The following is a 56,678-nucleotide window of genomic DNA, read 5'->3' on the forward strand; positions in this document are numbered from 1 at the left end:
TGAGTAATGACATTGGCTTTTAATGCTAATTTAGCTAATCTAGCAATAGGGGCTTCAATTTTTATAACACCTTTGTGTAAATCTAAGCGGCTAGGGGCGCGAATCAAAACTGCTAATGCCATCATTTCTTTTAAGCTTAAAGTATCTAAATCGCGATCAAAATAATAACGCGCCGCTTGTAATACTCCTCGCCTTTGACTGGCATAAGGAACTTGATTTAGATAAAATTCCAAAATATCGGCTTTAGAGACACGTTTTTCTAATCGAGTAGCCTCAATCCCTTCCAACCAATGTGACCAAAAAGTACGTTTACGTGGATATAAAATACGTACAGTTTGTTCACTAATAGTACTAGCCCCTCGTACAACTCGTAAAGCTTGAATATTTTGCCACATAGCATAGAATCGCGCTATCCAATCAGAACCACCATGCTGAAAAAAGCGTTTATCCTCAGCCAAAAGAAAAAGCTTAGGCAATAATTCAGGTATATCATGTAAAGGCACATAATAATGAATATTCCAATCATTTTGATAAGTGATAGTAAGCGGCGTAGCATAGCGATCTAACACTTGAACTTTTTTAATGCTAGAATTGGTAATAGACAAACTATTAGGTGGCGATCTTAGATCAAGACTAGTTTTCCATATTAATGCGATGGTTAATAAACTGAAAATTAAAATAATTTTTTTCATAAGGCTAAATAAGTGGTAAAAGATTTTATACATTATGCAAACTATATACAAGTTTTGCTACCCTAAGCTGTTACAGTGCCACTATCTAACTGCATTTCCTTAATATCAGTAAATTGTTTAATCTGCACTTCTCCATCAGGAAAATTGGCAATAATATCTAGTTTTCCACCCATTGCTTCTATATAGCTGCGTAGTGTACTAATATATATATCTGTGTCATGTTCTAACTTAGAAAGAGTATCAGCTTCCATAAACAATAGTTTTGCTAATTGTTCTTGGGATAAATGCCGAGCTTGTTGAAGTTCTTGAATGGGCAGTTCGACTAATACACGTTGTACACGCGCTTCTACACGCGCTCTAGCTTCTGGTGATCTCGCATTATGTAAATCAAGAAAATTCTTAGCCATATCTATTTACCTTTGATCTTTTTTAATTAAGCCTTCTTGTTGCAACATTTCTAAATGTTCTTGATATAACTTTTCTGCTACAGGAATTTGTTTATTATACCATCTATCATCGCCAGTTTTGTTACCACCTAGCAATAATATTGCTGTTCTACGGGGATCAAAAGCATACAACACTCTATAAGGATTTCCTTGAGATTGAATGCGTAGTTCCCGTAAATTGTATCTGCTGTTCTGAATTTTGCTACTGTAAGGATATCCCAATGTTGAACCCCTTTCCCCTAGTAATAGTACCACAAAGTCAACATCATCCTTTTCAACTTCTGTAAGGATATTCCACCATTCGCCAAATTCGTCAGTATATTCAATACTCCAAAGCATAATCTATCCTTTTTGCTTTCAGCTTATCCACTAATTAGTCAATGAGCCATATTATAATTATATATATATAATTATCAAAAAACAAGTAAAATCGAAAATCCGTTGTACTATTTTTTTATTAGGTACAACGAATTAACGGAATAAACGAATTTACCTTGAAATATTAATAATCTTTTAATTTTTGATAAGACTATTAATTTCCTTTAAATAGGCAATTTCTTTGTCTTTTTGTTGCAATAGCAGACGTGCTTTTTCTAATTCATGTTCAAGTTCATGTTTTTCACTTGAAGAATCAGTTGATTGTAAATTATTTTTACAATTATTAAAGCTATTATTATAATAATTATTAGCTGCTGCTGCTACCAAATAAAAAACATTTCTTTCACCAAAGCTAAACAATTCCAATAATTCAATCTCAAAAACCGTAGCAATTTTTTCAAGCCGAGACACTGGCACATCGGTTTCGCCTCGTTCAATATTCGCATAGCCATTAACAGACATATATAATTTATCAGCCATATCTTCTTGCGACCAACCTTTTGACAATCGCATAGATCGAATTTTTTCATGTACTTTCATCATACACATTCTCACTTGGTCGAATCACCAGTATTACTTGGTGGTTCAGTAATAAACTTGTTTGTTAGAATAATAAATTACAAATTATTTTATCATAATGGAGAACGATATGTTAATAAAAACAGCTATACAGTTGTTGTGTTCCTTGGTGTTTGTATTTGGACACATTGTAGCCAGTGCAGAAACTGATTTACTTAATTTGGCAACTTATGCCGAAGGCACGCGAGTGCCTTATGGTGAGAATATGGTTGTTGTCCAAGACGAAAAAACTGGTGAAAAGTCGTTAACACCTATCGCAGGATCAGAAGGTAAATTAGATATTCCTATTAATCTCAATGGCAATTCTTTTGAAATTAACTTTGAAATGGATGGTGGTCATCCTAGAGCACATTTTATCTTGGTAGCCGATGAGGTAACTTTTTCATTTATTGCAGGTTATTTTGGAAACGCTATCAGCCTTGAAGGCAAGAGAGGAACGCCTCCTGTATGGCAACAAAACGGCAAAAATATTATCAAAGTCTTGGTAAGTAATGGCGTAGCCAAACTTTATGCCAATGATGCTTTTGTTCAAAAAGTTACCATTAATGAAAAGAAGCAGAATATCACATACACTAAATTATCAGTGACTAATATCGGTGGGGGTTATAGACTGTATAGCCTAAAAATAAAAGGTGGATCGGATGTTCCTGCTCCTAGTGGTACAACAACTCCAGCCACTGGCAATTGCATGGCAACCTATACAGTTGAAGGCAAAATCCATATTCCTTGTCTATCAGTACCTAATGCGTTTGGTGGCACAAACGTTTATGATATTCAAATGCAACAACAAGCAGGAAAAATGACCTTTGATATAGATATGAGCAGTATTAAACCTCATTAATGAAAATTAAAGACCTGTCAGGTCTGAGAGTTTTTTAGTTGGAATTTATTCCTAGGCGGTGTTTGCTGATGTAGAATATTTCGGTCACACTTCATCAAAAGATTCAGCTTGAGGAATCAAATAAAGAAGTAATATTTTTATTAGTTAGCAACCTTGCGATATTTACCATTGAATGTAACATTCATACCACCACAAGAAAATTTGTCATTGCTGATGATTAGGGCATTCTTAAGAAAAGCTATAGTCAAGCGACATCCATCTTTATTATAATACACCTTATTCCTCTTTAGAGGAAATGAACCATTCAATTCGCCGGTATTTACATTCCCAGTAGCCACATTACCTACCCAAACAGCATAACCTGTCACCTGTATCATGCGATTTTTCAATTCTCGAATAGTCAGGTCAGCTGATATAGGCCCAGAACTTCGGTCGTATTCACCTGATATAGAACGATATTTGTTACCAGCTAATTTTTTTAGTTCTGAGATACGTGATTTATATGTATGTTTTATACAGCGGTTAGTTCTACAACGGTTACGTTTGTACAGCCAAGATCGTTGCGCCCTTCTTAATGAGCGTTTATTGCGGGTATTGGCTAAAGCTTTTTGGTATGAAAAAGCCAATAAGTCATCTAAATCAGAAAATAGCTGATTTGAACAAATGGTTTTTTCAACTCTTAACTTAGCCTTTTTGCAATTAAAACTAACAGCATAAGCTTCAAACGCCACCAGCGAGAACAACATTGTGAGAATAAGCTGTGGTTTTATATTCATAATATATAAGTTCCTAATTTAAAATATTTTACACTGACAGTATAGTTGAATTGATGTTAGTTGTCAATCACCATATCCCCCACCCCCCGGAGTTTCAATCACAAACACGTCGCCAGCTTCCATTTCAACAGTATCGGTACCAGCAAGTTGTTCTATTTTACCATCAGCGCGTTGTATCCAGTTGTTGCCTGTTTTAGCCGCACTTCCGCCTGCCATTCCATAAGGTGGGATTTTTCGATGGTTTGAGAGTATTGATGCTGTCATGTTTTCTTTAAAACTAATACGTCGTTTTACGCCATTTCCTCCTTGATATTTGCCTTTGCCGCCGCTGTTGTTACGAATTGAAAAGGATTCTAGTAGTACTGGGAATCGCCATTCTAGGATTTCTGGATCGGTTAGGCGTGAGTTGGTCATGTGGGTTTGTACGGCTGAGGTGCCATGAAAGTTTGCGCCTGCTCCTGAGCCGCCACTGATGGTTTCGTAGTATTGGTATTGTTGGTTGCCGAAGCTGAAGTTGTTCATGGTGCCTTGGGAGGCTGCCATTATTCCTAATGCTCCATATAGTGCATCAGTTATACATTGTGAGGTTTCTACGTTGCCGGCTACTACTGCCGCTGGGTAGTTGGGGTTTAGGATGCTGCCTTTTGGTATTATTATTTTTAGGGGTTTTAGGCAGCCGGCATTCATTGGTATGTCGTCTTGTACCAAGGTTCTAAATACATATAATACTGCTGCTTTGCAAACCGCCGCTGGTGCGTTAAAATTATTATCCTGTTGTTCTGAGGTGCCAGTAAAGTCTATGGTTGCCTCGTCTTGCTGAATGCTGATTTTTACTTTTATTATCGCGCCATTATCTAATTCATATTTAAATTCACCGGGTTCTAATTGTTTTAACAGTTTACGTACTGCTGCTTCGGCATTGTCTTGTACATGTTGCATGTATGCTTGTACGATGGGTAAGCTAAATTGTTGTATCATTTTGTGTAGTTGTTTGACTCCAGTGGTATTAGCGGCTACTTGGGCACGTAAGTCTGCTAGGTTTTGGTCAATTTTACGCGCTGCTTTTAGTATGTTTCTGATTTCAGTTTCACGCCATAAGCCTTGATCTACTAATTTAAATACATCAATCACCACTCCTTCTTCATGCAAATTTTTACTTGTTGCTGGCATAGAACCCGGTGTTATGCCGCCAATATCAGCATGATGTCCACGTGATGCTACATAAAATAGGGGTTTGTTTTGATAAAATACTGGAGTGACTACAGTAACATCAGGTAAATGTGTGCCGCCATGATAGGGATTATTTAGAACAAATACATCTCCTTGCTTTGCAGTTTGTGCCTTAATTACTGTTTCTACGCTATCTCCCATTGAGCCTAAATGAACTGGTACATGGGGCGCATTTGCAATGAGTTGCCCTGTTTGATCAAATACCGCACAAGAAAAGTCTAAGCGTTCTTTGATGTTTACTGAATATGCAGTATTTGCCAGCGTCGCGCCCATTTGTTCGGCAATTGACATAAATAGATTGTTAAAAATTTCTAACATTACGGGATCAACATTGGTACTAATCTGTTTCGGCGCATTTGCTGCTTCGATTTGAGTTAAGATTATATCATAACGTGGAGTAATTTCTGCTTGCCAGTTTGGTTCAACCACGGTGGTGCCAGTTTTTTCAATTATAATTGCTGGACCTTTTATTTTTTGACCAATTGCTAGGTGTTCGCGTGCATAAACTGGTGTTTGATATGGTTTATTACCAGTTGTCATTGTGACGCTATCAAGTTGCTTAAATTCGCAAATTGGTGCAGGTTTTGAATTAATTTTTTGTTCAGATTTATTTATAGCTTCAACTGAAATTGCTTCTACCATTAAGGCTTTATCTTCGCGCACAAAGCCAAAAGTTTGCTTATGAGCAGCGGCAAAAGCGGTTTGCATTTCAGTACAAGAAGCAAAATTGACTAATAAGCTACTATCAGTGCCTGCATAGCGTAAATGTATTTGATATTTGATTTCATTATAACCGCTTGGTTCTAATTCTTTTAGTTGTTGTTCTAAGACTGGAATTAGGCTATCATTCAGTTCGGCATTGATAGATTTTTCTTTCAATTTACGAATATCTGCTAAACCAATCCCTAATGCTGATAATACTCCCGCTTGAGGATGAATTAATATCTTTTTCATACCTAAAGCTTCGGCAACTAAACAAGCATGTTGCCCTGCCGCTGCTCCAAAGCAACATAATACATATTCAGTAACATTATAACCGCGTTGTACTGAAATTTTCTTGATGGCATTTGCCATGTGATCAATGGCGATGGTTAAAAAACCTTCTGCAACTTCGGTGGCAGTCAGGTTTACTTGTTTCGCAAGCTTAGTAAATTGTTGTTTAACACTGACTTCATCAAGCGGCTCTTTGCCTGATTTGCCAAATACTTTTGGAAAATAGTCCGCATTTAATTTACCTAACATTACATTACAATCAGTAATAGTTAAGGGGCCATTTTGCCGATAACAAACTGGTCCGGGTTTAGCTCCGGCTGAATCTGGTCCAACTCGAAACCGTAAACCATCAAAATGCACAATTGAGCCACCACCGGCTGCTACTGTGTGAATACGCATAATAGGAGTTCGCATTCTGACACCAGCAACTTGAGTTTCAAAATCGCGCTCATATTCTCCGGCATAATGTGAGACATCGGTAGAAGTTCCACCCATGTCAAAATTAATGATTTTATCAAAACCGGCTAGGGCAGCCGTTTTCACTGCACCTACATAACCTCCTGCTGGACCAGATAAAATCGCATCTTTACCCTGAAACTTATGAGCATCAGTCAAGCCACCATTAGATTGCATAAATAATAATTTTGCATCACCCAATTCATTAGCAACACTATCAACATAGCGGCGCAAAATCGGCGATAAATAAGCATCAACAACCGTAGTATCGCCACGACTTATCAATTTAATAAGAGGACTAACTTCATGAGAAACCGAAACTTGACTAAAACCTAAATCACGCGCCAAAGCTGCCACTTGTTGCTCATGCTTAGGATAACGATAAGCGTGCATAAATACAATCGCAATGGAATCAATACCTTGACTTTTAACAGCCTCTAATTGACTACGAACATCAATTAATGAAACCGCTTTTAATTCCTCAGAATTTGCACTATAACGCTCATCAACTTCAATAACTTGCTCATATAATAATTCTGGCAACACGATATTCAGAGCAAAAATATCAGGTCTATTTTGATAAGCAATTCTCAAAGCGTCACCAAAACCTTTAGTAATCAATAAAGCGGTGCGCTCACCTTTACGCTCAAGCAAAGCATTAGTAGCCACCGTAGTTCCCATTTTAACCGCCGCGATTTTTTCACCAGCCGGTAAAATTTCACGAATTCCCTGTATTACAGAATTATCTGATAATATCTTATGGGTAAATAAATTTCCATCTGGGGATAAGGCGACAATATCGGTGAAGGTGCCGCCTCTATCTATCCAGAATTGCCAATTTGATTGTTTCATATGTTTGTATGTCATTCTGTTCACATCAAATTCATATTCTTCTTTTGAAACCAGCAAGCAAAACCATAAAAAACAGCAACCCAATAATCAACCAATTACCAACAATAACATAAGGTGTTGTGCCTGTAAATGTTTGAGCTGTAGCACGTAATGTCATGGTTTCAAATTGCGGTGATCTAGCTGTAATTTTACCTTTTTCATTTATAACCGCTGAAATACCTGTATTAGTTGCACGTAATAAATAGCGTCCAGTCTCTAAAGCTCGCATACGAGCTATTTCTAAATGTTGATCTGGCGCGATGGATTCTCCAAACCACGCATCATTACTTATATTCACTAATAATTTAGCTTCCGGCAGACTTTGACGAACTAAGTCACCAAAGGCATCTTCATAACAAATTGATGCTCCAATTGCAATGCCTTCAACATTTAAAGTTGCTTGTTTCTTAGAACCAGCAGTAAATTCAGACATTGGTACATCTAATAGTTTTAATAAATCACCCAACATTGACATAAAAGGAATATACTCACCAAAAGGTACTAAGTGATGTTTATAATAAAATTCATTATTACTCAGATTAGCAAGACCATTATAATAACGACCATCTGGTTCCATCACCGGAATACCAATTAAAAAATTAGTATCTATCTTCGATAAATGTTTGATTAAATCCTTGGATTGATGATAAAAAAGAGGTATAGCTGTTTCTGGCCAAATTATTATATCTGCATCATAATGCGATTTACTTAATCGCAAATAACGATTTATCGTAGGAATTTCATTACTTGATTCCCATTTAAAATCTTGAGGTATATTTGCTTGTACTAGTGCTATTTTTAAGGTTTTATCTTCTGCTTGTGTCCATGATATATTTGATAATAACCAGCCGCTACCCCAAATCACAACTATCAAAACCAAATACTTTTTAAATTTAATACTATATAACAATATTGCAGCAGATAATATTGTAATCCAAGTTACACCATAAACCCCTAACAATGGAGCAAATCCACTTAGCGGCGAATCTATTTGACTATAACCAATACTTAACCAAGGAAAACCAGTTAAAAACCATCCTCTTAACCATTCCATTAATGTCCAAGCCGCTGGTAATATAAAGATATAGATATTATAGCGTCTTACCAGCCAGCCTAACACTCCTATATACAATGCCATAAATAGCACCAACAGAATAGTCAAAACAATTGCTCCTATAAAGGGCAAGCCGCCAAATTGGTAAATGGTGAAATGTATCCATGAAATACCAAACCCAAATAAACCTATACCAAATAATAAACCATATTTAAAAGCATCTTTTGGTGAGGCTGATTGCCATAGATAAAATAATATTGCTGGTGCTACTACAGCAAGAGGATAGAAGGAAAAAGGAGCAAATGCTAACACTAAACTAGCTCCCGCTAATAAAGCAATGACTAATTTCATAATGGTTTCACTTTTAAAGTAATTATATGACGGCGATTAGTTTCTGTCACTTCAAAATGAAAAGCTTCAAGTTCTATTTGTTCGCCTTTTTTCGGTAAATGTCCAAATGCTTGTAACAATAAACCACTGACAGTATCAAATTCATCTTCATTTAATGAAGATCTAAAATACTCATTAAATTCTTCTATTGGCGTAAGAGCTTGCACAACATATTCGCCGTTATCATCTATTTTAATGAAAACATCATCATCAATATCATATTCATCATCAATTTCCCCCACAATTTCTTCAATGACATCTTCAATAGTGACTAATCCAGCAACTCCACCATATTCATTCACTACAATTGCAATATGATTACGACTAGTACGAAATTCGCGTAACAATACATTTAAACGTTTACTTTCAGGAATAAATACCGCAGCGCGCATAACATCTCGCATATTAAACTGAGATTTACCGCTTTTTGCATAAAAATCTAACAAATCTTTGGCTAAGAATATACCTTGTATATCATCCAAATTTTCGCCAATTACCGGAAACCGTGAATATCCAGAATCAACAATTGTTTCGACTAATTTTTCTGGTGGATCATTTGAGTTTAAAACTGTAACTTGCTTTCTGGGAATCATCACATCACGTACATGTGTCTCTGTCACTTTTAATACACCTTCAATCATTCCCAAGGCATCAACATTTAGTAAATTAGCTTGTTCAGCATCACGCAATAAATGAATTAATTGCTTTTTATCACGTAGTTTATAAGCAGGAAAGAATGATTGTTTTAGACCTTCAAACCAAGATATAGAACTCATAAATAAGGATTAGAATAACCTAGGCTGTGTAAAATATCAATTTCTAAATTTTCCATGATATTTGCTTCATAATCAGAAATATGATCATAACCCAGCAAATGCAAACATCCATGAATAATCATATGTGCCCAATGGGATTCAACATATTTTTGTTGTTCAGCGGCTTCATGTTTAACCACAGCGGCACAAATTATAATATCCCCTAATAATGGAATATTGATACCCGGTGGAGATTCAAAGGGGAAGGATAAAACATTGGTAGGATAGCTACGCTGTCGCCATTTTTCATTTAACTCCTGCGCTTCCACTTCATCGACGATACGAATCGTCAATTCAGGATTTGGTTCATCAATAGACTGTAAAGCAGCATTTACCCAAGCATTAATCATCTCTGAATTAGGTAAATCGGCTGCTTTACTAACATACTGTATATCAATATCAGCTTTCATTTTTCAGCTTTTGTATAAGCGTCAATTATACGCCCCACAATAGGGTGTCGTACTACATCTTTAGAGTCAAAAAAAGTGAAACTTATTCCTTTAACATTTTGCATAATTCCAATCACATGATTTAAACCAGATTGAGTTTCACGTGGTAAATCAATTTGAGTTATATCACCAGTTACTACTGCGGTAGAGCCAAAACCAATACGAGTTAAAAACATTTTCATTTGTTCTATGGTAGTATTTTGAGCTTCATCTAAAATAACAAAGGCATCATTTAAAGTACGCCCACGCATATAAGCTAAGGGTGCAATTTCGATCAGATTCCGCTCTAGTAACCTTCCTACTTTTTCAAAGCCTAACATTTCATATAAAGCATCATACAATGGACGCAAATAGGGGTCAACTTTTTGAGCTAAATCACCGGGTAAAAACCCTAGACGTTCACCAGCTTCAACAGCAGGGCGTACTAAAATTAAGCGGCGTACTTGTTCATTTTCTAATGCTTCAACTGCACTAGCAACTGCCAAATAAGTTTTGCCAGTACCAGCAGCTCCAATGCCAAAATTTATATCATGTCTAACAATATGATTTAAATATTTACGTTGATTAAAACCACGACCTTTAATTACGCTACGAGGTGTACGAATTATAACTTCCGCGCCTTCAGTTTGACTAATACTAGCCTCCTGAGAAAATAAATGCACACTATTTGGATTTATTTGTTCTTCAATTGTGGCATTATATAATTTAGAAACTACTTGCGTCACCGTTTGTACCGCATCATTATTTCCAATAATATTAAATTCATGTCCGCGATGATTAATTTCAACGTCGAAACGTTGTTCTAGTTGTCGCAAATGATTATCAAATTGACCACATAGATTAGCAAGTCGCTTATTATCTGGTGGCTCTAAAATTATGCTATTATCTATCATACTTGATATTATATATCATATGTTTAATATAAAAAAGGTAATAATACATTATTATGAGTGATTCTGAACAGATAATTGATCAAGCTAAAACTCTGATAGCAACTAAACAATTTGCAGCGGCTAAACAATTATTAGATACACTACCATTAAATGTACTAGCAACACTTGAAGTCAGTAAATTAATGGTACAAAATAAATTTGCAAGTGTTGCGGATAAAGCATATTCAATAGAATCTTTAGAACAAGTGTTAAAACAGAATCCTAACAATCTACTAGCACACTATTATATTAGCACTCATTTCATAGTAGCTGAACAATATGAATTTGCACTAGAACATTTATTAACTATAATGCGTTTAGATAGAAAATTCAAAGATGATATTGGGCATAAAAGTATATTGGGTGTATTTAATTTATTGGATAATCAAGGTACACTTGTAAATCGTTATCGTGCTAAGATGTCATCTTTATTATACTAAACAATTGGAATACCAATATGATTAAAAAACTCAGCCTATTATTATTTTCCATAGCATTTATTAGCAGTTGTATTTCAAGCAACAAGCAATCTGATTATCAACTTGATAATGATACTTCTTCTTTGACATTTATTTCAGTCAAAAAAACTGATACTGCTGAAATCGGCAAATTTAAGCAATTAGAAGGTACAATTGATAAAAGCGGTAATGTCACATTAAAAGTAGATTTATCTAGTGTTGATACTAACATTGCAATTCGTAATTCTCGAATGCAAGAATTCTTATTTGAAATTGCTAAATTTGCTACTGCTAATATTACTACCAAAGTTGATATGGAAAAAGTCAACAAACTAGCTATTGGTAAAACTATGCTAGAAACTGTTACAATTAAATTAGATTTACATGGTGAACAGAAAGACATTACAGCCAATGTATTAGCAACACGTTTAGCTGAAGATAAATTAATGATAGTTAATCAAACCGCATTATTTCTAAAAGCGGCTGATTTCAAATTGTTAGATGGTATTGAAAAATTACGGAATTTAGTTGGATTACCGCGTATTAGTAAAGTGGTGCCGATTAATTTTGTGTTTACTTTTAAGATGTAAGGTGATTATTATGAATAAAACAATGTTCATTTTACCAATTGTTACTTAATCACAATGATTGTTCAAATTAACTTATTTTAGTTAAGGTGGGTTTAGCTTCGCTGACTTCGTATCGACGAAGCGATACGAAGTCAGCGAAGCTAAACCCACCATCGACCATACCAAACTCCTCTTAATTCAATTACAATGTCAATCAAACAAGAAATTTCCAAACTCAGACAACATATTAATCAATATATCATTGGTCAAGAAGCTCTAGTAACTCGTTTATTGGTAGCATTATTAGCCGATGGGCATTTATTGGTAGAAGGTGCGCCCGGTTTAGCTAAAACTAGGGCTATTAGAATTTTATCTGAAGGTTTAGAATGTAGTTTTCATCGAATTCAATTTACACCAGATTTATTACCCGCTGATGTAACTGGTACTGAAATTTATCATGAGCAAGATGCTAGTTTTAAATTTCAGGCTGGTCCAATTTTTCATAATCTTGTTTTAGCTGATGAAATTAATCGCGCTCCGGCTAAAGTACAATCTGCTTTACTCGAAGCTATGGCTGAACATCAAGTTACTATTGGTAAGGAAACTCATTTGTTGCCGAAATTATTTTTAGTTATGGCAACTCAAAATCCAATTGAACAAGAGGGTACTTATCCTTTACCTGAAGCGCAACGTGATCGATTTTTAATCATGGTAAAGGTAGGTTATCCCGATGTAGCCGCTGAACATAAAATTTTAGCTTTAACTTTGAAAGAGGCTCAAGATACTAGCACTGCTGATATAGAAAAATTATCTCAAGAAACTCTATTTGCAGCGCGTCAAGAGGTATTAGATGTACATTTAGCACCACAATTAGAAGAGTATTTAATCCAAATAGTTGTTGCTACACGTGATCCTTCTGCTTATGGTGAAGATTTAGTTAGATGGCAAGAATTTGGAGCTAGCCCACGTGCTAGTATCGCTTTAGCTCGTTGTGCTAAGGCTTATGCGTGGTTACAAGATCGTGATTATGTTAATCCTGAAGACATTCAAACACTAGCATATGATGTTTTACGTCATCGTATTTTATTGTCATTTGAAGCTGAAGCTGAAGGTATTACTACTGATCAATTTATTAAAGAATTATTACTCAGAGTGCCTGTATCTTAATGAATTACCCAGAAAATTTCGATGTAATTGTTATCGGCGGTGGACATGCAGGAACTGAAGCTGCTCTTGCTTCTGCTCGTATGGGTGCGCGTACCTTATTACTAACTCATAATATTGAAACATTAGGCCAAATGTCTTGTAATCCAGCGATTGGTGGGATTGGTAAGGGGCATTTAGTTAAGGAAGTTGATGCTTTAGGTGGATTAATGGCACGCGCCGCTGATCATGCTGGAATTCAATTCCGTATTCTTAATGGGAGAAAAGGTCCAGCAGTTCGTGCTACTCGCGGGCAAATGGATAGAGTATTATATAAGGCATATGTCAGGAAAGCCCTTGAAATTCAAAAAAATTTAACTTTATTTCAACAAGCCGCTGATGATTTCATTGTCGAAAACGATACGATTAAAGGCGTTGTCACTCAGGCTGGTATTCGCTTTTTTGCTGAAACCGTAGTATTAACTACTGGTACTTTTTTAGGTGGAATAATTCACATCGGTTTATCCAACTTTCAAGGTGGTAGAGCTGGTGATCCTCCTGCTAATGCTTTAGCTAAGCGTTTGAGAAGTTTACCTTTTAATGTAGAACGTTTAAAAACTGGCACTCCTCCGCGATTAGATGCTCGTAGTTTAGACTATTCGCTGATGACTGAACAACCGGGGGATGATCCTGTTCCTGTTTTTGCCTTTCAAGGTGATGCTAGTCAACATCCTGCGCAAATTTGTTGTTATATAACTCATACCAATGAACAAACCCATGATATTATTCGCAACGGTTTAGATCGTTCTCCAATGTACACTGGAATTATTGAAGGTGTTGGACCACGCTATTGTCCTTCAATAGAAGATAAAATTATACGTTTTGCTGATAAAAATTCACATCAAATTTTCATTGAACCAGAAGGTTTAGAAACTGTTGAAGTTTATCCAAATGGCATTTCTACCAGTTTACCATTTGATATTCAATTACAATTAGTGCGTTCCATGAAAGGCTGTGAAAAAGCTCATATTACTCGCCCGGGTTATGCGATTGAATATGATTTTTTTGATCCTCGCGATTTACAATACAGTTTAGAAACTAAATTTATTAAGGGTTTATTTTTTGCTGGGCAAATTAATGGCACTACTGGTTATGAAGAAGCCGCTGCTCAAGGTTTAATAGCAGGCTTAAACGCGGCTTTACAAGTACAAGGTAAATCAGCATGGGCACCTCGTCGTGATGAGGCTTATATTGGTGTTTTAATTGATGATTTAATCACTATTGGTACTAATGAACCTTATAGAATGTTTACTAGTAGAGCCGAATATCGACTGTTATTACGCGAAGATAATGCCGATTTACGTTTAACTGCTACAGCAAGAAAACTGGGTTTAATTGGTGATGAACAATGGCAATATTTTGAAAATAAAAGGCTTGCAATAGAGGCTGAAAAACAAAGATTAAGTAAAATTAAATTAAATAATACTAATGCCTTAGAATTATTACGCCGCCCTGAGATGACATATGAAACATTAGAAATCAGCGCGACAAATGTAGCAGCAGCAGTAAGTCAACAAGTTGAAATTCAACAAAAATATAGCGGCTACATAAAACGTCAAGAAACAGAAATAGCTCGATTACGTCGCTATGAAGAAACTAAAATTCCAATAGGCATTGACTATAATAAGATAAAAGGCTTTTCCAATGAGGTTAGCCAAAAATTACAAAAACAACGCCCAAACACTATTGGGCAAGCCTCAAGAATTCCCGGTATTACTCCAGCGGCTATTTCTTTGTTGTTGGTGCATTTGAAAACTAAGAATGGTTGATTTTTGACTGGGTGTTCACTGATGCCTAATAACGGAACTAAGTTACAAATAATGTTACACAAACTCAATATCAAAAATTTCACAATTTTTTCTGATAATCAATTTGAATTTGCCCCCGGGATTAATATGATTATTGGAGAAAATGGTACTGGAAAAAGCCATTTACTATATTTGGCTTATACGATTGATTATGTATGGCGCGAAGCATTACAAATTTATCTATCTGAGCATAAAATTAAAGATAAAGAATCATGGCAGCGTGACTTAGCGGAAAAATTAAAAAGAGTATTTAGACTTATGTAAAGCTTTAACTGCTACACCTTTAAAAGCTAAAGCTTTTCAAAAAATATCACACTTAGTGGCACCATTAGAATAAATTTTACAAGGTAAAGTAGTATTAGAATTTAATAATTTCTATTTCTTATCAAATGAATACGGCAAGATGGAAATCTCACTAATACCTGAAGGATTACGTAAAATAGGGATGCTATCTTACCTAATTTCGACAGGAGGTTTAACAAGCGGCAGTACTTTATTTTGGGATGAGCCAGAATTAAACTTAAATGCCAAACTACAAGTAAAACTGGTTGATACTTTAGTAGCACTAGCAAAATAACTCAGAACAGCAAGTAATACAAGGAGATGACTTGACTGATTTTGCAAGGAATTAAAGTTCTTGAATGTAAAGTGTTTTGTTCACAATAAGAAAAGTTATGCAAAAAAACCGTTAGGTTGGAAAGTTAAGGGATAAACAATAAATCACTTAAAAACAAAGTATTATATCGTAGGTTGGGTTAGCTTATTGAGCGTAGCTCAATAACGTAACCCAACATTTTATCATGCTCTGTTGGGTTACGTTTTTTTACTGCGTAAAAAAATCTAACCCAACCTACAATTTAGCTTATTGAAAATAAATATATAAATTATTAAGTTAATGGCATTGAGGTGATTCAGTACAACTAATAGCTAATTTCATTTTAATCGTATATAATTTGTAATGATATATAAAAAAATAAGGCAGAGTATTATGATTAGTTTGTTAGGTGAACGGTTGTCGCAAAGGCTTCAGGGATTGAGCCTCTGCTTGTTGTTATGCATAAATAGCATAGTTTTTGCTGCAACTTCTATTGAAGGTATTTACAGCTTCTCAGGTAATGATTATGCCGGCATTTATACCGGCAAAGCCGAAGTGCGTTGGCAAAATGGGCATTACAAACTGGTCAAGCTGAAAGATTATACAGAATTAAAGGTTCAGGGTTTTCATATTTCAAGCGCAGTTGAAGGCACAGCACAAGCCCATACTGACGGCAGCATTACGATGGCTTACGATCTTGATGTAGTAGGATACATTAAACATGCCGATGGCTTTATCCGTGAGGCTGATTTTAATAAAAACACTCCGATAAGCATCACAGAAATCCTGATACCTAAAGATACTGCAAATGAATATAGTGGAGAATATTCAGCGTATTACCAAGGAAAAAACTATAAATTTTCCGAATCATGGCATAAAATAGGTACATTGCAAATACAACCCCTATGGACAAACCAGCGTATTGATCTTCCCACAGTAGATAATACCAGAGCATCTTCCTTGGGAATCATAACAACAGTGCTTCCAAATTATTATCAAGCTGAGTTTCATACACTGCCTCAAATCGCACCCTATACCCAGCGCAAAGAGTTTAAGGATCGTATTCATTATTGGGTTTTCGATCCCACTGATTACAACTATTATCAACAAAATCCAAACCGTGTTCGCGTGATTCAAAAACTCATTGATCCGATCAGCATTGCAGAAGCCAAACTCAGAAACAGTGCTTATCGTTATAATCTAAAGGCTAAAGCTGCATTTTTTGATGATGAAGTTTCAAAATTGCAAATCAATGAATTGGGTTTTGTTTCACAATGGGATAGCTGGGAAAAACGCTATCGACACGATGGTGATGCTTTAATATGGACAGGCGTTTATGTGTCTGCAATGGCAAAAAAATATCTCGTCACACGAGATCCTTCAGCCTTAAACAAAATGCTGAAATCGCTCAATGCCGTTATCAATGCAATTGATATTGTGCGTACAAATCCTGATGATAAGCTTGCTAATACCTTCGCACGTACCATCATGTTGGATCGTGGTCGTGCCAATAGCAATCCCGAATGGCGACGGGGTAGGATGCAATATTCCGAGTTTAGCGCAGTAGAATACAAGCGTGGTGGCAATAATGATATGAGTAGGGGCATTGTGATAGCTGCCTATTGGTCAACAAAAGCCTTGCGTACTCTATCCAGCCCTGAATATGCTGACATTACAAAACGCTATGGTGATATTCGTACACGCATGATTGAAGCTCTGATTGCTTTACGTTATGAACATAAGTCCTTATTTGTAACTAACTGCGGTTTCAGTAGGCTTTATAAAGTCAGAAAATGGCCACGTTCCATGCAGTTGAATCTAGTCTTGTATAATATGCTGCGAGATAAACCTAATTATCAACATATTCTTGAGTGGAATAAGGATATCAGAGAATGCTACAGACGTCTCAAAATTTACTCCAAGACAACAGAATGGAATTTAACCAATATTGCAGGAGTGGTCAGTGATTGGTCGGGAAATCATCTGAAGATTTGGTCATTCTATCTCAATTACTTGGGCTTTGTTGATGCTGCTGGAGAACAGTCAGAAGAAGCCAATGATTACCGTAAGTTTCTTCAAGATGCAGATGAACACATGTTGACACATCGTATAGGGCTGTTTAGACTGATTGCTGGTACATTACGTCATAAACCGAATCGTCCTTTCTGGATTGAACAAGCCTTATGGCGTTTGCGCGAAATACCAACTATACGTGGGGAATATGAAATTGATTGGACAATCAATCCTAAACACACAGCCTCACCTTATCCAGAACTGATCTGGAAATACAGACGCGCAGAAGCTGCTGAACGTGTACAAAGTTTACGCGCTTACCCTTTATTTGAGTCTGCCACATCTAGTTATTACTGGAAAGAAAACCCTTTTAATTTACATAAAGGACCCATAATAACAGGATTATCAGGAATTGATTTTCTTATCGCCTATTGGTTTGGGCGTTATCATGGAGTAATTAGGGAGTATATGTGAAAACTTACAATTGGCAGGATATTATTGATGTTATATTAAGCTATAAACGGCAACTTATTTCTGCACATATTATAGCTATTATAGCTACTATTTTAAGTGTGCCTCTGCCTTTGCTTATTCCTTTTGTGATTGATGAAGTTGTACTTGATAATCCTGCTACTATCGTCAATACTGTCAATTCGCTGTTTCCAATTAGTTGGCATGGAGCGGTTTTAACTGTTATCGTTATATTGTTGTTTAGTTGGTTCCTACGTATTTCTAGTTTGTTATTTTCAGTCTGGCAAATGCGTCAATTTACTATTATTTCCAAAGCTGTAGTGTTTCGTATTCGTCAAGAATTGATTAATCGTCTTCAGCGCGTTTCAATGGTAGAATATGAAACTTTAGGTGGCGGCAAAATAAATTCTCATTTAGTCACAGACTTAGATACCTTAGATCAATTTCTTGGAGTTAGCCTTAGCAAGTTTTTACTCGCTGTTTTGAGCATGATTGCTACTGCAATTATATTGTTATTGATACATTGGCAACTAGCTTTAATAATTTTAATTATTAATCCTTTGGTTATTTATGTAACTATAAGTCTTGGTCGTAAAGTTAAGAAATTAAAGGCAAAAGAAAATAAAGCTTATGCAAAATTTCAAGAAATTTTAACCGAAACCTTAGAAGCGATTCAACAAATTAGAACCTCTAATCGAGAACATTATTATTTTGGGCGGGTTAATCAAAGTGCCTCTGAAATCAAAGAATATGCAATTGATTATGCTTGGAAAAGTGATGCCGCTAGCCGCTTATCTTTTAATGTGTTTATATTAGGTTTTGAAACATTTCGTGCAACTGGTATATTAATGGTGCTATTTTCTGATTTAAGCATTGGGCAAATGTTAGCGGTATTTGGCTATTTATGGTTTATGCTGACTCCAATGCAAGATATAATCAACATTCAATACAGTTACCATAGTGCGAACGCGGCTTTACAACGAGTTAATCAACTGTTTAGCCTCTCAATGGAGCCACAATATCCACAAAAATACAATCCATTTAGCAATCAAACCACTGTATCTTTAAGATTAGATAATATAAATTTTAATTATAATCAATACGATAAAGTACTAGAAAATATATCCTTAGAAATTAAAGCCGGAGAAAAAGTAGCCTTTGTCGGCACCAGCGGCGGCGGAAAAACAACATTAGTACAAGTAATATTAGGTTTATATGCACCTCAATCAGGTGATATTTATTTTAATAAGATTCCAGTCAATCAAATTGGTTTAGAAATAGTGCGCGAAAACGTTGTAACCGTGTTACAACATCCAGCCTTATTTAATGACACACTACGCATGAACATAACTTTAGGGCGACAATTATCTGAAGATAAATTATGGCAAGCCTTAGAAATAGCCCAACTAGCCGAAACAGTAACAGCTATGGAAAATGGATTAGATACCATCTTAGGGCAACGCGGCGTGCGCCTTTCTGGAGGGCAACGACAACGAGTAGCAATAGCACGAATGATACTCGCAGAACCTAAAATAGTAATTTTAGACGAAGCAACCTCAGCCCTTGACACCGAAACCGAAGCCAAACTTCATACCGCACTAAACGATTTCTTAAAAGACAAAACTACTTTAATAATAGCTCATCGTTTTAGCGCGGTAAAACAAGCAGATCGAGTATTTGTATTTGAACAAGGCAGAATTATAGAACAAGGTAAGCATGAAGACTTAATGCTTCAAGATGGTTTGTATGCTAAATTGTATGGTTAGAACTTATCTATGGTGAGTAAGATAATTTTAATCTGGAAGTAATGTATGAAATTGGTCACTGGACACTTTCTTTATTACCGGAAATTGAAGAAAATGGTCATGTTAATATGAACCGTTGTATTAATATTGACTATACTATTCTTTTTATGCAGACTTATCGGAGCAGGAGAAAAGCGTAAAGATAAAAAAAACATAAAATTAAATCTGGAAGTTATAACTACATGGATTGCATATAAGCATGGATTTATTATTTAAGTTTTGTAGTTTTGTAGCTTGGGTTACTTAAAAATTCAACTTCTATGCTGGCTATGCACCAACAACAGCAGCCAATATATTAGATAGTTTATTATTTAATTCTAAACCATTTCGTTTGGAAATAAAATAAGTACTCGTAGGGGCAATCCCTTGTGGTTGCCCTCTCTGCTGTTATTGAACCCCAAGAGTTAGCATGTTGTTGATAATTTAATGAAACATTAAAAATACACACATAGCCAATATTTCAAAGCAACTAATCACGATTAACATATAAGCAATGCGTCGCGCTGATGGTTTCATTGTTTGCCATACACGGCACATATACCACCGGTATAATGGAAACCATTTCCAGCGTTGCCAACTTTGTAAGTATTTATATATCGCGTTGCCCCAAGGGATTAGACTTTTGTCAACTTCAGCTAAGTCTGCTTCGGAGCTGCCGCTATAGTCGTCAGTAATTATTAACGCATTGGCTTCAATTTTTAAAATTGTTGCCTTTTTTATACCGCTTTCATAGTTAATTTTTAAGCCTTCTACTGAGATTGTGGTGTTTATTTCTTGGTTATTACTCAGGTTTTTGAAATGTATATGATAGGTATTAGTGTCAATTTGTCGCCATTCTATGAATTCTAGCAGTGGATTTATACGATATAATGCCTTCTACTGAGATTGTGGTGTTTATTTCTTGGTTATTACTCAGGTTTTTGAAATGTATATGATAGGTATTAGTGTCAATTTGTCGCCATTCTATGAATTCTAGCAGTGGATTTATACGATATAATCGTTCTAAATCACTGCAAAATTCATGTAATTGCTTATTTGATAATGGGGTTGCTATACGTACCCATGCTTTATCTTCACTAGACATTTGGGATAATCAGTAAAGGAATGGATAAGTTAGCCAATATTTTCTTACAATCCATGCGTGAATTCAATCCAGTTTCAGATTTAGGGCGAGTGGAGCCGATTACAATTAAATCAAAGTTGTGTGAATCTGCTACTTTTAATAAACATTCAGTTGGTTTTCCCTGTAGCAATTCCAGATTATAATTAATATTGCGTTCTGCTGCGGCAGCACTTACTCGCTGAATATTTATTTCAACTTCCTGTTTTAATTCAGCTTCTAAATAATTGCCATAGTCAATTTGAGTGATCGCATTATTTAACCAATCATCTCCCATCATACCTTTCCAAAAATCTGGTATCACTATCAGATGATATAAGTCGCTATCCGATAAATTCAAAGCGGCAACTTCTGCCGCACAAGCACCCGGTGTACCATGACTTGCTAGTAAAATATTATTATAAGACATTAATCAACCAACAAATATACGCCTAATGCAATTAGCAAAGAACAAGCTAATGCCATCCAATCTTCATGACGATCAGTATTAAAGATTGTTAAAGCGGAACCACGTTTAAATTTAATTTGTTCTTTAGACATTTTTTATATCTCCATAAAATTAGTAAGGAATGAACTTATATTATTTATTTCTACTTAATTCAGCATAATTTAAAGAAATCACATTATCAATTATACCATGTAACCAAATTATACTAGCATTAACTGCTTGTGGTGGTTCTATAAAAGTAGAGAATTTAGACCTGTCAGGTCTTTGAACTATATTAAGTCTTGTAGGGTCGGTGATAACCGACCATTCTGATATTTTAGATTAACACTAAATGGTCGGTTACGCGATGCTCCACCGACCCTACTACCTAATTTTAATTTATAAAGGCTAAATCATGAAAACCTATCATGGTAGTTGCCACTGTAAAAAAATCAAGTTCACAGTAACTACAAATTAAATGAGCAACTGAAAAAATAAGGCTAATCAGCCTAGGGATGATGTATATCATATCATTAAGCCCTGAAGGGGCGTATTAAAACATGTATTAAAACCAATATCTTCGCCAAAAGTTGAGTTTAGTACAACGAATTAAGAAATAAGCTAATTTATTTATTTATAATTTCTTGTTAGTTAAGCTTCTTTTTTAAATTAGTTCATTTCCTAATTCGTTGTACTAAAGCAGTAGCATTTGATCAATTGAAAGATTGAGGTCATATGTTCTCTGTAAAAAAGTATAAAAATATATCATTAGATTGAGCAATTTTCTAAAGCTAATGCTGATCAGCAGAAGAAGCAATCAATTCGAGGATACATTACAAATTTCAAAACTGTTACTAAATGATCAAGAAGATTTAATTCATAAAGCGGTAGGCTGGATGCCAAGAACTATGTTAAGATATGCAAATAAAATTTTTTTGTTCAGTTATACTCAACATGGTAACAATTTGTGATTCTTGTCATCCTCTTTGTTTAAGCTCTTTCTCTTTTATCCATTCATTTAGCCGCTTCTCGTGGATTAAAACCTAAATCTTCAAAAATCTTTGCATTTTCTGAAGTTATATGAGTAATGGAAGTGTCAATATTATTCATAAGTTTTCCTTATTTAAAACTCTCAAGCAGATATATTAATTATATCATAATTTTTATGGCAAGAAATCTATAGGTATAGAATAAATAGTTTGCCCTTGGAAGTTGTGATCGTAACGATACTCATCGCTAGTACTTCGTCAACTTTAAACTGTCGGGTTTTAGACCTGACAGGTTTTAAAAACCTGTCAGGTCTGAGAGTTTTTCTTTTTATGAAAAGCTATATCACCCATTCAGGCGTTGTACCCCAGCAATTATACCATGTTTAAGCTTGATAATTAAAAACACACGGCGGTAAGGCTATTACTTATATGGAAGGTGAAATATCTGTAGGATCAGTGATAACCGACCCTACGGAGTTATGGGAATTTTGCAAAAAATATTTAAGTATCCCCAATATTTTACTACCATCACCGAAATTATATAAATAACTATCTATAACCGCTATATTATCGTGTAAGGATATAAACCGCCAGATTACCCCATCAGTCACTACACCGTATATAATAGGAATATTATTAGCTTTTCTCTCATTAAAAATTCTAGCAGCTTCCATTTCCGCTATACATTGAGCATAGCCACCTCCTAAATCTGATTTTTTAGCTTCAACCAAGATCACAACTGGTGATGTTATATATAACTGGTTATCACTATTAGTTATTATAGAGTCAGGATTACCGGTTAAGCCTTTGCTTTTATCAACATTAAAGGCATTACCGACAAAAAAGCTTATGTCAATATGTCTTTTTAATTCCATTAACACATTATCTACTATAAAAGATTGTCTTGCCATCTCGGTATCTATTTTGATAGCTAGATCAAAAGCTACTTTCATTATTTCAACAAATAAATTACTTAATTTAACTGGCTCAATATTGACATATAACTTATTTTCATCCTTTATTACTATTCCTAGCTCAGTATTTATTTGTTCTAGGGTTTTAAAATCACTATAAGACATTGTTTTATAACTCCTTAAAACATAATCATGATTAACATATAAGTAATGCGTCGCGCTGATGGCTTCATTGCTTGCCATACACGGCGCATATAGCATCGGAGCGTTGCCAACTTTTTATACTTATTAAAGTAGTAGTGGATTTATACGATATAATCGTTCTAAAACAATGATACTTGTATTTAATATTAAAGTCAAGTTGTTATTTGACTGTTACTACAGAGACATTGATGTTTACATAAATACCATTTATAATATAATGTGATTATCTATTAACTAGTGGTGAGCAAGATATGAAAAAAGTAAATAAAAATGTGTTTTTTGCTGTAATATTAGACAAAATGGAAACTTGATTGATGAATCAAATAAAGTATATAAAAGGTGATGCAACCTCTCCCCAAGCTAAAGGTACAAAAATAATTTGCCATATTTGCAATGATATTGGAGCTTGGGGCAAAGGATTTGTTTTAGCCATATCAAAACGATGGTCAGAGCCAGAAGCCGATTATAGAAAATGGCACCAATCAAAAAATGATTTTTATTTAGGTAATGTACGTTTCATACAAGTAGAAGAAGAGCTTTATGTTGCAAATATGATTGGACAAAGAGATATAAAAACCAGTCACAAAATTCCTCCAATACCTTATGAAGCTGTTAGATAATTAGTAGAAAACATTTTAGTAAACAATAATATAAATATTTTAGTGTATGATATTTAAAACAGATACATATATAGAACAACAACAAAGATTGCCTGATAGTGGGCGTAATATCCTTGCTAATCATGATGATGAAAGTATTATTGTCTATCAAGCATACGGTCCGAGCATAGGAAATTTTGCAGCACAAAATGGATATTTTGGAGGGCAGTTTAATTTTGATAGAATGACATGGATAAAAACTAACTTTCTTTGGATGATGTATCGTTCCGAATGGGGAACCAAAGAAGGGCAAGAAATAGTTTTCCCTCTATCAGTTTGACTCAAAAGAAGCAAAGCATTACTTTTGCAAACAGTGTGGCATCCATCCTTTCAGCAATCCTTGATGGTCAAAATTGGGAACAGGCTGTTGCAAAGTTAAATGAGCAATACCATGAATAAAATACATTATGAAATATCAAAAACTTGGTCGTACAAATTTAAAGGTTAGTCGAATTGGTTTAGGTACAATGACGTGGGGATTACAAAATACTCAAGAGCAAGGTTTTGAGCAGATGGATTATGCGCTTAATCAGGGAATTAATTTGTTTGATACCGCTGAAATGTATGCCATCCCTCCCAGCGATAAAACTTATGGTACTACTGAGACTATTATTGGTAATTGGTTCGCCTCACGCCAAACTCGTGACAAAGTGATTCTTGCCACAAAAATAGCAGGACCGGGCTTATCTTGGATCAGAAATGGTGAGATGATTAACAAGAAAAATCTGCTATTAGCACTTGAAGGCAGCTTAAAAAGATTGCAAACAGATTATATTGATTTATATCAATTGCATTGGCCTAATCGGGACTCTTATCACTTTGGCAAAACGTGGAATTATGCGCCACGATTTGATATAAAACAACAAACAGATAATTTTCTTGAAGTACTCCAGACACTGCAAACACTGGTTCAATATGGAAAAATCCGTCATTTTGGACTCTCTAACGAAACAGCTTGGGGGATTAGCAAATGGCTACAATTAGCGCAACAACACGATTTGCCAAGAGTTGTATCAATACAAAATGAATATTCCTTGCTTTGCCGCCATTTTGAATCTGACTTAAGTGAAATTGCTTTAAATGAGGACTGTGGATTACTTGCTTGGTCACCACTATGTCGCGGCATGATCAGTGGAAAATACTTAAATGGTGCGCGACCAGAGGGAGCAAGATTAACCATTGAAACACGAAAAGAACACCGTATCCAACCCATGAGCGATGCGGCGATTGTACGATATATTAAGCTGGCTAAAGAAAATGACTTAGATGTCAATCAAATGGCGATTGCCTTCGTTAATAGTCAGCCATTTGTTACCTCAACGCTTATTGGTGCGACCAATATGACACAACTAAAAACCAATATTGATGCCATTGATTTGCATTTATCAGATGACATTAAAACCGAAATAGAGACTATTCGTCGAGACTATCCGGCACCGTTTTAGCACTTATGAAAATTATTTTAAAAATCATTTTGATTGTTACCTTAGTTGCGGAAAGTTCAACATATGCAACCGACAAGAAGATTGATATTGCTGAAAAGGTGTTATTTAGGGCAACAACAAGTGATAATACAGTTTCAGCATTATGGGTAGGCGTTGATCCAAATATTGAATTAGAAACCTCAGATATGCCTTTAACATTTGGTGTGCATAAATTGTATTTTGAATTCCCGAAAACTAAGGAAAAATTAGCATTTAATCCAAGGGGTCAACTTTTTTTTAGTGATTGGTCTTTTAATATCTTTAGCCCAGATTATCGTTTTGTAGTATTACTGCAAGATCATTATGGACCATACCATATTATTCCCATTTCTAACTTACAAGATTATTTAGCTGGAAAAAATCCACAGTTTGAAATTGTTGAAGCTAGTAATGGTAAAGTTAGCGCAGTTCATGGAGAAATTAATTGGCTTTCGATTGACACAATAGAATTCAGTGCATGGTGTTGTGGTGGTAGCTACACGGTTATTCATAAAATTGGTGAAAAAAAATGAAATTACCAATATATCAAGTAGATGCTTTTGCCGATGAATTATTTTCAGGCAATCCAGCGGCAGTAGTTATACATGAAATTGAATTATCTATTGAAATAATGCAAAAAATTGCCGCTGAAAATAACTTATCAGAAACAGCTTTTGTTTATAAAAAAGATCAAACTTATAAGATTCGATGGTTTACGCCAACAGTTGAAGTTGATTTATGTGGACATGCAACATTGGCAGCCGCACATGTACTTTTTGTCCCAATGAAAAAATCTCATTTTCATCAAATAGCGGCATTTTAGATGTTGAAAAAAAACAAGAATATTTATATTTAAACTTTCCTGCTGATACACTTCATCAAATTGAAATATCAAAACAAATTATAAATGGACTAGGAGAAAAACCATTAGAACTATATAAAGGTAGGGATGATTTTTTAGCAATACTAGAAAACGAAGAAACTATTGCCTCAGTTTCACCAAATATGGAAATATTATCTAAACTACCATCAAGAGGAATTATAGTATCTGCACAAGGCAATGAAACGGATTTTGTATCGCGCTTTTTTGCACCACAAGCAGGAATTCCAGAAGACCCTGTAACAGGATCAGCACATACTACATTGATACCATATTGGTCAAAAAGATTAGCAAAACCAGATTTACAAGCTAGACAAATATCCAAACGAGGAGGAAGTTTGGTTTGTAGAAATCTTGAATTGAATAATCGGGTTGAAATTGGGGGAAAAGCTATTACTTATATGGAAGGTGAAATTTTACTAAAATGGCAAAATGTTGCCTAAGGTACAGCCATGTAGGGTTGGTGAAACGAAGTGAAACCGAGAATCCAATCAATTCACACAAAATGGTCGGTTACGCTACCTAGATTTAATTTATAAACTGATGTTACGCACTATCTTTTTGTAAAAAACCAAACACCGCCTAGAGCTAAAGCTCAAAGCTTAAGTCTGCTAAAGCAGACTAATATTAAGCCTATATAGTTTTTAGTGCTTATTAATGAAGTTTGTTAGTCGGCTTTAGCCGACTTTAGCTATGAGCCTTGAGCTTTAGCTCTAGGCGGTGTTTGGTTTATTACAAAAGCTTGGTGCGTAACATAAGTTATAAAGGTTAAATCATGAAAACATATCACGGCAGTTGCCACTGTAAAAAAATCAAGTTCAAAGTAACAACAAATCTCGATAAAGTGGTATCCTGTAATTGCTCAATTTGTACTAAAAAAGGTGTTCTTCATCATCGCGTAACACCAGAACAATTTACTTTACTTGAAGGCAAAGAATATTTGTCCCTCTATCAGTTTGATTCAAAAGAAGCAAAGCATTACTTTTGCAAGCAATGTGGCATTCATCCTTTCAGTAATCCTCGTGCGGCACCTGATATGTACAGTATCAATGTACGCTGTTTAGATGATTTTGATTTAGAAAAAGAATCCTATAAAATAATTAAATTTGATGGTCAAAATTGGGAAGAGGCTGTGCTAAAATTAAATCAGCAATACAATGAATAAGATTCATTTGGAAACTATTAGTAATAAGAGGAATAATATGGACTTGAAAACCTATATGGCTGAAATAGTTCATCTTTTATTACTATTCCTAGCTCAGTATTTATTTGTTCTAGGGTTTATAAATCCTTAAAACATAATCAAAAACAAACATATAGCCAATAATTTAAAGCAGCTAATCACAATTAACATATAAGCAATGCGTCGCGCTGATGGTTTCATTGTTTGCCATACACGGCACATATACCACCGGTATAATGGAAACCATTTCCAGCGTTGCCAACTTTGTAAGTATTTATATATCGCGTTGCCCCAAGGGATTAGACTTTTGTCAACTTCAGCTAAGTCTGCCTCGGAGCTGCCGCTATAGTCGTCAGTAATTATTAACGCATTGGCTTCAATTTTGAAAATGGTTGCCGTTTTTATGCCTTCTACTGAGATTGTGGTGTTTATTTCTTGGTTATTACTCAGGTTTTTGAAATGTATATGATAGGTATTAGTGTCAATTTGTCGCCATTCTATGAATTCTAGCAGTGGATTTATACGATATAATAGTTATAAATCACTGCAAAATTCATGTAATTGCTTATTTGATAATGGGGTTGCTATACGTACCCATGCTTTATCTTTACTAGACATTTGGGATAACCAACAAAGGAGTGTTTAAGTTAGCCAATAATTGTTTACAATATTGCGTTCTGCTGCGGCAGCACTTACGCGCTGAATATTTATTTCAACTTCCTGTTTTAATTCAGCTTCTAAATGATTGCCATAATCAATTTGAGTGATCGCATTATTTAACCTAAGACATTAATCAACCAACAAATATACGCCTAATGCAATTAGCAAAGAACAAGCTAATGCCATCCAATCTTCATGACGATCAGTATTAAAGATTGTTAAAGCTGAACCACGTTTAAATTTAATTTGTTCTTTAGACATTTTTTTATATCTCCATAAAATTAGTAATGAATGAACTTATATCATTTATTTCTACTTAATTCAGCATAATTTAAAGAAATCACATTATCAATTATACCATGTAACCAAATTATACTAGCATTAGCTGCTTGTGGTGGTTCTATAAAAGTAGAGAGTTTAGACGGTCTTTGAACTATATTAAGTTTTATCTTTATTTGTTAAAATTGTTGGTGCATAAGGCAAAATGTTGTGGTTTAAATAAATTATCACACATATTTTAGCATATTATGTCATTACCAAACACCGCTTAGGGATAAATCCCCAAGCTCAAAGCTAAAGTCACCTAAAGGTGACTATTCCACTTAGCTATATCACTGTGTTAGTCTGCTTAAGCAGACTTTAGCTTTGAGCCTTGGAATTTATTCCTAGGCGGTGTTTGGTAATGGCAAAAAGGCAATGGGTAACATGAGGTAGAAAGTTTAGACCTGTCAGGTTTTTAAAACCTGACAGGTCTGAGAGTTTTTCTTCTTGATCATTTAATGATAATTATCACTAGACATTGGGGATAATTCATACATGAATTCAATCCAGTTTGTGCTACTTCGCTGAATATTTATTTCAACTTCATGATTTAATTTGTTCTTTAGACATTTTTATATCTCCATAAAATTAGTAATGAATGAACTTATATCATTTATTTCTTCTGGGTGAACTGTGTGTTCCATATAATATTGATGCCATTCAATATCATAATTGAGTTTTTTCAATCTTTCCCTACTTAATTCAGCATAATTTAAGGAAATCACATTATCAATTATACCATGTGCCATAAATATTGGAATATTACGATTAGCGGCATGAATTTCATCTTCTACTGTATCGTTTAATGGCAAATAACTAGAAAGTGCTATAATTCCACCAAGCGGTTGCGAATAGCGTAATCCTGTATGTAAAGCCATCGTTCCTCCTTGAGAAAATCCAGCTAAAAATATTTTTTCTGAACTAATACCCTTATTAATTTCTGTTTGAATCAACTCACAAATGATTTTATCAGCTTCATATATGCCTTTAGCATCTTGAGGAGCGGTTTTGTCTAATCCTAAAATATCATACCATCCTCGCATGACCATATTGCCATTAATAGTAATCCTACGTTCAGGAGCATGAGGAAAAATAAAACGTGTTCTATCGCTTATCGTTTTAGCTAACTCAGTAACTATAAATTCAAAACCATGCCCATCATCACCTAAGCCATGTAACCAAATTATACTAGCATTAGCTGCTTGTGGTGGTTCTATGATAATTGTTTGCATTATTTATCATCGCCTTGCAATTCTCTTAGCAATAAGCCATATTTAAATTCACTGTTGATTGGTTTGCGAATTCGCACAATATGCCCTGATCCCGGGGCTACTGATATGCTTTCGCCTTTTTTATTTTCAATATGTTCCAGCGTGAAATATTCTGGCTGAGCTTGGGCTGACATTAATTCTAAACGGTCTCCTACGCTAAAACGATTTTTTACGTCTATTTCTAACAAATTTTTGTCTTGACTGATAATTTCTCCAACAAATTGTTGACGCTGGTGAAGTGAATTGCCAGTTTCATAGTTTTGATATGCTTCTGGTACATGGCGACGGAAGAAGCCTTCTGTATAGCCGCGATTGGCTAGTTTTTCTAGTTCAGCCATGAGATTCATATCAAAAGGTTTACCAGCAGCCTTATTGTCTATGGCTTGACGATAGACTTGTGCAGTTCGTGCAGCGTAATAATGTGATTTAGTTCGCCCTTCAATTTTTAAACAATCTATGCCTATATCCATTAATTGTTCTACATGCTGAACCGCACGTAAATCTTTGGAATTCATAATATATGTACCATTTTCATCTTCCATAATTGGCATAGGGTCATCTGGGCGTTTTGGTTCTTGAACCTTATATTCCCAACGGCAGGCATTGGTACAAGTGCCTTGATTAGCATCACGATGGTTCATATAACCAGACAATAGACAACGCCCAGAATAAGCTATACATAAGGCTCCATGTATAAACACTTCTAATTCAATATCTGGACATTGTTCGCGAATTTCGGCAACATCATCTAAGGAAATTTCCCTAGATAAAATAATCCGAGTTAAACCAAAATTTTTCCAAAATTTCACCGCAGCATAATTCATAGTATTGGCTTGTACTGACAAATGAATTGGTACATCAGACCAACGTTCTCGCACTAACATAATTAACCCGGGATCAGCCATAATTAAAGCATCTGGCTGCATTGCAATGATAGGTTCCATATCATCAATAAAGGTTTTTAACTTAGCATTATGAGGTAATAAATTAGTAGCCAGAAAAAATTTCTTGCCTAATGTATGAGTTTCATCAATAGCAGTTTTTAAATTATCTAAATGCTTAAAATCATTTTGACGTACTCGCAAACTATAACGCGGTTGCCCTGCATAAACAGCATCAGCTCCATAAGCAAAAGCATAACGCATATTTTTCAGAGTGCCGGCTGGTGATAATAATTCAGGTTTTTTCATGATTGGCTAATAGTGCAAATTGTTGTAAGGTTAAAGTTTCAGCGCGAGCTTGTGGATTGATGCCCAAAGCTTCTATGTCTATTATATCAAGTAAATGTTTTAAGTTATTACGTAAAGTTTTACGCCGCTGTGCAAATGCGCTAGTAACTAACTTAGCAAAATATTGCAGATCATTAACAATAACTGGCGGTTTATAGTAAGGTATTAATTGCACTACACTAGAATCTACTTTAGGTGCTGGTGTAAAAGAATCGGGGCTAACATCAAATAATTTTTCCATTTGGCAATAATATTGCAACATGACAGATAAACGTCCATATGCAGAACTTGAAGGAGCGGCAATCATACGATCAACCACTTCTTTTTGTAGCATAAAAGTCATATCCATTATATCATGTTGATATTTAAGCAAATGAAATAATAAAGGTGTAGATATATTATAAGGTAAATTACCGACTATTCTAAGCGGCAAGCCATTAGTCATTAATTGCTTAAAATCAAATTTCAAAACATCAGCATTATAAATACCTACTTTTAAGCTTTTGAGATTTTCAATCAAATCACGATCAAGTTCTATCACATCTAATTGGCAATTAGACTCAAGCAAAGGATGTGTTAATGCCCCCATACCCGGTCCAATTTCCACTATATGTTGTTTAGATTTAGGCGCAATCGCGCTTATAATTGCTTGAATCACATAATTATCATGAAGAAAATTTTGACCAAAACGTTTACGAGGGTTATGATATTTCATAATCTATAAGATATATTAAGAGAATAAACCAATATGAATACTAACCCATTATTATCAACTTGGGAATCCTATCAGACTTCTCAAGCTTGTTTTCAAGCTGTAACAGGGATAAACGAAAACAAAATTGAACGCAGTAAAAGCGATATTGAGGATTTATTTGTATTATTATTATGGATAAAATTTGAACAATTCATTAGATATTATTTGCAAGAGAAGAGTAAAAACAAATTATATGATACATCAGCTCCTATTAACTTAACTAGTTTTATATTTGCATCTTTTGAAAAAGATGAAAAATTTTGGAATCCGATAGAATTATTAGAATTATTGGAAAGAACATTATCTATATCTGAAGACTTAATAGATGAAGCTCAACAAATATCAGTTTTTGCTTATAACATTTTAAAAAAGCAGGAATCAAAAATTACAGTGAATTATGCTTATGAAACTTTAACTAAAATTGTCAAATTGATGATTTAAATACGAAAAGCATCACTAATCCAAGATAGTTGTGGATTGGTGGTATTACCACTAATTAATACTGCATCAAAACGACAAGAAAATTGTTGCGCCCATTTATGAGTGTGCAAATAATAAGTAGCGGTTTTTATAATACGTTGTTGTTTACGAAAATCAATACTTTCTAAACTACCACCATAGATACGACTATTTTTTCGATAACGCACTTCTATAAAAGCTACTATAGTTTTATCTAAAAAAATCAGATCGATTTCTCCGGTTTTGCAACGAAAATTACGTTCAATAGGCTTTAAACCTTGTTGACATAAATAATTATGGGCTAAATTTTCAGCCCATTGCCCTTGAGAAACTGCTGTTATTGAATTGTTAATCATTGATTAATTTTTTCCATTGTATATTATTATACAATATAAATTATTATTCACAATAAATCTCTAAAAAAATCATGCAATACTGATGAGGCTGGGGATTTTTGTTTGCAACATGGAATTGGAGTAAACCTGACAGGTTTTTAAAACCTGTCAGGTTTGTTCAACTAATTATTTAGGCAAAGCAAACAATCTTTGTTCTGTTCCATCAGGATAAGTAATCATAACATCATTGCTATCTGGGATTTCTGTTACTTTATAATCTAAACGCCCTTTAATTTTTTGACCATCAATTTCAAATTTTCCTAGAGCTGACATATCTGCTGGGGATGGGTAGAGTATTTGTTCTCGTTTTTCTCCTTTTTCATCTTCAAATATTAGGGCTATATTGCCATCTTCTTTGGTAATAAAGCCGTTTGGTGTATCTTTATCAACTATTCTTGAGGCTAAATCTGCTCTGCCGCTATACTAATACTTACTTCTGGTAAATTAATTTTAATTAAAGCTTCTTTAAAAGTTGACATATCTTGTACCGCTGGAAAAGCTAATACCTCTATTTGTGTATCAGTTTTAAAGCGCACTGTTTGTCCAGATTCGAGTTGCAAACCTTCTGCTTCTGATAAATGCTTTACTTTCATTGGATTGACAGCATAGCGTGTTGTTTCTATATCCAAATAGATAAAACCTTTGTCGTGTTGAAGAACTGTTAGTTCTGGTGGCGCAAATTCTTGCAGGCGATTAATTGCTGGTAAAATACCTTCTCCTCCTAGCACTGGATCAGCGGATAAATCTATGCTTTCTCCTTTTTTAGGTAAAGTTTCAGTTAAATCAACATCTGCTGGAATATTTTCCGTTTTAGTGAAACGCACGCCACTAGCTAACTTAACATCAGTTGGGATTTCTACACCATCTGCAATGATAACATCTGTTAATTGGGTTTGTGGTTCTACTGTCAAATGTTGCAATACTGCTGGTTTTTTAGGAGTGCCGCTAATTGTTCCTGCTAGTTTGCCACCAATAATTGTTGCATTTTCTCCTAAAGATACATTTTTTATAGTACCTTCATTTTTGATTTTTCCTGTGAGAATTCCGCCTTCAATTGAACATTTTGGTTCTATTTTGGCATCATTTATAGTTCCTTCATTTTTTATTGTGCAGTTGATGTTAGTTCCAACACTGGAACCTGTTGGTTCTGATGTTGTTTGTTGCGATGGTACAGAAATTTGAGCTGGATCCACTTTAATATTAAATGTTTGAGCCGCTGATGTATCAATACCATCACTTAATATTACTGTAACAACCGCGCTGCCAGCCGCCGCTGGAGTAAAACTTAATTTTCCATTTGCATCAATTGCAGGTTGGACTGCAAATATTCTATTATTATCATTAGTTACTGTAAAACTTAGAGTTTGTGATGCTTCATTGCTTGGTCCAGCGGATATATTCGTTGCCCAATTCGGAATTGTTTGCGCTCCGGAATTTGTGTAAACAGTTGGATCAGCTCCTTTGGTGAATGATGGAATGTCATTTACTGGATTGACTGTTATATTGATAGTATCTGTATCTGTTAAGCTTTGATCATTTACTTCAATTTGTATTGTTGCATTACCATAAAAGTCAGCAATTGAAATAAAAATAATATCCTCTAAAGCTGTATTAATATCTGTTACAGTTCCTGTGAATACCATTTTAGCATCATTTGTTCCTGTGCCAGTTGTGAATGTTAATCCAGTAAGTTTATTTAAAGTAACTGTTCCATTAGTCACTGTCAATTTAATTTTAATTGGATTAGTTCCAGCATCATTATCTGTAATTCCAAGCTGATTACTATTTTCTGTAGAAAAAATCAGTGTGGAACCTTCATTTATAGTTTGATTTGTTGGAACAGTATTGATTGGTTTGTCATTGGTAACAATAGTTGTAGTTTCAGTCACATTATTATTACTTGTATCAGGATCAAGTATATCAGAACTAATCTCAACCTTATTACTAATATCACCTGTCGTACTAAGAGCTGTTACTTTAATTGTAATTGAATTCGCTGAAGTTATAGATAGACTATTAAGCGTACAAGTTACTGTGCCACTAGATTCGTTACATGTCCAACCAGTGCCGCTTGCACTTATAAATGTAGTTCCGCTAGGCAAGGTATCAATAATGCTGATATTAGTTGCTTCATTTGGACCAAGGTTTTTCACTGTTAAAGTATAAGTTATCTGATTGTCAATATTTACTGGATCTGATAAATCAGTTTGAGTTATTTGTAAATCTGCTGTTTTTTCTGGAGTTGTCGCATTTACTTCTGCACTGAATGAACTAGTTAAAGCATTTTGCTGACTACCATGCGCCGCTGTATAAGTTTCTATCACAAAATAATATTTTGTCTGATCTGTTAAACCATTAACATTATAATTGTTCGTATATTTATTTCCAGTATTTGTAGAAGCAGCAGTATAAGGACCACCAGAAGTATTAGCATATTTGACTTGATAATGTCCACTATAATAATTAAAAGGAATAGTTGTCCATGATATGCGGATAGTATCAGCATCAATTGCTGTAGCTGTTACATTAGTTGGTGGTACTGTTTGAGTATTTTTCCAATCAGAGTCTTTTCTTTTGAAAAATTCGATTAAATTCGCATTGGATGCAGTTAATTTATTGTAGCCTAAATCTAAAGATGATAAATTAGTTAGGCTGGTTAATGAGCTAGGAATATCTCCGCTGAATTGATTATTTTGTAAATAAAGATATTGTACAGCAGTTAAATTACTAAAATCAGGAACCACCGTTATTTGGTTGTTATATAATTCAAGAGACTTTAAAGCAATTAAATTACTTACATCAGGAATTTGAGTGAGCCGGTTACTCTTCAAGTTAATAGATTCTAAAGCCGTCAAAGCACTTAAATTAGGAACTTGAGTTAGTTGATTATTTTCTAAATTTAGAGATGTTAAAGCAGTAAAAACACTTAAATCAGGCACAATTCCAGTTAGATTTTTATAATATAGATTAAGAGATGTAACGCGCCCGCCAGAACAACCTATACCTTCCCAATTGGAGTATTAGTTTTAGTCCAATTTGAAATATCCCTCCAATTCGGACCACCAGTTTCATTATAAATAGCAATTAAAGCATCACATTCTGCACTTGAAATTTGGCTTTGCGTGGGACATGTAGCAGGATTAACTGTTATATTAAATGTTTGTTTATCATTTTGTGAAGGTGAACCATCATCAGTTACTACAGCAGTCGCGCTATAAGAACCCGTTTTGCTGGGTTTCCAACTAAAAACACCACTACTAGAATTAATACTTGCACCAGAGGGTGCATTTTCAATACTAAAATTAAGTGTATCACCATCAGAATCAGTAGCTGTTACAGTAAAAGTTAAAGTATTACTAAGAACAATACTTTGTGGGGTGGCTATAGCATCCAAAACAGGAGGGCTATTCGCTGCAAAGGCAGTTTGTAAATGCCATAGCAGCGTAAGGAACATTATTAATTGATAAAAATATTTGGACATATTATCTCACTCTGGTCATAATATATTAAATAAGGATCAGAAATATATTATCATAAGTGAATAAATTATGATAATATAATCATCAATCTTACAACTAAACTTTTTGCCATTACCAAACACCGCCTAGGAATAAATTCCAAGGCTCAAAGCTAAAGTCTGCTGAAGCAGACTAATGTAATGATAAATATTAGTTTTTAATTCTACATTACTGTTTTTTTAATAAGGTTTATGTAAAACTAAATAAATTTAATATTCCATAGTCTGCTTCAGCAGACTTGAGCTTTGAGCCTTGGAATTTATTCCTAGGCGGTGTTTGGTAATGACAAAATGCTAGTGCGTAACATTAGTTACTATCTGACAGGTTAAAAAAAACCTGTCAAGTTTCTATTCACCAACAATTTCCCAAACCAAGCGATCAAACCCCACAGCCACAACACTAATCAACTTCAATTTCAATTCATCACCATATTTATTCTGCAAACTAGTTTTATAACTAAGCAATTGTTTTTTAGCATCAGCGGCATTTTTCTTCACCAGAGCCAAAGCCTTTAATTTATCAACACTCATATCCCTAAGTTCTTTGCCGCTGACTGTTACCTCTGATAAACTTATATATTTGAGTTCTAATATAAAGTCAAAAATAGGATATTTACGTCGCTCTGGGCGAATCATCATACAAAACGGTTAAAAATGCTGTTTTTATAGTTAATTCATTAGCTAGTTTATAATCACGATTATCAAAAACTTTGAAATAATGTTGTTCCATAAAATCGCAGATTGCTTGCAAATCACCAGTTTGAAAAAACTCTTGAGCAAGTTTACCTGTTTGTTCACGTTCTGACTTTGTCAAATGTATTTCAAATAGCCGCTCAACATAAAGCTTACGTGCTACTAAATTAGGGATTTTAAAACGTAATTTTCCTAATTCTGTCTCACCATTTAAAGTTAAAATTCCTAAATAATACAACAAAGAAACAATAAATTGAGTATCTTTGTTAGCAGATAACATATCTTGAACACCAAAACGATCTACTAATTCAAACAGACTTAATGGTGGATTTTCATTTAAAGCCTGAAATATTACAGATTCACCATTCAATAAACTTGAAACATAAGAAAGTTTACCTCTATCCATAGCCAAATTGTTATCCAACATTTTACGGGGGAATTTACACTTGTTCTGAAAAAATTTCAGAAAATAAAGAACTAATGTTGGATTATAAACAAATTCCTGAATAGTTTCGTTAAAGCAATAACCATTATAAAAGCTTTTCATTATATGTAAGGCATCTTGTTCTTTTTGTTTAGATAATTTACATTGTATAACAATTTTGCTTAAAAGAGATTTAAGTTCAGATTCTCGAAAACCGGAGAAACACCAGTAATAAAAACTCGCTCTAAACCTTGCCCACTGGAACCTGATTTAACTGCTTTAAACAGAGTTTTTAATGAACTCTCTGCGGAAGTTAAAGCATCATAACGGCTATTGCTGATTTGATGTTTGCCCATCATTACTTCATTGGCGAAATTATCATATTCGTCAATAAATAGATAGAGTTTATAAGGTGTTGTTCGCACTGCCCTTAATAAAGATAGAAATGATGCGATAGGATTTGATGAATTTATTGAAATAGAAATTTGTAATATAGATTGGTAATAATTAGCAAAATCTTGGAAACGTTCGTTAAGATAATCCGATAGGCTTTTTTCAATTTGTTTACTATCACCCTCTGGGCTAATATTAGAAAAATCCCATTTCATCACTAATTATTCTCCGTTATAATCTATTAGAAACTTATCAGCAATTTGAAACATAATAAATCTATCCAGCCTTCATAATTTTGTGGGGCTGTGTATTCAGTCGTTATACTACGTTTATCATTCTCAAGTGTTAATTTATTATGAGCTAATTTCCCAAATTGACTGGTTAATATATAATTACCTGCAACTTTTGGTGTATTATTAGCATTACCACCATAGTAAGTTACATTCTTCCAAATGGCACCAAAGGCGTAACGCTCGTTCACAGTTCCATTAACTATTAATTTCATGCAATATCCCTTAACTTAGCCTTGTAGTTACAAATTCCAAGGTTCAAAGTTTAAGTAAATTCTTTCAATTTTATCAGATTATAGGTGACTTTTCCATTTTCCATAATATCTACAATTGATTTATTTATTAGTTCTTCAAATACATTTTTTGCAATATGGGGCATACCCTTAAATTGAAGTTTAATGCTATTCATTAAACTATCCTTTTTCGCTGGTTTGGTTTTTGAATGTTTTATTAAATATTTACAATAAGTAGTCAATGAATCATCATTTATATTTGATAGAGTGTTATTATTTTTTTTCACACTGCCAATGCGTTCTGCGGAACGCCCTTGGCTTTTTAATAACTCAATAGCATGATCTAAGTCACTATCATTAGATACAATTATAAAGTGTGTTTCTTTAGGTAAACGCTCCATTAACATGCCAGAAAAGAAACAAATGCCAAAATCCGCTGAATTTTTTGTTGCAGTTTTCATTTTGATGATTTTTAATCTATTCTCATTAATAGCGATTGCTAAAGTATTTAACCAATCTAATGGAATTTTAGGGCAATTATTCTGTGCATAACAAATAAACACTTGACTAAAAGTGATTAAATTGCTTTGCAGTTGTTTAATTTGAGTTGGACAATTTTCAATGTCGATTAATAATACTGTATCTTTATCTGGTATAGTTGCTTCAGATACAGATTGTTCTAATTCAGGTGGTTTATATTCTTCAAACATAACAATTCCTTATACAATTAGTTTTAGACCTGACAGGTTTTTAAAACCTGTCAGGTCTTTCTACCTACACTGACTAACAGCATTCCCAATATAACTACTAGGAGTCATTTCCAACAAGCGCGTTTTTTCTTCTTCTGGAATGGGCAAATTACTAATAAATGCTTGCAAACGCTCCTGATCAATTCCACGCCCACGTGTCAATTCTTTTAATTTTTCATAGGCTTGTTCTACTCCATAGCGACGCATTACTGTTTGTATCGGTTCTGCTAGCACTTCCCATGTTTTATTTAAATCTGCTTCTATTGCTGCTTGATTTACTTGTAATTTGCTAATTCCTTTTAGGGCTGATTCATAAGCAATCAAGCTTTGCGCTATAGCAACACCAAGATTACGTAACACTGTAGAATCAGTTAAGTCTCTTTGCCAACGGGAAATTGGTAATTTTGCCGCTAGGTGATTAAATAAAGCATTTGCAATTCCTAAATTGCCTTCTGCATTTTCAAAGTCAATCGGATTTACCTTATGAGGCATTGTTGATGAGCCTATTTCGCCTTTTATGGTTTTTTGTTTGAAATAAGCTAAAGAAATATAACTCCAAGTATCACGGCAATAATCAATTAAAATTGTATTAAAACGCGCCATACCATCAAATAATTCAGCGATATAATCATGTGGTTCAATTTGAGTGGTATATGGATTGAAATCTAAACCTAGTTGCGTCACAAATTTTTCTGCAATTGCTGGCCAATCTAAATTAGGATAGGCGGATAAGTGAGCATTATAGTTTCCAACAGCTCCATTAAATTTACCCATTAATGACACTTTTGCAACTTGATCACGTTGCCGTTGTAAACGATATACTACATTTGCTACTTCTTTACCTAAAGTAGTTGGTGAGGCTGGTTGACCATGTGTTCTTGACAACATTGGAATTTCTGCATATTCTGCGGTTAAATCGCTCAATGCAGTAATTAAAGTGTCCATTTTTGGCAAAACAACTTTACTACGCCCCTCATTCAACATTAAAGCATGAGCTAAATTATTAATATCTTCAGAAGTACAGGCAAAATGAATAAATTCACTAACAGCGGCTAAACTGGCGACATCAGCAATTTTTTCCTTAATAAAATATTCAACAGCCTTAACATCATGATTAGTGGTACGTTCAATTGCTTTAACTCGCTGAGCATCCTCAACCGAGAAATTTTCAATCAGATCATTTAAGAATTTTGTAGTATCAGCACTAAATTCTGGCACTTCAACAATATCAGGATGTGCTGATAGAAATTGCAACCAACGAATTTCAACCAAAACTCGATAACGAATTAAACCAAATTCGCTAAAAATAGAGCGTAATACTTTGGTTTTGCTGGCATAACGTCCGTCAATTGGCGAAATAGCTGTTAAAGAAGAGAGTTCCATATAAATAAAAATCCAAATTATTAATTATAGCTCATGTAATGCCAGTCTGCACAATTTGATGTATTTTATTAAGGATTACCATTAACCAATTCTTCTACGCCATATCTTCTTAATATTAATTTGTTTCGATTGGTGTTTCGGCTTCAGAAAAATTGGCGGCATCTCGTAATTGAGAATACCAAGTTTTTTCATCTGGGTTGGCGCGATTAATTTGGTTGGTTAGTAAGCTGGTGCCGATGGTTGAGATTATTAGCTTGTTATTCATTATTTTTTTGTTTAGTTCATTTAATAAGCTTTTTTCCTCAGTTTCATTCCAAACCATATGCCCATATCCAACCGCCGTCTTAGAACCTGAACCAGTAAATTCTAAGGCTTGAAGTAATGATTAAAAAATCGGCTGTAGAATCATAAACGGTAAAGCTGAAATATGGCTATGATATTCTTTACATTCATCAGATTTTAATTGAGCTTTTGCGTTTGTAACTCCTTGTAAGGCAAATTTAGCGCGTTGTTGATCCATTGTTTGCATAATTAAACCTCACCTTGCAAGACTTTAACTTTACACCAACCCATACCAACAGTTTCATTACCGTCTATTCTTAAATAAGGATGCTTTTCAAATAAGTCACTAATTACATGATTTAAAATATCATTAGCTTTTTTCTCACTCTTATTTTTACGAGAGTTTTGTGCGATTAAGCTAGTATAAAGCAATGTATTTGGTGGTAAGGTTTCTTGATACCATAATGCACCGGGTATAGTTACTTTAGTTTCATTATCAATTGCGATATGAGCATCAACTGGAGTTGCATAGCGGCATAAATGGGCAAACATGTCGTCATTGATAATTACCAATTGCTTGATTAAATTAGCCTTCAGGTCATTATTAATAAGTTTGATTATGTTATTAATAACATCCTTAACGTTTTTATTGGCTTGTGTTTTAAAACGAAATTCTTCTAAGAACAAATCTTGTTCAGGCAATTTATCATGCACTAAAGCAGTTTCATTGTCGATTGTAGAAGGTACAGAAAAACCATTAGCTTCTGGCAAACCTAAACGTTGATAATCAGCTTTCCAACGATCCAAAATGGCTGGACAAGTTACCCATTTAAAGTGTCCAGTTAATGAACGTACAGGTAATAATAACAAACGCGCATCACTAACACCTAAAGCTCCGGCATGTTCAGAACCATGTTGCATATCTGGTCCAAATACCTCATCTATCCATTTAAATCCACGAGATTCTGCTGATTGACGCAAAGCCCCTTTTACACCTGAACCATATACACAAGGATAACTTGTATGGTATTCGCGTTGAATAGGTAAATCAATATTACTTAACATTTGCCCTGTTCCGGCGTGTAATGATGTTTCTGTACATAAGCCTAAAATGGCGGTTTTTTGTGACATTTTTTTTATACCCTTTCTTTCATAATTCAGTATTAGGAGTACAGCTAATTACGTGGATAAACGAATTAAAACATTACCTAGCATATATTTTATGTCTTATTAGTTTATCCACGTAATTTGTTGTACTCACTATAAATAGATTTAATTACCAAACTCCAACAGCCAATTCTCCACGCCCATATTCTGTCTCTTCGCCAATATGATAACCATTCAAACTACTTGGATTACCACTTTCTATTTGACAAAACCAGACGCTGCCTGCTGGTATTAAACTAATTACTTAAAATTGTTAATTTTACTTCATTAATGTTACCGCGCCAAACTTTGGTTCCTTGTTTGTCAGTTTCTTCGGTAAATCCTTTTGGTAGCCAAAAACCGCACTAATAATGCCCCATCCACTTCTAATCTTATTCTGTTACCCGATACATAATCTGCCGCTAATAAGCTAACTGATTCATTTGCACTCAGAATTGCTTTTTCTCCTTTTGCAGGATTCAATAAGTCAAAACGTTGTCTTATTTTGTAGAAAAAGCCACTACTAAATTCATCATCGGCACGAAATTTTTCTACTATTTGTTCTATTATCAAGGCATTGCCCATTGTAGGGCTTTACCACCTTGTTTCCAGACTCGAACTGCGATAGCGTCACGCCCACAGCCATCTTTGGCTACTTTGTCTAATAGGCTATGTGAATCTCTAAGAATTTTGGTTAGTGGCATTTTTATATGAGCATATTCTATCGCGCCAGATAAGGTGGAATTAATGCCGCTATCTTTAAAAGCTTCTAAATATTCATCGCGTAAATCCTTAGCACAAGCTAATGCGTCTTCTAATGGTAAAATTGCTAATACATCATCTCCACCAGCATAGATTAAAAAGCCATTGTTTTTACATACGATATTATTTACTTTATCAGTAAACTTTTTTAAAGCGGCTGAAATTTTAGGTTGCTTTTCGGTAGAGCTCATATGTTTACCTAGAGAATCTCCATCCATTAATAAAATCGCATAAAATGGTGATGGTTTAGTTTCTATATTTTTGAGTGCTGCTAGCATTTGTTTTGCCGCTGCTTAATTTTCTTCTTCTGCGTTTAGCAATTCTGATTCAAAAAATACTACTCCATCTAAAGCTGTTAAACGTTTAGTTTTATCAATACATTTAATATTAGTATTCCATTCTCCGTTTTCGATTCCAAGATTTTTAGCTGCTTTATATAAAGCTTCCAATGTTTGTTCATCTAAATCCCTTTTTAGTTTCTTTTCACGAATTTTTTTCCAAAAATTTTTTAATGTATTATTATCTTTTTTCTTTTTAATTTCTTCTTTCCTTTGAATTTGATTTTGTAGGGTGGGTAGAGTGAAACGAAACCCACCATGCTCTTCTTTCTTTTGAATTTGGTTTTGTAGGGTGGGTAGAGTGAAACGAAACCCACCATGCTCTTCTTTCTTTTGAATTTGGTTTTGTAGGGTGGGTAGAGTGAAACGAAACCCACCATGCAAGTTGTTATTATCATGATCTGGTGGGTTTCGCTCCGCTCTACCCACCCTACATGACTTCTCATCTACTTTCTCAGAATAAGGAACACCTGATAATTCTTGCCAACCAGTCATAATCATACATTTAACCCCCGGTTCAGCAGGTGTAAAGTGATTACGCCAATTTTTGCGACGATCTAATAAGTTAGATTCATTTGCATCATCAGTTATTACCCAACTGATTTCAAAGAAGTTATTTATTTGTCTATTCCATATTTTACGATGAATTGAATCTTCTTTGCAAAATTCTGCTAAATCTTGTTTCCATACTTCTTCAGCTAATTTTTGCCTTTAAAGCGATTTGGTATGTTACCTTGATGAGGTGGTGATTTTTCACCTTTGCCTTTTATCCATTTTAGATAATCTTCATCAGGTAATGGAAATATAATTTCTCCATTTTGGTTTTTTACTGAGTTCATTGCTATACCAGCTAACCAAGGTAGTAAAAATGAACCAGCCCAAAAGTCACGAGTACGTCGCGCTTGTGCTACAAAGCCTTGCACTGGTCCTAATATGAAAAAATAATGGGCTAGTGCGACTTTCTAAATCAAGACGATATTCTTTATATAAATTTCCTGCTTGTTGATTCGCTACTAATAATTTTAAAACTACTATTTTTACTAAAAGCTGTATAAGGTGGATTGTCGGTTATATGTTGATATTTGTTTAAATACTTGTTCTTCAACTCGTTTGGGTTGGATATGGAGTAAATGCCATTCTGGTTGACAATTACGACTGGCTAAAATAAGACTAGCATCAAAAGCTTCTCTAACTGGTTATAATTCCTCACCAACATTCCGAAAATTAGTTTCAGCTTCTTTACGTCGCATCCAATATTTAATACTAAAAGCCCAAGCACTAATAAAAGAAACCCAACCTATTAAGGTATTAGAATTCTCAAACAAATCCAGCAAGGTATCATTATTAGAGCTGATTAACCAACCAAAAGAAAATTGTCAGAATGGTTAATATGGGATTACGTCTAGCGTTTTTAAGTGGCTATCATATCACTGGCAAGAACAAATTAAAAGTTTGGCAAATTTGCCGTGATGAAATATCAAAAGGAAAGGTATTATGATTACAGCAAAAACATTACATCCACAATATTTGAAAACACCAAATGGCACACCTTCTTTTGTTGTTTTGTTTATAGAAGAATATGAAGAATTAATTGAAGATTATAATGATTTAACTATTATAAAAGAAAGGAGAGAAGAAGAAAAAATTTCTTTCAAAGATTTCAAACATAACATATTAAAAACTAATGTATAAATTAGAAGTCACAAAATCTGTTGAGAAAGATTTTAAAAAACATGCTAAAGAAAAGCATGAATATTTATTAAATGCAATAGAAAGTTTATCTTCAAATCCTTTTCCAGTATCACAATATAAAAAGTTAAAAGGAACTTTGTTAAATATTACTTGTCACATTATCCTTATAAAACTACATGGATTGCATGTAAGCAGGGATTTCATATATATACATCCTTGCTAAAATGCAATCTCTGTAGTTATTAATGATACAAAATACAAATTTCAATCACCTGCATTACTGAACACCCATTCAAGCTCAAATCCTTATACATACATATCTAACTAATTGATTTTAATAGCCCTGAAGGGGCGACATAATACAGCCTAGGGCAACGCCCTAGGGATGATGTATATTATATGTTAGCCCTGAAGGGGCGAAATAATATCCGTTCCTAGGGCGTTGCCCTAGGCTATATTATCCCAACCTAGCCCTGAAGGGGCGACATAATTTATCCTCATTATTTCGCCCCTTCAGGGCTGACATATAATATACATCATACCTAGGGCGTTGCCCTAGGCTATATTATGTCGCCCCTTCAGGGCTATTAAAATCAATTAGTTAGATATGTATATATATGAAATCCCTGCTAAAATGCAATCCCTGTAGTTTTATAAGGGCGAGGGCTTATTTAAAGTGGAACGATAAAAATAATACTCAAACATCCAACCACATCTGCACCGAACCAAAACCAATCTTATTACCTTTAAGATTAAAACCAAGTTGCCCCATCTCAATGAACAACTAACTTTTGAACAGGTAAAGGATTATAATTTAACATTATATTTTTTTCGTTCCAATTTACCATTGTTATCGAATATAATACCTCTTCCCGCAGATAACTTTTTAATAAAAAATATGTTTATCAAAACAATAAATCAATTCACAGAACTAACAGGGCGTTTAATCGCTTGGTTAGTTTTATTAATGACATTAATCATTGTCTATGATGTTACTACAAGATACCTATTTTCTATAGGTTCTGTAGGATTGCAAGAATTGCAATGGCATTTATTTAGTCTCATTTTTTTATTTGGTGCCGCTTATACTTTTAAACATGATGAGCATGTACGAGTAGATATAATTTATAAAGGGCGTTGGATGAATGATGAATCACGCGCTTGGGTAAATATTATAGGTGGTTTGTTATTTTTAGTGCCTTTTTGTTTGTTAATTATAAATGGCTCATGGCAGTTTGTTTATAATTCTTATATTTTTCAGGAAGCGTCTCCTGATGCCGGTGGTTTAGCTTATCGTTTTTTACTTAAAGCCGCTATTCCTATTGGTTTTAGTTTATTGTTATTACAAGCTATTGCTAATATTATTGAAAATATAACGTATTTAATTGAGTCTCAAGGAGAATAATATGGAAATCTGGGCATTAATAATGTTGGCTGTAATAATATTTGCTTTATTATTAGGCTATCCTGTCGCTTTTACTTTGGGTGGTGTCGCGCTGTTATTTGGAACTATCTTTCTTGGTTTGCCCTTTTTTGATTTATTGCCATTGAGAATATGGGGAATTATGACTAATTTCACCTTATTAGCAGTGCCACTATTTATATTTATGGGCATAATTTTAGAAAAATCTGGGCTGGCTGAAGAATTAATCGAGGTAATGGGCTTATTACTTGGACGTTTAGGCGGCGGTTTAGCTATTTCTGTTGTGATAGTTGGTGGCATGTTAGCAGCAACTACAGGAGTTGTAGCCGCATCTGTAGTAACAATGGGTATTATTTCACTACCAATTCTATTAAAAAATAACTATTCCCCAACCCTTGCAACCGGCGTGATTGCAGCTTCTGGCACCTTGGGGCAAATAATTCCCCCCAGCATTGTATTGATTTTATTAGCTGATATTATCGGTGTTCCAGCAGGCAGCTTGTTTATTGGTACAATTATACCCGGCATCATGTTAATAACCATATATATATTATATATAATGTTCAGAGCATGGCTTAATCCAGAAATAGCACCCAAATTAGTTCGTGATATTTCTAATAAGAAGTTTGTTATTCGTTTTATTAACAGTGTAATTCCAACATTATTAATAATAATGATCGTATTAGGCAGTATAATTTTCGGCATTGCTACTCCCACTGAATCAGCGGCATTTGGAGCCATAGCTGCTTTAATATTAGGGATATTACATAAACGTTTAACAGTAGAAAAATTAACTAAATCCATACAACATACTACACGCTTAACTAGTATGGTCTTTCTAATACTAATTGGTGCAACAGCCTTTGGCTTAGTATTTCGAGGCATGGGTGGTGATCATCTAGTACATGAAATTTTAACCCAATTACCCGGTGGTCAATGGGGATTTATTGTAGTTAGTTTATTGTTGATCTTTATACTAGGTTTTTTTCTAGATTTTCTGGAAATCTGCTTTATAGTAGTGCCAATACTAGCACCAATTGCTCAATTTTTTGATATTAATCTGCTTTGGTTTGCGGTTTTAATAGCAGTTAATTTACAAACATCCTTTCTAACTCCGCCATTTGGCTTTGCTTTATTCTATTTAAAAGCAGTAGCACCTCCAACAATATCCATTGATATAATTTATCGCGGCATAATTCCTTTTGTAATCTTACAGTTGATAGTTTTGATGTTATTGACGATATATCCACAGATTATCTTGTGGTTGCCTAATTTAATTGATCATTGGTTAAATTTTTCAGTATAATTAGTAATTTTTTACTATCAACAACAGGAGTAACACTCTCGAATGGCTATTGAACGTACCTTATCTATTATTAAACCTGACGCTATTGCTAAAAATGTAATTGGTGAAATTTATTCACGTTTTGAAAAAGGTGGATTAAAAATTATAGCGGCAAAAATGCTGCATTTAAGTCGTGAGCAAGCCGAAGGTTTTTATGCGGTACATAAAGAACGCCCATTTTTCAAAGACTTAGTTGATTTCATGATTTCCGGACCAGTTATGGTACAAGCATTAGAAGGTGAAAATGCCATCAGTGTTCACCGTGAATTAATGGGAGCAACTAATCCTAAAGATGCAGCGGCAGGAACAATACGCGCTGATTTTGCTGAAACTGTTGATGAAAACGCAGTACATGGTTCCGATGCACCTGAAACTGCCAAAACAGAAATTGAATATTTTTTCACTTCTGAACAAGTTTGCCCACGTACACGTTAATCAATGGTTAATTTGTTGGATTTGGATTTAAATGGTTTACAAGCCTTTTTTGCTAGCATAGGTGAAAAACCATTTCGTGCCACTCAAGTCATGAAATGGATTCATCAGCAAGGTATTGTAGATTTTGATGCAATGACTAATTTAAGCAAAGCCTTGCGGCTGCGCTTAAAAGAAGTTGCTTGCATAACTATTCCCAAAGTAGAAACCATGCAAACCTCGCAAGATGGTACACGCAAATGGCTATTAAAATTAGATAACGGCAATAGTATTGAAACGGTTTTTATTCCAGAAGATGATCGTGGCACCTTATGTATTTCTTCACAAGTTGGTTGTGCCTTAGATTGTAGTTTTTGTGCCACAGCACAACAAGGTTTTAATCGTAATTTAACAGTGGCAGAGATAATTGGTCAATTATGGTTAGCAGAACATACGCTACGTTCTGAAATGGAAAAGGATGAACGAGTAATTAGTAATGTTGTAATGATGGGTATGGGAGAACCTTTAACAAATTTTAATAATGTCGTTCAAGCCATGAGCTTGATGATGAATGATTTCTGTTATGGTTTATCTCGACGGCGTGTTACTCTAAGCACTGCTGGTATTGTTCCAGCCTTATTACGTTTAAAGGAACAATCTCCAGTTAGTCTAGCAGTATCATTACATGCAGCAAATGATTCATTACGTGATCAATTGGTGCCAATTAACAAAAAATATCCGTTAAATCAACTAATTGCTGCTTGTCGTGAATATGTAGAAGATGATAATCGTCGTCATATTACCTTTGAATATGTAATGTTAAAAGACATAAATGATAGTCCAAGTCATGCTCGTGATTTAATAAAGTTATTAAAAGGTATTTCGGCGAAAATTAATCTAATTCCATTTAATCCTTTTCCACAAAGCCATTATCAACGATCAACACCTGAAGCCATTGAACGATTTCGTGATATTTTGATCAAAGCAGGTTTAGTAACAATTACACGAAAAACTCGCGGTGATGATATTGATGCAGCTTGTGGGCAATTAGCTGGTAAAGTTATTAATCGACGACAGCTGAATAGGTAATACTATGAAACTAGCAAGTTATGTGCTAATGATCTTGTTATTAAATGCTTGTGGAACCAATCTCAAAACCAAGCAGAATGCTGCTCAAAATGCCGCTACCAATCATTTGCAATTAGGTGTTGCATATATGCGACGTGGGCAAAATGAGATGGCACTTGATCCATTGCAAAAAGCATTAAGCATAAATCCCAATTATGCTGAGGCGCATAATGCAATTGCGGTATTATATGATCGTTTAGGCAAAAATGATGAAGCTAAAAAGCATTATCAAACATCATTACAAATTAAACCAAATTATTATGATGCTCATAATAATTATGGACAATTTCTATGTAAAAATGATGAATTTGCACAAGCTAATATACATTTTCTAAAAGCTATAGAAAATCCTATGTATAAAACACCGGAAATTGCTTATACTAATGCTGGCATATGTGCTGTACGTTACAAAAAACTAACAGATGCTGAAACTTATATGCGCAAAGCCTTGCAAAGTAACTCTAAATTTCCACGAGCATTATTTCAAATGGCTTCAATAAGTTTTGATCAACAACGTTATAAGCAAGCACGTAATTACTTGCAACGTTATTCAAATGTTGCTAAACAAACTTCAAAAACCTTATGGTTCGGCTTTCATATTGAACGTAAACTCAATAATAAAGAAGCTCAAGTACAATACGCACGATTACTACGTAATCAATTTCCAGATGCCTTAGAAACTCAAAAACTCAATCAATTGGAACAATGATAGGAGGTTTATATGAATGATGAAACTAAAAAAAGCGATGATATTGAAGAAGTGAGCGTAGAAGAAACTACTGAAGAAAAAGAAGCCCCAAAACCAGAAATAAGCCCGGGTGCTATTTTACGTAAAGCCCGTGAAGACAATAATTTATCTGTTGGGCATGTTGCGGATAGATTATGTTTAGATATTAGAGTTATCGAGGGGCTTGAAAATGATAATTATGACAAATTACCTTCAACTATTTTTATTCGTGGTTACTTACGTAGTTATGCGAAATTACTAGAAATTCCTGAAAAATCTATTGCAGATGGTTTTGATCATATTAATAAATCACAACAACTAAAAACCATAATACCAACTCCTAAAATAAAACATCAAAAACAAGCAACTAGCTTAGATTTATGGCCTAAGCTGGTTAGTATTTTACTAGTTATAACTGTAATAGTATTAATGGTTATATGGCAATTTTATCCTAATGAAGAAGAAGAAACTTCTGTTGCTCAACTAAATCCAACACATACTGATCCGTGGGCTAATGATAATGCTGTATCTCCTCAAAATGATCATAATGGCATTAATAATGCTACCACTACAGTAGTATCTCAAAATACTACACAGACAGGAACAGTAACAGAAACCACATCTGAAGAATCTCAGACAATAACAGAGGAAGTAGAAGAAACTCCTGCTGTAGAACTAGATCATACTTTAACAGTGCATTTTAAAAGACGAGTATGGCTGAGAATTCAGGATAGTGATGGAAAACAACTGTACGAAGGTATCGGAAATAAAAATCAAGTATTACCAGTAAAAGGTACTCCTCCTTATAAAATTAAGGTTGGTAATAGAAATATCGATATTGAATATCTAAGTGAAACTAAGAATATAAGACAGTTTTCAAAAGATGATGGCACTTATATTATTGGAACAAAAGAAGAATAAAACTATTAAATGAAACGCCGTTTATCTAAGCAAATTTATGTTGGCAATGTAGCAGTGGGTGGAGATGCACCGATTTCAGTACAAAGTATGACAAATACAGAAACTTGTGATGTCACAGCTACAGTAGCACAAATTAATGCCTTGCAAAATGCAGGTGCTGATATTGTGCGAGTTTCTGTGCCTTCCCTTGAAGCCGCTGATGCTTTTGGTAAAATCAAATTAGCAACTAATATTCCATTAGTGGCTGATATTCATTTTGATTATAAAATTGCCTTGAAAGTCGCTGAATTAGGTGTAGATTGTCTGCGAATTAATCCGGGAAATATTGGACGCGAAGATCGTATCAGAGCAGTGGTAGAAAGCGCGAAAGATAACGGTATTCCAATTAGGATCGGTGTCAATGCCGGTTCTTTGGAAAAAGATTTGCAAAAAAAATATGGTGAGCCAACAGCAGATGCTTTAGTCGAATCAGCTTTTCGCCATATTGAGATTTTAGAAAAGCTTAATTTTTCTAATTTCAAAGTTAGTCTTAAAGCATCAGAAATATTTATGACGGTAGCAGCATATAAACAGCTAGCCTCACAAATAGAACAGCCGCTGCATTTAGGCATTACTGAAGCTGGAGGTTTTCGCGCTGGGGCTGTGAAATCAGCTATTGGTTTAGGCATGTTATTAGCCGAGGGTATTGGTGATACCATTCGAGTTTCATTAGCCGCCAACCCAGTAGAAGAAATTAAAGTAGGTTTTGATATTTTAAAAAGTCTGCATATCCGTCAAAAAGGCATTAACCTGATTGCTTGTCCATCTTGCTCACGTCAAAATTTTGACGTTATAAAAACAGTTAATGCTTTAGAACAGCGTCTTGAAAATGTATTAGAACCATTAGATGTAGCCGTTATCGGCTGTGTAGTAAATGGACCGGGAGAAGCACGAGAAGCACATATTGGCTTAGCAGGTGGCTGCCCCAATAATTTATTATATATTGATGGTAAACCTGATTATAAAGTCCAAAATGAAGACTTAGTCGATGAATTAGAGCGCGTTATTAGAGCGCGTATTGATAAAAATGCCAATTCGCAATTATAAAAACCAAACACCGAAAATTGCCGCTAGTGCTTATATAGATCCTATGGCTTTAGTCATAGGAGAAGTGACAATTGGAGAAGATGCCTCTTTATGGCCGATGGTAGTAGCGCGAGGTGATATTAATAGTATTAGCATTGGCGCACGTACCAATATTCAAGATAATAGCGTCTTACATGTTACCCATGATAGCCCATATTATCCGGGAGGGCAAGCATTAGTTATTGGTGAGGCTGTTACAGTTGGACATCAAGTGAATTTACATGCTTGCACTATAGAACACCATTGTTTAATTGGTATTGGATCTATTGTATTAGATGGTGCAGTATTGAAAGCTTATACTTTATTGGGTGCAGGTAGCCTAGTACCACCGGGTAAAGAATTAGAAGGTGGCTATTTATGGTTAGGTAGCCCAGTCAAAAAAATACGTCCATTAACTACTGAGGAAATGGAATATTTTGAATATTCAGCCACACATTATGCTAATTTAGCAACACAATATTAAAAATGAGAAGATAAAAATGCCGGGTAAAATCAAAGACATGATTGATACAATCATTGAACAGAGGGCGCAAGGCAGTCATATTATCGCTAGCACAATTAAAATTAAATTAATTTTAAAAGGTATTAATCCTGATAAATATACTGCTGAATCTCCAGATAATATCAAGGTAATTAACAAACTAAACAAATTAGCAGAAGAATTAAGATTGAAATTATAATGAATGTGATCACAGCCTACAGTAATAAAGCAAATCTTGAACAAATCACTCAAGATTTAACACAACAATTCGGTGAATTTGACACAAAAATGGTGCTTTTTTTTGCATCATCAACATTTGATCCTGATCAAACAGCGGCACAAATGCAAGCCACCTTTAATAATATACCAGTATTTGGTTGTACCACCGCCGGTGAAATTGTTACAGGTAAAATGTTAAAAAATTCAATAGTAGCTATGGCATTTAATGCCGATATAATTGAAGATATTGATATTCAAGTCGTTGAAAATCTCTCGAAGGGGGGTACTCAAGGCGTTGATCACGCATTTGCTAAATTTAAACAGCACTTTAGACAACCAGTTCTAACAATGGATATTAACCAATATGTAGGTATTATTCTAATTGATGGGCTTAGCGGTGCTGAAGAAAGAGTTATGGATAGGGTAGGTGATCTAACTAATCTATTATTTGTTGGTGGCTCTGCTGGTGATGATGTTAAATTTGAAAAAACTTATGTTTATGCTAATGGCAAAGCTTATTCTGATGCAGCATTGTTAGCATTAATGAAGCCAAAAATTCAATTTGACATACTTAAAACACAAAGTTTTTGTGCCTTAGATCAAAAATTGATTGCTACTAAAGTTGATGAGCCAAAAAGAACAATTATTGAATTTAATAATAAACCAGCCACTGTAGCTTATGCTGAAGCTGTTGGTTGTTCAGTAGAAGATGCTGCAAATCATTTTATGCTCAATCCAGTAGGTTTAATGGTAGGAGATGAACCATATGTTCGCAGCCCACAACAAATTCAAGATCAAAATATTGTATTCTATTGTAATGTTTTAGAAGATACAGAACTATCATTGTTAGAAGCTCAAGACATGATTGCGGATACCAAACAAGCACTTGAAAATAAACAAAAACAAATGGGTTCAATCTCAGCTATAATTAACTTCCATTGCATTTTAAGAACCTTAGAATTAGAAGCAAAAAATTTAATGGAAGATTATGGGCAAATTTTTTCTGATATTCCCACAATAGGTTTAAGTACCTATGGAGAATCATATATAGGGCATATCAATCAAACAGCTACTATGTTAGTGTTTAAGTGATTTCAACAATAGCCGCTTACTCTGTTCATCAAGCTCTACAGATTTACCTGCACGCAAGCGTGGAGGTAATAAAATTGATCCAAAACGAATCCTAATCAAACGACTTACTGTAACACCTTGAGTTTCCCATAAACGGCGAACTTCACGATTACGCCCCTCAGTTAATATCACATGATACCAATGATTAGCACCACTACCACCTGCATCTCTAATACTTTTAAATTTAGCCATACCATCTTCTAATTCTACTCCCTCAGTTAAACGTTTTTTCATATCAAGATCAACTTCACCTAATATTCTTACTGCATATTCACGTTCAATATTAGAAGAAGGGTGCATTAAACGATTTGCTAACTCACCATCAGTTGTTAATAACAATACACCAGAAGTATTAATATCTAAACGCCCAACATTAATCCAACGCGCCCTTTTCAGCGGCGGTAACTTATCAAAAATAGTCTTACGTTTTTCAGGGTCATGGCGAGTACAAACTTCACCTGCTGGTTTGTGATAACATAAAATCTTTTGAGGTGCTTCTTTTATATTTAAAATATTTATTTCACGATTATCAACACTAATCTTATCTTTAAACACAACTCGTTCACCAATATGAGCTATATCTTTATTAACTTTTACACGCCCATCTCGAATCCATTGTTCAATTTCACGCCTTGAGCCTAAACCAGCGCGAGCTAATACTTTTTGTAATTTTTCACTAGAATCTGTTTTCATATTTAATGCGTATTTTAATAGTTAAAACTTCCTCATTAGGGGATGTTATCCATACTTTACCAGCCATAACTGATGCGCAACAACATTATCCTGACTTAGAAGTTGATTGGGTTGTCGAAGAAAACTTTGCTGAAATCCCAACATGGCATCCAGCGGTTAAACAAGTAATTCCTATCGCACTACGGCGATGGCGTAAACAAATTTGGCAAACATTATCAACTGGTATTTGGCATAATTTTATCCAAAAATTACAACAACAAAAATATGATAAAATTATTGACGCACAAGGCTTATTAAAAAGTGCATTTATAACTTATAAAGCACAAGGTATTCGTTGTGGATTTGATTTTAAATCAGCGCGAGAAGGTTTAGCCGCTTTAGTATATCAACAAAGTTATAATATTCCTAAAAATCAACACGCAGTCACCAGATTAAGACAATTATTTGCAGCGGCTTTAAATTATACTGCTCCGAAAGACCAGCCTAATTATGGTATAATTCAACATTTTCAACCCATAATACCAAAGTCAAAAATTATATTTTTGCATGGAACAACGTGGCAAAGCAAGCATTGGCCCTATGAATATTGGGGAAAATTGGCACGTAAAATGATAGAACATGGTTTTGAAATCGCTGTACCTTGGGGAAATGCTCAAGAATATAAACGCGCTCAAAAGCTGGCGGCAATAAATTCAAATATTCATATAATAGCTAAAAGTACCTTATATACTATCGCTAAAGAATTAACAGAAGCCAAAGTTGTAATTGGAGTAGATACAGGATTAGCCCATCTTGCCGCTGCCTTGAATATACCATCAATAACATTATATGGAGCAACAGCACCATCATTAACAGGTACTTATGGTTTAGCACAAACACATTTACAAGTAGATTTTGCCTGCGCTCCCTGCTTTAATAAGAAATGTACTTATCGCGGTGCGACTAGCGTTTCACCAAATTGTTATCAAACTTTATCACCAGAAAAAGTAATAGAAAATCTAAATAAGGTTATTATTAAATGATTTTAGTAGTAATGTTTTCATTTTTATTTATTATTTATAAAAGTAAAAGATTAACTGAATTTGAAAAAAACTCAGAAGAACAGCTTGCGAATTTTAAAAAAACTCAAGCGGCTGATTTAACAAGATTCCAAAAAACTAACAAAGACAAATTAACAAAATTAAAAACCGAACAAAATACCAAAGCTAAAGATGCAACAACAGAAACTACAAAAAAACAAAAAGATTTTGCAGTCAGTCAAAAAAAGCAATTAGAAAATAAGCAAAAACAAATTGAACGTGACAAACAAGAAGTTCAAAAAGATATTGCCAATGGAAGAGAAATAGGATGGATGCAAGCCACAGCATTTTGGGCAATATTATTCATATTTTATCTGATAATAATCAATGGTTTTGAAGTAAATTGGAATTTTGGTCAAACATATAGTTTGACTGTCAAAACTAAACCTACTAATGTTGATGTTAAAATCATGAATATTAAACCTAGATATAAAGATGGTATTCGTCTAAAACCGGGGCAATATGTGATTAAAGCTCAACATTCTGCTTATCAACATAAATATCAATGCGTCAATATTACAGATAAAAATGTCAATCTTAAAATGAAATTAAGAAAAAAATGATTAATTAATTCCATATTCAATTAATTCTTTTTCTTTTTTTAATAAAAAATTAACAATTTTATTCATATCAGCATTTTTTGCTAATGCTAACTTTTTTATAAATTCTGCTATGTCTGGCTCAAGATAAATTGGAAAATTTAATTTCTAATTTTACATACTTCTTGACTTACATAATTAAATGTATGTATTACTACTAATAATACTCCAGAACTATCAAAACCTATGGTAATCCATCGATCTTCATTTTCACTATGTTCTTGATCAACTATTGATATAGCTTGAGGATCACGAAATATGGTTCCTGATATTAATTTTAGCTTTTTTAGGATCCCATTCAAAATCATATTGCATTATCTAATACTTACGTGCAATATAGCAAGTTCTAGTCAACTTTGCGGGAAAAATAGTTACAGGAATTGATACAAGTTCAAATCCATTTAACTTTATTAATTTTTCTATCTCTGCAAGTGGCATTATTGGATATTTATACCTTCTTGAGACATTTTTGCCAAAAAAACCCTCATTCATTTCAATATTTATAAAATATCCATTTGGTTTTACCAGACTTAGCAAATCTTCTATTGTTTGTTTTTGATTTTGTGAATATCCAATAACAGCACCTGTTGCAACTATATCAAATGTCGCATCTTTTAAAATAATCGAGTTTGTTGAAGTTATTTTTTTAGGAGTAGTTATATCAGATATTCCAAAAGATAATCTTTTCGCTTCAATCTGTTTTTCTTCAGCATTCTTTTTTG

At 34.3% G+C, this 56,678-nt stretch carries 69 protein-coding genes and 1 pseudogene (1 of these 70 running past the window's edge); 31 read left to right on the forward strand and 39 right to left on the reverse strand.

Annotated features, from left to right (window positions below; all coding sequences use genetic code 11):
• The 4 genes from BHU68_RS06565 to BHU68_RS06580 all read right to left on the reverse strand — a co-directional run.
• Positions 1 to 692 (reverse strand): biosynthetic peptidoglycan transglycosylase (locus tag BHU68_RS06565; RefSeq protein WP_253182185.1); only part of this gene is annotated, 692 nt, incomplete at its 3' end.
• Positions 693 to 754: 62 nt separating this feature from the next.
• Complete coding sequence (locus BHU68_RS06570) at positions 755 to 1,099, reverse strand: XRE family transcriptional regulator (RefSeq protein ID WP_069471748.1); 345 nt, start codon at positions 1,097 to 1,099, stop codon at positions 755 to 757.
• Positions 1,100 to 1,105: 6 nt separating this feature from the next.
• Positions 1,106 to 1,477: a type II toxin-antitoxin system RelE/ParE family toxin gene (locus BHU68_RS06575; protein ID WP_069471747.1), complete on the reverse strand. Its 372-nt coding sequence runs from the start codon at positions 1,475 to 1,477 to the stop codon at positions 1,106 to 1,108.
• A 174-nt stretch (positions 1,478 to 1,651) separates the two neighbouring features.
• Positions 1,652 to 2,059 carry a helix-turn-helix domain-containing protein gene (locus BHU68_RS06580; protein WP_216092604.1) on the reverse strand — a complete coding sequence of 136 codons (408 nt, stop codon included), beginning with the start codon at positions 2,057 to 2,059 and terminating at the stop codon, positions 1,652 to 1,654.
• Positions 2,060 to 2,165: 106 nt separating this feature from the next.
• Here BHU68_RS06580 and BHU68_RS06585 point away from each other — a divergent pair, with 106 nt between their 5' ends.
• Positions 2,166 to 2,936, forward strand: coding sequence for a hypothetical protein (locus tag BHU68_RS06585; protein ID WP_069471745.1), 771 nt, complete (start codon positions 2,166 to 2,168; stop codon positions 2,934 to 2,936).
• Between the two features lie 140 nt (positions 2,937 to 3,076).
• Here BHU68_RS06585 and BHU68_RS06590 read toward each other — a convergent pair whose 3' ends face one another.
• From BHU68_RS06590 to BHU68_RS06615, 6 genes are all read right to left on the reverse strand, one after another.
• Positions 3,077 to 3,712, reverse strand: a complete 636-nt coding sequence (locus BHU68_RS06590) for a lysozyme inhibitor LprI family protein (RefSeq protein ID WP_069471744.1) — start codon at positions 3,710 to 3,712, stop codon at positions 3,077 to 3,079.
• A 63-nt stretch (positions 3,713 to 3,775) separates the two neighbouring features.
• Positions 3,776 to 7,258 (reverse strand): hydantoinase B/oxoprolinase family protein, encoded by a 3,483-nt coding sequence (locus BHU68_RS06595; protein ID WP_069471750.1) that lies wholly within the window; start codon positions 7,256 to 7,258, stop codon positions 3,776 to 3,778.
• A gap of 16 nt (positions 7,259 to 7,274) precedes the next feature.
• Entirely contained in the window at positions 7,275 to 8,687 is a 1,413-nt protein-coding gene (gene lnt, locus BHU68_RS06600; protein WP_069471743.1) for an apolipoprotein N-acyltransferase, read from the reverse strand.
• Positions 8,684 to 9,502: an HlyC/CorC family transporter gene (locus tag BHU68_RS06605; protein ID WP_069471742.1), complete on the reverse strand. Its 819-nt coding sequence runs from the start codon at positions 9,500 to 9,502 to the stop codon at positions 8,684 to 8,686. The genes lnt and BHU68_RS06605 overlap by 4 nt, the downstream gene beginning before the upstream one ends.
• Positions 9,499 to 9,951: an rRNA maturation RNase YbeY gene (gene ybeY, locus BHU68_RS06610; protein WP_069471741.1), complete on the reverse strand. Its 453-nt coding sequence runs from the start codon at positions 9,949 to 9,951 to the stop codon at positions 9,499 to 9,501. Before ybeY ends, BHU68_RS06605 begins: the two co-directional genes overlap by 4 nt.
• Entirely contained in the window at positions 9,948 to 10,883 is a 936-nt protein-coding gene (locus tag BHU68_RS06615; protein WP_069471740.1) for a PhoH family protein, read from the reverse strand. The genes ybeY and BHU68_RS06615 overlap by 4 nt, the downstream gene beginning before the upstream one ends.
• A gap of 53 nt (positions 10,884 to 10,936) precedes the next feature.
• Here BHU68_RS06615 and BHU68_RS06620 point away from each other — a divergent pair, with 53 nt between their 5' ends.
• The 8 genes from BHU68_RS06620 (at position 10,937) to BHU68_RS06650 (ending at position 19,805) form a co-directional block, all read left to right on the forward strand.
• Positions 10,937 to 11,362, forward strand: a complete 426-nt coding sequence (locus BHU68_RS06620) for a tetratricopeptide repeat protein (protein ID WP_069471739.1) — start codon at positions 10,937 to 10,939, stop codon at positions 11,360 to 11,362.
• A 17-nt stretch (positions 11,363 to 11,379) separates the two neighbouring features.
• Positions 11,380 to 11,970 carry a YceI family protein gene (locus tag BHU68_RS06625; RefSeq protein WP_069471738.1) on the forward strand — a complete coding sequence of 197 codons (591 nt, stop codon included), beginning with the start codon at positions 11,380 to 11,382 and terminating at the stop codon, positions 11,968 to 11,970.
• A 186-nt stretch (positions 11,971 to 12,156) separates the two neighbouring features.
• Positions 12,157 to 13,116 (forward strand): AAA family ATPase, encoded by a 960-nt coding sequence (locus BHU68_RS06630; RefSeq protein ID WP_069471737.1) that lies wholly within the window; start codon positions 12,157 to 12,159, stop codon positions 13,114 to 13,116.
• A complete protein-coding gene (gene mnmG, locus BHU68_RS06635; RefSeq protein ID WP_069471736.1) occupies positions 13,116 to 14,921 on the forward strand; it encodes a tRNA uridine-5-carboxymethylaminomethyl(34) synthesis enzyme MnmG in 1,806 nt (601 codons plus the stop codon). Before BHU68_RS06630 ends, mnmG begins: the two co-directional genes overlap by 1 nt.
• Before the next feature lie 21 nt (positions 14,922 to 14,942).
• Positions 14,943 to 15,224, forward strand: a complete 282-nt coding sequence (locus tag BHU68_RS06640) for an AAA family ATPase (protein ID WP_069471735.1) — start codon at positions 14,943 to 14,945, stop codon at positions 15,222 to 15,224.
• Positions 15,225 to 15,297: 73 nt separating this feature from the next.
• The gene (locus tag BHU68_RS16885; protein WP_338140380.1) at positions 15,298 to 15,537 is read left to right on the forward strand and encodes an AAA family ATPase; all 240 of its coding nucleotides are present in this window, start codon (positions 15,298 to 15,300) and stop codon (positions 15,535 to 15,537) included.
• Positions 15,538 to 16,005: 468 nt separating this feature from the next.
• Positions 16,006 to 18,042, forward strand: coding sequence for a hypothetical protein (locus BHU68_RS06645; protein ID WP_069471734.1), 2,037 nt, complete (start codon positions 16,006 to 16,008; stop codon positions 18,040 to 18,042).
• A complete protein-coding gene (locus tag BHU68_RS06650; RefSeq protein ID WP_069471733.1) occupies positions 18,039 to 19,805 on the forward strand; it encodes an ABC transporter ATP-binding protein in 1,767 nt (588 codons plus the stop codon). Before BHU68_RS06645 ends, BHU68_RS06650 begins: the two co-directional genes overlap by 4 nt.
• 859 nt (positions 19,806 to 20,664) lie before the next feature.
• Here the strand turns inward: BHU68_RS06650 and BHU68_RS06655 are convergent.
• From BHU68_RS06655 to BHU68_RS18005, 3 genes are read right to left on the reverse strand one after another with little or no spacing between them, the layout of a single operon-like run.
• On the reverse strand, positions 20,665 to 20,928 hold the full coding sequence (locus tag BHU68_RS06655) for a hypothetical protein (RefSeq protein WP_069473725.1): 264 nt from the start codon (positions 20,926 to 20,928) through the stop codon (positions 20,665 to 20,667).
• Entirely contained in the window at positions 20,921 to 21,373 is a 453-nt protein-coding gene (locus BHU68_RS06660; protein ID WP_069472922.1) for a universal stress protein, read from the reverse strand. The genes BHU68_RS06655 and BHU68_RS06660 overlap by 8 nt, the downstream gene beginning before the upstream one ends.
• Positions 21,373 to 21,504, reverse strand: coding sequence for a hypothetical protein (locus tag BHU68_RS18005; protein ID WP_256359159.1), 132 nt, complete (start codon positions 21,502 to 21,504; stop codon positions 21,373 to 21,375). The genes BHU68_RS06660 and BHU68_RS18005 overlap by 1 nt, the downstream gene beginning before the upstream one ends.
• 681 nt (positions 21,505 to 22,185) lie before the next feature.
• Between BHU68_RS18005 and BHU68_RS18310 the strand changes: the two genes are divergently transcribed.
• Positions 22,186 to 22,362: a DNA alkylation repair protein gene (locus BHU68_RS18310; RefSeq protein WP_083235045.1), complete on the forward strand. Its 177-nt coding sequence runs from the start codon at positions 22,186 to 22,188 to the stop codon at positions 22,360 to 22,362.
• Positions 22,363 to 22,805: 443 nt separating this feature from the next.
• Here the strand turns inward: BHU68_RS18310 and BHU68_RS06665 are convergent, their stop codons facing one another.
• Positions 22,806 to 23,459 (reverse strand): hypothetical protein, encoded by a 654-nt coding sequence (locus tag BHU68_RS06665; protein ID WP_069472923.1) that lies wholly within the window; start codon positions 23,457 to 23,459, stop codon positions 22,806 to 22,808.
• 350 nt (positions 23,460 to 23,809) lie between these two features.
• Between BHU68_RS06665 and BHU68_RS06670 the strand changes: the two genes are divergently transcribed.
• The 6 genes and pseudogenes from BHU68_RS06670 to BHU68_RS06695 all read left to right on the forward strand — a co-directional run bounded on the left by BHU68_RS06670 (position 23,810) and on the right by BHU68_RS06695 (position 27,665).
• Positions 23,810 to 24,118, forward strand: coding sequence for a hypothetical protein (locus BHU68_RS06670; RefSeq protein WP_216092630.1), 309 nt, complete (start codon positions 23,810 to 23,812; stop codon positions 24,116 to 24,118).
• Between the two features lie 46 nt (positions 24,119 to 24,164).
• A complete protein-coding gene (locus BHU68_RS06675; RefSeq protein WP_069472925.1) occupies positions 24,165 to 24,437 on the forward strand; it encodes a DUF4291 family protein in 273 nt (90 codons plus the stop codon).
• Positions 24,438 to 24,564: 127 nt separating this feature from the next.
• Positions 24,565 to 25,602 (forward strand): aldo/keto reductase, encoded by a 1,038-nt coding sequence (locus BHU68_RS06680; protein ID WP_069472926.1) that lies wholly within the window; start codon positions 24,565 to 24,567, stop codon positions 25,600 to 25,602.
• 5 nt (positions 25,603 to 25,607) lie between these two features.
• Positions 25,608 to 26,153, forward strand: a complete 546-nt coding sequence (locus BHU68_RS06685; RefSeq protein WP_069472927.1) for a hypothetical protein — start codon at positions 25,608 to 25,610, stop codon at positions 26,151 to 26,153.
• Positions 26,150 to 26,943, forward strand: a pseudogene (locus BHU68_RS06690) (PhzF family phenazine biosynthesis protein). The gene BHU68_RS06685 and the pseudogene BHU68_RS06690 overlap by 4 nt, the downstream one beginning before the upstream one ends.
• Before the next feature lie 332 nt (positions 26,944 to 27,275).
• Positions 27,276 to 27,665, forward strand: a complete 390-nt coding sequence (locus BHU68_RS06695) for a GFA family protein (RefSeq protein ID WP_069472928.1) — start codon at positions 27,276 to 27,278, stop codon at positions 27,663 to 27,665.
• A gap of 807 nt (positions 27,666 to 28,472) precedes the next feature.
• Here BHU68_RS06695 and BHU68_RS18010 read toward each other — a convergent pair.
• The 4 genes from BHU68_RS18010 to rsmA all read right to left on the reverse strand — a co-directional run bounded on the left by BHU68_RS18010 (position 28,473) and on the right by rsmA (position 31,879).
• Entirely contained in the window at positions 28,473 to 28,604 is a 132-nt protein-coding gene (locus BHU68_RS18010) for a hypothetical protein (protein ID WP_256359159.1), read from the reverse strand.
• 632 nt (positions 28,605 to 29,236) lie between these two features.
• Positions 29,237 to 29,896 carry an alpha/beta hydrolase gene (locus tag BHU68_RS06700; RefSeq protein WP_069470902.1) on the reverse strand — a complete coding sequence of 220 codons (660 nt, stop codon included), beginning with the start codon at positions 29,894 to 29,896 and terminating at the stop codon, positions 29,237 to 29,239.
• Positions 29,896 to 31,125, reverse strand: a complete 1,230-nt coding sequence (locus BHU68_RS06705) for a peptidase U32 family protein (protein WP_069470903.1) — start codon at positions 31,123 to 31,125, stop codon at positions 29,896 to 29,898. The genes BHU68_RS06700 and BHU68_RS06705 overlap by 1 nt, the downstream gene beginning before the upstream one ends.
• Entirely contained in the window at positions 31,112 to 31,879 is a 768-nt protein-coding gene (rsmA, locus tag BHU68_RS06710; RefSeq protein ID WP_069470904.1) for a 16S rRNA (adenine(1518)-N(6)/adenine(1519)-N(6))-dimethyltransferase RsmA, read from the reverse strand. Before rsmA ends, BHU68_RS06705 begins: the two co-directional genes overlap by 14 nt.
• A 33-nt stretch (positions 31,880 to 31,912) precedes the next feature.
• On the opposite strand from rsmA, the gene BHU68_RS06715 reads away from it, so the two are divergent.
• A complete protein-coding gene (locus tag BHU68_RS06715; RefSeq protein ID WP_069470905.1) occupies positions 31,913 to 32,359 on the forward strand; it encodes a hypothetical protein in 447 nt (148 codons plus the stop codon).
• Here the strand turns inward: BHU68_RS06715 and BHU68_RS06720 are convergent.
• The 18 genes from BHU68_RS06720 to BHU68_RS18015 form a co-directional block, all read right to left on the reverse strand.
• Complete coding sequence (locus tag BHU68_RS06720; RefSeq protein WP_069470906.1) at positions 32,356 to 32,733, reverse strand: YraN family protein; 378 nt, start codon at positions 32,731 to 32,733, stop codon at positions 32,356 to 32,358. The two genes, BHU68_RS06715 and BHU68_RS06720, sit on opposite strands and share 4 nt — an antisense overlap.
• Before the next feature lie 165 nt (positions 32,734 to 32,898).
• Positions 32,899 to 33,045, reverse strand: a complete 147-nt coding sequence (locus tag BHU68_RS17215; RefSeq protein ID WP_171899557.1) for a hypothetical protein — start codon at positions 33,043 to 33,045, stop codon at positions 32,899 to 32,901.
• Between the two features lie 128 nt (positions 33,046 to 33,173).
• Entirely contained in the window at positions 33,174 to 35,711 is a 2,538-nt protein-coding gene (locus BHU68_RS06725; protein WP_069470907.1) for a leucine-rich repeat domain-containing protein, read from the reverse strand.
• A gap of 59 nt (positions 35,712 to 35,770) precedes the next feature.
• Positions 35,771 to 36,253, reverse strand: coding sequence for a cadherin repeat domain-containing protein (locus BHU68_RS06730; protein WP_083234957.1), 483 nt, complete (start codon positions 36,251 to 36,253; stop codon positions 35,771 to 35,773).
• 384 nt (positions 36,254 to 36,637) lie between these two features.
• On the reverse strand, positions 36,638 to 36,928 hold the full coding sequence (locus BHU68_RS06735) for a hypothetical protein (protein ID WP_069470909.1): 291 nt from the start codon (positions 36,926 to 36,928) through the stop codon (positions 36,638 to 36,640).
• A complete protein-coding gene (locus BHU68_RS16355; protein WP_253181144.1) occupies positions 36,903 to 37,409 on the reverse strand; it encodes a hypothetical protein in 507 nt (168 codons plus the stop codon). Before BHU68_RS16355 ends, BHU68_RS06735 begins: the two co-directional genes overlap by 26 nt.
• A gap of 179 nt (positions 37,410 to 37,588) precedes the next feature.
• Positions 37,589 to 38,014, reverse strand: a complete 426-nt coding sequence (locus BHU68_RS06745; protein ID WP_069470911.1) for an AAA family ATPase — start codon at positions 38,012 to 38,014, stop codon at positions 37,589 to 37,591.
• Positions 38,015 to 38,040: 26 nt separating this feature from the next.
• Positions 38,041 to 38,304, reverse strand: coding sequence for a hypothetical protein (locus BHU68_RS06750; RefSeq protein WP_069470912.1), 264 nt, complete (start codon positions 38,302 to 38,304; stop codon positions 38,041 to 38,043).
• A gap of 50 nt (positions 38,305 to 38,354) precedes the next feature.
• Entirely contained in the window at positions 38,355 to 39,032 is a 678-nt protein-coding gene (locus tag BHU68_RS06755; RefSeq protein WP_083234959.1) for a PIN domain-containing protein, read from the reverse strand.
• Positions 39,033 to 39,092: 60 nt separating this feature from the next.
• Positions 39,093 to 40,454, reverse strand: coding sequence for an adenylosuccinate lyase (purB, locus tag BHU68_RS06760; protein ID WP_069470913.1), 1,362 nt, complete (start codon positions 40,452 to 40,454; stop codon positions 39,093 to 39,095).
• Positions 40,455 to 40,569: 115 nt separating this feature from the next.
• Positions 40,570 to 40,776, reverse strand: coding sequence for a hypothetical protein (locus tag BHU68_RS06765; protein ID WP_069470914.1), 207 nt, complete (start codon positions 40,774 to 40,776; stop codon positions 40,570 to 40,572).
• Positions 40,777 to 40,839: 63 nt separating this feature from the next.
• Positions 40,840 to 40,983: a type III-B CRISPR module-associated protein Cmr5 gene (locus BHU68_RS16360; protein WP_083234960.1), complete on the reverse strand. Its 144-nt coding sequence runs from the start codon at positions 40,981 to 40,983 to the stop codon at positions 40,840 to 40,842.
• A gap of 2 nt (positions 40,984 to 40,985) precedes the next feature.
• Entirely contained in the window at positions 40,986 to 41,867 is an 882-nt protein-coding gene (gene cmr4 / locus BHU68_RS06770; RefSeq protein WP_069470915.1) for a type III-B CRISPR module RAMP protein Cmr4, read from the reverse strand.
• A 339-nt stretch (positions 41,868 to 42,206) separates the two neighbouring features.
• Complete coding sequence (locus BHU68_RS06775) at positions 42,207 to 42,467, reverse strand: hypothetical protein (RefSeq protein WP_069470916.1); 261 nt, start codon at positions 42,465 to 42,467, stop codon at positions 42,207 to 42,209.
• Positions 42,452 to 42,922 carry a type III-B CRISPR-associated protein Cas10/Cmr2 gene (cas10, locus tag BHU68_RS06780; RefSeq protein ID WP_069470917.1) on the reverse strand — a complete coding sequence of 157 codons (471 nt, stop codon included), beginning with the start codon at positions 42,920 to 42,922 and terminating at the stop codon, positions 42,452 to 42,454. Before cas10 ends, BHU68_RS06775 begins: the two co-directional genes overlap by 16 nt.
• Before the next feature lie 15 nt (positions 42,923 to 42,937).
• Positions 42,938 to 43,477, reverse strand: coding sequence for a hypothetical protein (locus BHU68_RS06785; protein ID WP_069470918.1), 540 nt, complete (start codon positions 43,475 to 43,477; stop codon positions 42,938 to 42,940).
• 203 nt (positions 43,478 to 43,680) lie between these two features.
• A complete protein-coding gene (locus BHU68_RS06790) occupies positions 43,681 to 43,917 on the reverse strand; it encodes a type III-B CRISPR-associated protein Cas10/Cmr2 (RefSeq protein ID WP_083234961.1) in 237 nt (78 codons plus the stop codon).
• 261 nt (positions 43,918 to 44,178) lie between these two features.
• Positions 44,179 to 44,307, reverse strand: coding sequence for a hypothetical protein (locus BHU68_RS18015; protein WP_256359160.1), 129 nt, complete (start codon positions 44,305 to 44,307; stop codon positions 44,179 to 44,181).
• 169 nt (positions 44,308 to 44,476) lie between these two features.
• Between BHU68_RS18015 and BHU68_RS06795 the strand changes: the two genes are divergently transcribed.
• The 12 genes from BHU68_RS06795 to BHU68_RS06850 all read left to right on the forward strand — a co-directional run bounded on the left by BHU68_RS06795 (position 44,477) and on the right by BHU68_RS06850 (position 53,546).
• Complete coding sequence (locus BHU68_RS06795) at positions 44,477 to 44,674, forward strand: hypothetical protein (protein WP_069470920.1); 198 nt, start codon at positions 44,477 to 44,479, stop codon at positions 44,672 to 44,674.
• Positions 44,667 to 44,897, forward strand: coding sequence for a type II toxin-antitoxin system RelE family toxin (locus BHU68_RS06800; RefSeq protein ID WP_069470921.1), 231 nt, complete (start codon positions 44,667 to 44,669; stop codon positions 44,895 to 44,897). Before BHU68_RS06795 ends, BHU68_RS06800 begins: the two co-directional genes overlap by 8 nt.
• A 675-nt stretch (positions 44,898 to 45,572) precedes the next feature.
• A complete protein-coding gene (locus tag BHU68_RS06805; protein ID WP_069470978.1) occupies positions 45,573 to 46,079 on the forward strand; it encodes a TRAP transporter small permease subunit in 507 nt (168 codons plus the stop codon).
• 1 nt (position 46,080) lies between these two features.
• Positions 46,081 to 47,403 carry a TRAP transporter large permease gene (locus tag BHU68_RS06810; RefSeq protein ID WP_069470922.1) on the forward strand — a complete coding sequence of 441 codons (1,323 nt, stop codon included), beginning with the start codon at positions 46,081 to 46,083 and terminating at the stop codon, positions 47,401 to 47,403.
• A gap of 42 nt (positions 47,404 to 47,445) precedes the next feature.
• Positions 47,446 to 47,877, forward strand: coding sequence for a nucleoside-diphosphate kinase (gene ndk, locus BHU68_RS06815; RefSeq protein WP_069470923.1), 432 nt, complete (start codon positions 47,446 to 47,448; stop codon positions 47,875 to 47,877).
• Positions 47,878 to 47,880: 3 nt separating this feature from the next.
• The gene (rlmN, locus tag BHU68_RS06820) at positions 47,881 to 48,942 is read left to right on the forward strand and encodes a 23S rRNA (adenine(2503)-C(2))-methyltransferase RlmN (RefSeq protein ID WP_069470924.1); all 1,062 of its coding nucleotides are present in this window, start codon (positions 47,881 to 47,883) and stop codon (positions 48,940 to 48,942) included.
• Between the two features lie 4 nt (positions 48,943 to 48,946).
• Positions 48,947 to 49,690, forward strand: coding sequence for a type IV pilus biogenesis/stability protein PilW (gene pilW, locus BHU68_RS06825; RefSeq protein ID WP_069470925.1), 744 nt, complete (start codon positions 48,947 to 48,949; stop codon positions 49,688 to 49,690).
• A gap of 12 nt (positions 49,691 to 49,702) precedes the next feature.
• The gene (locus BHU68_RS06830) at positions 49,703 to 50,629 is read left to right on the forward strand and encodes a RodZ domain-containing protein (RefSeq protein ID WP_069470926.1); all 927 of its coding nucleotides are present in this window, start codon (positions 49,703 to 49,705) and stop codon (positions 50,627 to 50,629) included.
• Positions 50,630 to 50,638: 9 nt separating this feature from the next.
• Positions 50,639 to 51,715, forward strand: a complete 1,077-nt coding sequence (ispG, locus tag BHU68_RS06835; RefSeq protein ID WP_069470927.1) for a flavodoxin-dependent (E)-4-hydroxy-3-methylbut-2-enyl-diphosphate synthase — start codon at positions 50,639 to 50,641, stop codon at positions 51,713 to 51,715.
• Complete coding sequence (locus tag BHU68_RS06840; protein WP_069470928.1) at positions 51,696 to 52,217, forward strand: gamma carbonic anhydrase family protein; 522 nt, start codon at positions 51,696 to 51,698, stop codon at positions 52,215 to 52,217. The genes ispG and BHU68_RS06840 overlap by 20 nt, the downstream gene beginning before the upstream one ends.
• A 16-nt stretch (positions 52,218 to 52,233) precedes the next feature.
• A complete protein-coding gene (locus BHU68_RS17585; RefSeq protein ID WP_069470929.1) occupies positions 52,234 to 52,434 on the forward strand; it encodes a hypothetical protein in 201 nt (66 codons plus the stop codon).
• Positions 52,434 to 53,546 (forward strand): FIST signal transduction protein, encoded by a 1,113-nt coding sequence (locus BHU68_RS06850; protein WP_069470930.1) that lies wholly within the window; start codon positions 52,434 to 52,436, stop codon positions 53,544 to 53,546. The genes BHU68_RS17585 and BHU68_RS06850 overlap by 1 nt, the downstream gene beginning before the upstream one ends.
• Here the strand turns inward: BHU68_RS06850 and rluB are convergent.
• A complete protein-coding gene (gene rluB, locus BHU68_RS06855) occupies positions 53,532 to 54,278 on the reverse strand; it encodes a 23S rRNA pseudouridine(2605) synthase RluB (RefSeq protein ID WP_069470931.1) in 747 nt (248 codons plus the stop codon). The genes BHU68_RS06850 and rluB overlap by 15 nt on opposite strands.
• A 5-nt stretch (positions 54,279 to 54,283) precedes the next feature.
• On the opposite strand from rluB, the gene waaC reads away from it, so the two are divergent.
• Both waaC and BHU68_RS06865 read left to right on the forward strand, forming a co-directional pair.
• Complete coding sequence (gene waaC, locus BHU68_RS06860) at positions 54,284 to 55,300, forward strand: lipopolysaccharide heptosyltransferase I (RefSeq protein ID WP_069470932.1); 1,017 nt, start codon at positions 54,284 to 54,286, stop codon at positions 55,298 to 55,300.
• The gene (locus tag BHU68_RS06865) at positions 55,297 to 55,920 is read left to right on the forward strand and encodes a hypothetical protein (RefSeq protein ID WP_069470933.1); all 624 of its coding nucleotides are present in this window, start codon (positions 55,297 to 55,299) and stop codon (positions 55,918 to 55,920) included. The genes waaC and BHU68_RS06865 overlap by 4 nt, the downstream gene beginning before the upstream one ends.
• A gap of 137 nt (positions 55,921 to 56,057) precedes the next feature.
• Here BHU68_RS06865 and BHU68_RS06870 read toward each other — a convergent pair whose 3' ends face one another.
• Positions 56,058 to 56,264: a BrnT family toxin gene (locus tag BHU68_RS06870; protein ID WP_216092591.1), complete on the reverse strand. Its 207-nt coding sequence runs from the start codon at positions 56,262 to 56,264 to the stop codon at positions 56,058 to 56,060.
• Positions 56,265 to 56,274: 10 nt separating this feature from the next.
• Positions 56,275 to 56,678, reverse strand: the 3' portion of a protein-coding gene (locus BHU68_RS06875; protein ID WP_069470934.1) for a class I SAM-dependent methyltransferase. It continues 187 nt past the right edge of the window; 404 of the gene's 591 nt are visible here — the last part of the coding sequence; its start codon lies off the right edge, out of view — the gene reads right to left on this strand; the stop codon is at positions 56,275 to 56,277.

The organism is Candidatus Marithrix sp. Canyon 246 (assembly GCF_001723685.1).
Classification (GTDB): Bacteria; Pseudomonadota; Gammaproteobacteria; order Beggiatoales; family Beggiatoaceae; genus Marithrix.

Excerpts from the sequence above, each read along its gene's own strand:
- BHU68_RS06705 (WP_069470903.1), bottom strand. The coding sequence starts at position 31,125 with ATGAAAAAACCTGAATTATTATCACCAGCCGGCACTCTGAAAAATATG.
- BHU68_RS06680 (WP_069472926.1), top strand. The coding sequence starts at position 24,565 with ATGAAATATCAAAAACTTGGTCGTACAAATTTAAAGGTTAGTCGAATT.
- BHU68_RS06800 (WP_069470921.1), top strand. The coding sequence starts at position 44,667 with ATGTATAAATTAGAAGTCACAAAATCTGTTGAGAAAGATTTTAAAAAA.
- BHU68_RS06785 (WP_069470918.1), bottom strand. The coding sequence starts at position 43,477 with ATGACTGGTTGGCAAGAATTATCAGGTGTTCCTTATTCTGAGAAAGTA.
- BHU68_RS17215 (WP_171899557.1), bottom strand. The coding sequence starts at position 33,045 with ATGTCAGCTCTAGGAAAATTTGAAATTGATGGTCAAAAAATTAAAGGG.
- BHU68_RS06730 (WP_083234957.1), bottom strand. The coding sequence starts at position 36,253 with ATGTCCAAATATTTTTATCAATTAATAATGTTCCTTACGCTGCTATGG.
- BHU68_RS06595 (WP_069471750.1), bottom strand. The coding sequence starts at position 7,258 with ATGACATACAAACATATGAAACAATCAAATTGGCAATTCTGGATAGAT.
- BHU68_RS06695 (WP_069472928.1), top strand. The coding sequence starts at position 27,276 with ATGAAAACATATCACGGCAGTTGCCACTGTAAAAAAATCAAGTTCAAA.
- BHU68_RS06590 (WP_069471744.1), bottom strand. The coding sequence starts at position 3,712 with ATGAATATAAAACCACAGCTTATTCTCACAATGTTGTTCTCGCTGGTG.
- BHU68_RS06660 (WP_069472922.1), bottom strand. The coding sequence starts at position 21,373 with ATGTCTTATAATAATATTTTACTAGCAAGTCATGGTACACCGGGTGCT.
- BHU68_RS17585 (WP_069470929.1), top strand. The coding sequence starts at position 52,234 with ATGCCGGGTAAAATCAAAGACATGATTGATACAATCATTGAACAGAGG.
- BHU68_RS06620 (WP_069471739.1), top strand. The coding sequence starts at position 10,937 with ATGAGTGATTCTGAACAGATAATTGATCAAGCTAAAACTCTGATAGCA.
- BHU68_RS06575 (WP_069471747.1), bottom strand. The coding sequence starts at position 1,477 with ATGCTTTGGAGTATTGAATATACTGACGAATTTGGCGAATGGTGGAAT.
- BHU68_RS06865 (WP_069470933.1), top strand. The coding sequence starts at position 55,297 with ATGATTTTAGTAGTAATGTTTTCATTTTTATTTATTATTTATAAAAGT.
- lnt (WP_069471743.1), bottom strand. The coding sequence starts at position 8,687 with ATGAAATTAGTCATTGCTTTATTAGCGGGAGCTAGTTTAGTGTTAGCA.
- BHU68_RS06810 (WP_069470922.1), top strand. The coding sequence starts at position 46,081 with ATGGAAATCTGGGCATTAATAATGTTGGCTGTAATAATATTTGCTTTA.
- ndk (WP_069470923.1), top strand. The coding sequence starts at position 47,446 with ATGGCTATTGAACGTACCTTATCTATTATTAAACCTGACGCTATTGCT.
- BHU68_RS06840 (WP_069470928.1), top strand. The coding sequence starts at position 51,696 with ATGCCAATTCGCAATTATAAAAACCAAACACCGAAAATTGCCGCTAGT.
- BHU68_RS06775 (WP_069470916.1), bottom strand. The coding sequence starts at position 42,467 with ATGGGCAATGCCTTGATAATAGAACAAATAGTAGAAAAATTTCGTGCC.
- BHU68_RS06765 (WP_069470914.1), bottom strand. The coding sequence starts at position 40,776 with ATGGTTTGGAATGAAACTGAGGAAAAAAGCTTATTAAATGAACTAAAC.
- BHU68_RS06655 (WP_069473725.1), bottom strand. The coding sequence starts at position 20,928 with ATGTCTAGTGAAGATAAAGCATGGGTACGTATAGCAACCCCATTATCA.
- BHU68_RS06625 (WP_069471738.1), top strand. The coding sequence starts at position 11,380 with ATGATTAAAAAACTCAGCCTATTATTATTTTCCATAGCATTTATTAGC.
- BHU68_RS06755 (WP_083234959.1), bottom strand. The coding sequence starts at position 39,032 with ATGTTTGAAGAATATAAACCACCTGAATTAGAACAATCTGTATCTGAA.
- BHU68_RS06750 (WP_069470912.1), bottom strand. The coding sequence starts at position 38,304 with ATGAAATTAATAGTTAATGGAACTGTGAACGAGCGTTACGCCTTTGGT.
- BHU68_RS06615 (WP_069471740.1), bottom strand. The coding sequence starts at position 10,883 with ATGATAGATAATAGCATAATTTTAGAGCCACCAGATAATAAGCGACTT.
- BHU68_RS06675 (WP_069472925.1), top strand. The coding sequence starts at position 24,165 with ATGATATTTAAAACAGATACATATATAGAACAACAACAAAGATTGCCT.
- BHU68_RS06640 (WP_069471735.1), top strand. The coding sequence starts at position 14,943 with ATGCCTAATAACGGAACTAAGTTACAAATAATGTTACACAAACTCAAT.
- BHU68_RS16360 (WP_083234960.1), bottom strand. The coding sequence starts at position 40,983 with ATGCAAACAATGGATCAACAACGCGCTAAATTTGCCTTACAAGGAGTT.
- BHU68_RS06605 (WP_069471742.1), bottom strand. The coding sequence starts at position 9,502 with ATGAGTTCTATATCTTGGTTTGAAGGTCTAAAACAATCATTCTTTCCT.
- rsmA (WP_069470904.1), bottom strand. The coding sequence starts at position 31,879 with ATGAAATATCATAACCCTCGTAAACGTTTTGGTCAAAATTTTCTTCAT.
- BHU68_RS06700 (WP_069470902.1), bottom strand. The coding sequence starts at position 29,896 with ATGCAAACAATTATCATAGAACCACCACAAGCAGCTAATGCTAGTATA.
- BHU68_RS18005 (WP_256359159.1), bottom strand. The coding sequence starts at position 21,504 with ATGTCTAAAGAACAAATTAAATTTAAACGTGGTTCCGCTTTAACAATC.
- BHU68_RS06870 (WP_216092591.1), bottom strand. The coding sequence starts at position 56,264 with ATGATTTTGAATGGGATCCTAAAAAAGCTAAAATTAATATCAGGAACC.
- BHU68_RS06850 (WP_069470930.1), top strand. The coding sequence starts at position 52,434 with ATGAATGTGATCACAGCCTACAGTAATAAAGCAAATCTTGAACAAATC.
- BHU68_RS06665 (WP_069472923.1), bottom strand. The coding sequence starts at position 23,459 with ATGTCTTATAGTGATTTTAAAACCCTAGAACAAATAAATACTGAGCTA.
- BHU68_RS06570 (WP_069471748.1), bottom strand. The coding sequence starts at position 1,099 with ATGGCTAAGAATTTTCTTGATTTACATAATGCGAGATCACCAGAAGCT.
- ispG (WP_069470927.1), top strand. The coding sequence starts at position 50,639 with ATGAAACGCCGTTTATCTAAGCAAATTTATGTTGGCAATGTAGCAGTG.
- rluB (WP_069470931.1), bottom strand. The coding sequence starts at position 54,278 with ATGAAAACAGATTCTAGTGAAAAATTACAAAAAGTATTAGCTCGCGCT.
- purB (WP_069470913.1), bottom strand. The coding sequence starts at position 40,454 with ATGGAACTCTCTTCTTTAACAGCTATTTCGCCAATTGACGGACGTTAT.
- BHU68_RS06580 (WP_216092604.1), bottom strand. The coding sequence starts at position 2,059 with ATGATGAAAGTACATGAAAAAATTCGATCTATGCGATTGTCAAAAGGT.
- BHU68_RS06585 (WP_069471745.1), top strand. The coding sequence starts at position 2,166 with ATGTTAATAAAAACAGCTATACAGTTGTTGTGTTCCTTGGTGTTTGTA.
- mnmG (WP_069471736.1), top strand. The coding sequence starts at position 13,116 with ATGAATTACCCAGAAAATTTCGATGTAATTGTTATCGGCGGTGGACAT.
- rlmN (WP_069470924.1), top strand. The coding sequence starts at position 47,881 with ATGGTTAATTTGTTGGATTTGGATTTAAATGGTTTACAAGCCTTTTTT.
- BHU68_RS06830 (WP_069470926.1), top strand. The coding sequence starts at position 49,703 with ATGAATGATGAAACTAAAAAAAGCGATGATATTGAAGAAGTGAGCGTA.
- cas10 (WP_069470917.1), bottom strand. The coding sequence starts at position 42,922 with ATGCTAGCAGCACTCAAAAATATAGAAACTAAACCATCACCATTTTAT.
- BHU68_RS06805 (WP_069470978.1), top strand. The coding sequence starts at position 45,573 with ATGTTTATCAAAACAATAAATCAATTCACAGAACTAACAGGGCGTTTA.
- waaC (WP_069470932.1), top strand. The coding sequence starts at position 54,284 with ATGCGTATTTTAATAGTTAAAACTTCCTCATTAGGGGATGTTATCCAT.
- BHU68_RS06715 (WP_069470905.1), top strand. The coding sequence starts at position 31,913 with ATGAATACTAACCCATTATTATCAACTTGGGAATCCTATCAGACTTCT.
- BHU68_RS06720 (WP_069470906.1), bottom strand. The coding sequence starts at position 32,733 with ATGATTAACAATTCAATAACAGCAGTTTCTCAAGGGCAATGGGCTGAA.
- cmr4 (WP_069470915.1), bottom strand. The coding sequence starts at position 41,867 with ATGTCACAAAAAACCGCCATTTTAGGCTTATGTACAGAAACATCATTA.
- BHU68_RS16355 (WP_253181144.1), bottom strand. The coding sequence starts at position 37,409 with ATGTTGGATAACAATTTGGCTATGGATAGAGGTAAACTTTCTTATGTT.
- BHU68_RS18310 (WP_083235045.1), top strand. The coding sequence starts at position 22,186 with ATGCTGATCAGCAGAAGAAGCAATCAATTCGAGGATACATTACAAATT.
- BHU68_RS18010 (WP_256359159.1), bottom strand. The coding sequence starts at position 28,604 with ATGTCTAAAGAACAAATTAAATTTAAACGTGGTTCAGCTTTAACAATC.
- BHU68_RS06630 (WP_069471737.1), top strand. The coding sequence starts at position 12,157 with ATGTCAATCAAACAAGAAATTTCCAAACTCAGACAACATATTAATCAA.
- pilW (WP_069470925.1), top strand. The coding sequence starts at position 48,947 with ATGAAACTAGCAAGTTATGTGCTAATGATCTTGTTATTAAATGCTTGT.
- BHU68_RS06795 (WP_069470920.1), top strand. The coding sequence starts at position 44,477 with ATGATTACAGCAAAAACATTACATCCACAATATTTGAAAACACCAAAT.
- BHU68_RS06685 (WP_069472927.1), top strand. The coding sequence starts at position 25,608 with ATGAAAATTATTTTAAAAATCATTTTGATTGTTACCTTAGTTGCGGAA.
- BHU68_RS06735 (WP_069470909.1), bottom strand. The coding sequence starts at position 36,928 with ATGATGATTCGCCCAGAGCGACGTAAATATCCTATTTTTGACTTTATA.
- ybeY (WP_069471741.1), bottom strand. The coding sequence starts at position 9,951 with ATGAAAGCTGATATTGATATACAGTATGTTAGTAAAGCAGCCGATTTA.
- BHU68_RS06745 (WP_069470911.1), bottom strand. The coding sequence starts at position 38,014 with ATGAAATGGGATTTTTCTAATATTAGCCCAGAGGGTGATAGTAAACAA.